Source organism: Asticcacaulis taihuensis, from assembly GCF_900100255.1.
In the GTDB taxonomy this organism is placed as follows: Bacteria; Pseudomonadota; Alphaproteobacteria; order Caulobacterales; family Caulobacteraceae; genus Asticcacaulis; species Asticcacaulis taihuensis.
Genome location: NZ_FMTS01000004.1, coordinates 171,666 through 229,336, shown reverse-complemented (window position 1 = coordinate 229,336; position 57,671 = coordinate 171,666). Strand labels below are relative to the sequence as shown.

Genomic DNA, 57,671 nt, shown 5'->3' with positions numbered 1-57,671 from the left:
GGATTCGCGGTGAGGATGTCATGCAGGCCCCCAGATGCCAAGAATGTGACGCTAACACGCGGTTGGCCGCAGGGCAAGCGATGGACTAGCGGGCGAGACAGGCTAAGAATTTGAACAGAAATGGAAAATTTCAGCCCCGGTGCGTGATGGCTGTCTTTTTGGCGTGGTCTGGTTGTCCTGCCAAACGGAAACGCAGCGGCAACTCTATGAAAAATAGAAAAATTTCCTGTGATATTTATGCAAAAATGCAGTCATTTCAATAAATTGGTATTGCCATCAGGCTGTGGCGCCGGCTGACAACATTGTCAGAGTTTATTTACAGCCGGCCTTGCCGGGGCTATGTGTCTCACGCGTCACAAGCCCCGGATAAACCGGTCCGATGACCAGCGAAACGATCATCGGGCTGCCGGCATATGCGGGGAAAATACGCTTCCTGAGTCCCGAGACTCAGGAAGCGGTCTATTTCTGGTACACCCGCACATAGTCGATCTTGAATTGCCACGGCATGGTGCTGTCATCGACGCCGGTCTTGCCGCCGAAATCACCGCCGACCGCCAGGTTGAGGATCAACTCATGCGGCCGGTCGAACGGCCAGGCGCCCTTGCCGGTGCCTTCATTGCGGAAGCGATAGTAGAAGCGGCCGTCTATGCCTTCCTTTATCTCGTCCGGCGTCCACAACAGGCTGTAGGTATGCCACTGGCCGCAGACGGCCGGCATGGTCTTGAGAACACCTTTCTGTGTGCCCTTGACGTGGTTGTAGAGTCCGGTGTGGACGGTATGGTAGATTGTGTCCGGGTTCCAGCCGACATATTCCATGATGTCGATTTCACCGTCATCCGGCCACTTGAGCGCCTTGGTGGCAGGCAATTGCCAGATGGCGGGCCAGACGCCCAGACCGCAAGGCAGTTGCGCACGCACCTCGACATAGCCGTATGTATAGGTCTTTTTCGACAGCAGGCGCGCGGAGGTGTAGTGCTGGCCGCCCCAGTCAGACTTGTCTTTCAGGTCTTCCTTGCGCGCCTCGATGATCAGGCTGCCATCCTCGACGCGGGAGTTTTCCGGGCGGGCATCGCTGTAATATTGCAGTTCATGATTGGCCCAGCCGTGCTTGTTGGCGCCGGTGTCGTATGTCCACAGCCCGCCATCCGGCAGGCCCGGCGTGTTGAATTCATCTGACCATTTCAAGCTGTAGCCGGCCGGTACACCGCCCGGTTCGTCAATGGCCAGGGAATCGGCGGCCGGCGGCGTGGATGGATCGGCTTGGGCGTTCAGCGGCAGGAGCAGGGCGAGCAGGGGCATGAAACGGGCGAGGGGCGACACGGGCGTCTCCTGTAAAAAGCGTTATATTTTTTGTGTTTCGCTAATGCCTTTTCGGCTTATGCCGGCAACCTAGCAGACGCGGCCGATTATGCAAACCAGATGACGATGGCGCCGGTCAGCAGCAAGAGCGCCGCGGATAGAAAACGGTAGTTTTGATACCATTTTACCGTCTTCAGATGCGCCGTCTCCGCCTGCCAGACATCCTTTGCGAACATCAGGTGACTCACTGTGGCGGGGTCTGGCGCGGGCGCCGTCAGGCTGCCGGCCAGCAGGGCGATAAAGGCGACCGCGAAGATGACGATGGCCGCCACAAGAAAATGCAGCGGCAGGATATGAAAGGCGAAGGCGTCGACAAACAGGATTACACTGGTGATCGTGCCGGCCACCAGCCCCACCGCGGCACCGGCCCGATTGACCCGTTTGATAAACAGGCCGGCGATAAAGACGGCGGCGATCGGCGGCACGAAATAGCACAGCACCGCCTGGAGATATTTCCATAAAGTATCCTGGAAATGGATGATCTGCGGCGTCCACAGGACCGAGATGACCATCAGGATCACGGTAATGGCCTGGCCGGTGCGCACCAGTTGACCATCGGTCATGTCCGGTTTGAGCTTGCGGATAAAGTCCATGGTCAGAAGCGTCGAGGTCGAGTTGTAGATGCCGGAGAGGTTGGCCAGGATGGAGATCAGGCAGGCCGCCACGATCAGCCCGATCAGGCCATGCGGCATGACCTCAAAAACCATGTGCGAGAAGACGCGGTCGGGTTGCGGCAGAGCGGGAAAGAGCAGCAGGGCCGCGGCGCCCGGCAGGATGACCAGAAACAGGTTGGTCAGCTTGAGCGCCCCGCCCATCAGCGAGCCCCAGCGCCCGTGATCAAGCGATTTCGCCGCCAGAACGCGCTGGACCATGATCTGGTTGGTACACCAGAAATAAAAGCCGATCAGCGGCACCCCGGTGAGCAGGCCCGTCCACGGCATGTCCTTGTCATCCGCCGGCATGATCAGCTTGAGATGCGTGGGGTCGATGGCCTTGAGAGTATGGCTCCAGCCGGCGATCACATCGCCGCCGCCCACCGCCCGGAAGGTGAAGAAGGCGATGCCGGAGGCGACAATGACCATGACCACGCCCTGTATGCCTTCGACCATCAGGACGGCGCGCAGGCCGCCGGCAATGAGGAAGCCGCCGGCGAGCACGGCCAGCAGCGCGCACACCTGCCATAGCGGCCAGTCTGGCACCAGGATCTGGAACAGGATGGAGCCGGCGAACAACCCACCGGCCGCATCGAGGAAGACGCCGAGGATCACGCCGAGGCCGGACACATAGGTGCGCACGAATTTGCCGTAGCGCAGTTCGAGGAACTCCGGCACGGTGAAGACCTGCGATTTGATATAGGTCGGCAGAACGAAGGCGCAGAAGATGGTCAGCACGATGGCCGCCATCCATTCGTAATTAAAGACGGAAATGCCGTGCGAATAGGCAGCGCCCGTCAGGCCGACGAGAGAAGTGGCCGAGATGGTCGAGGCATAGAGCGCGAAGCCGATTTTCGGCCATGAGGCGGATTGCCCGGCCAGGAAGTGTTCGCGGGCCTTTAGCTGCCGGTGGCGGTCAATCAGGCCGAACAACAGGAGCCCGCCGATATAGACGCTGAAGACGCCCAGATCGAGCCAGCTCAGATTATGCGCCAAAGGCATGGTGTCCGCTTCCCCGTATTCTTTCGTTCAGCCTAACGGAATTCACAAAGGGCGCAAGCCGGTGGTATAGGTGGCTTCCTGTTTGAAGTGGAATTGAGATGGATAAGTCTGGTCCCCTGCCGCCCGGCCATGTACCCGACCTGCTGATGCCGGGCCTGAAGGTCGTTTTCTGCGGCACGGCCCTGGGACGCGTATCGGCTGAACAGCGGGCCTATTATGCCAATCCGGGCAATTTCTTCTGGCGAACCCTGCATAATACCGGCCTGACGCCGGAGCGGATCAAACCGCAGGACTATGCCCGGCTGCTCGACCACGGCATCGGCCTGACCGATCTGTGCAAGGCGCATTTCGGCAATGACAATCAGCTTCCGCAAGGGGCGCTGGATGCAACCGCCCTGCGCGAAAAGATCGAGAAGTACCAGCCGAAAATCCTGGCCTTTACCAGCAAGACCGGCGCCAGTGTGTTCCTGGGCCGGTCGACTGGCCATATCCCCCTGGGCTTTCAGTCGGAGACAGTGGGCGATACCCGCATCTGTGTTCTGCCATCGCCTTCAGGGCAAGCGCGTATCTTCTGGAACCAGGCGGTGTGGCAGGATCTGGCCGACCGCGTGCGTGGCATTGAAATTGCAGGAGAGTAAGATATTGTATGTCAGGGTAAAATTTTAGGCGACTTTTAATTTGAGCCGGTTATGTAGGCTCTGACTGCAGTAAAAACGGATGCGTTTATTTCGTGGCGTCACACGGTTGTGGCGTCTGATGTGTATGAAAGCGGATCTGACATATTTTAAAGCCGCTAAGGTGCCGTTGAACCCCGCTTTGACGATCCTGTCGCGTTTTTCATTAATGGAGATTATGAGTGTCCCTGACCTACGAGAACCTGCGTGACTTTCTGGTTGAAGAACTGGCGCTTGATGGCGAAGAGATTACCGCCGATACCCTGTTGTTCAGCAGCGGTCTGGTGGACAGCTTCGCGCTCGTGACACTGATGACCTATATCGAAAACGAAGGGGGCGTCACCATTGCCCCCACCGATGTGAAGCTTGAAAACTTCGACAGCATTTCACGCATTCTTGCCTATCTGGAATCGGCGGCCTAAAAAACTCAAGACGAGACCGGAGACTGATCCATGCAGCCGTTTGAAAGCCGGATGACACACGTGGCGGCGCAGTTTGGCACACCGCTTTATGTTTATGACGCCGATGAACTGACCCGCCGTTTCGAGCATCTGAAACAATTGTTCGGGCAGCATTTCGGCGTCAGCTACGCCGTAAAGGCCAATCCGAATGTCGAACTGCTGCGCCGTATGTTGCCGCATGTGGCGACGTTCGATGTGTCCTCCTACAAGGAAGTCGAGCGCGCGCTCAGGGCGGGCTGCCCGGCTGAGAGGATCACCTTTTCAGGGCCGGCAAAGCGGGATGCTGAAATCCGTGGCGCGGTGGCTCAAGGGGTGGGCGAACTCGTGCTTGAATCCCTGGCGGAAGCCAGGCGTGCTGATTACTGGGCCGGCGAACTGGGGGTGCGCCAGTCGGTACTGATCCGCATCAACCCGTCGACGGGCCCGCGCCATTTCGGCGTCAGCTTTTCAGGGCGGGCCAGCCAGTTTGGCATTGATGACGAGGTGCTCGAAGAGGCAGTCGATACGGTTTTGGGGCTCAGGCACCTGAATCTGATCGGTTTCCACATCTATTCCGGCACCAACAGCTTGAATCCCACGGCGATAGCCGAGAATTTCGCCATCTTTATCGAGCTGTTCCGCCGCGCGGCAAAGCATGGTGATATCCGTCCGGAAAAGCTGGTGTTCGGCTCCGGCTTCGGCCTGACCTACGGGGGCGGAGATGCGCCGCTCGATATCGCCGCGGTTGCCGAACTGGCGCTGCCGCTGATCGATGACCTGAAAAGCGATCCGCGCTTCGCCCATTCACATTGTGTGCTCGAAATGGGACGCTGGTTGATCGGTCCGGCTGGCTGGCTGCTGACCGGGGTGGTGGGCGAAAAGCACACGCGCGGCGTCGATATGCGCCTGTGCGACGCCGGGTTCAACAATCACCTGGCGGCCTGCGGCATGATGGGAACGATTATCCGCCGTAACTGGCACATGATGAATGTCTCCAATCCCGACGCTGTGCCACACAAATACACACTGGTCGGACCGCTCTGTACGACGATTGACGTGCTGGCCACCGACATCATGTTGCCAGAGGTTCGGGTCGGAGACGTGATCGCGGTTGAAAATTCCGGCGCCTATGGCCTGACAGCCAGCCCTACGCGCTTTATCAGCCACCCGGAACCGGCCGAAATCGTGCTGGCAGGCAATGAGGTGATCGACGCAACGGAAAGCGCGCTCAATCACTGGACGGATGTGGACAGGACGGGGCGTCTGCGCATGGCTGAGACCTCGCTCCAGGGGTGACGGACTTATGACGACGGGTTTGTGGCGATGCTTTGACGCCGTGGCGGAACAGAGGGGGGCGGCGCCGGCGCTTATCCAGGGTGACCGCCACATAAGCTTCAGCGACCTGCGCCTCAGGGCGGCGGAAGCGGCGGCCCTGATGGTGCGTTTCGGAGTTCAGCCCGGTGACCGTTGCCTCGTCTGGGCCGGAAATTCACCGGATCTGGCGGCCACCCTTCTGGGTGCCTGGATGATCGGCGCCATTGTGGCGCTGGTGAATGACGAAGCACCGCTGACACACCTGAGCCATGCGGCGGGGGTGACCCGGCCCAGGGTCGCGTTCGTCGATGAGAAATGCGCCGAGGTTGCCACACGGACGTTGGAATGCCCGGTCCTTGTCCTGGGGACTGAAAAGGCCGAGCCGCTGTCACCGCCGGCCCGTGGCCTGACGCACGACCTGGAGCCGGCCTCCATCTTCTTTACCTCAGGATCGATGGGCCCGCCTAAGGGCGTGACGCAAAATCATGCCACCCTGATCGCAGGATGCCGGATGGTGGCGGCGCATCTTGGCCTGCGCGCGGACGACCGGATTCTGTGCCCGATCCCCTGGGCCTTCGACTATGGCTATGGCCAGCTTCTTTCCACCGTGCTGCTGGGCGTGACGCAGGTTCTGCCCCAAGCGCGCAATCCGTTTGCCCTGTGCGAAGCCATCGAGGCGCACAAGCCGACTGTCTTTGCCGGCCTGCCGTCAATCTTCGCGCTTCTGTTGCGCGGGTTATCGCCGCTTCGTGAAACCGATCTGAGTTCTCTGCGCCTGGTGACCAATACAGGCGGGCTGATCCCGCCGGCGATTTACGCCGATGTCCGGGCGGTTTTCGGCCATTGCGACATCTCGCTCAACTACGGCATGACGGAAACCTACCGCAGCGCCGGGCTGCCAGTGGCCTGGTCAGGTGAGCACCCCCATTCGGTTGGCTTTGGTTATCCTGGCGTTCAGCTAAATATTCTGAGTGAGGACGGCCGGGAGGCCGAACCGGACGAAATCGGTGAAATCATCCATCGCGGCACGGGCGCCTTCATGGGCTACTGGAATGCGCCGGAAGCGACTGCAAAGGTGCTGAGGCCCGATCCACTGTGGCGCTACGCCGGAGTTGCGGCGCCGAATGTGGTCTTCACCGGTGATCTCGGTTGGAAGACGTCCGAGGGTTTGCTGGTTATCAAGGGACGGCGGGACCGGCAAATCAAGTGCATGGGCGTGCGTGTCAGTCCGGACGAAATTGAAACCATGATCCGGGCGACTGGTCTGGTGCGTGATGTCGCCATTGTCGGTGTGCCGCATGAAATCATGGGCGAAATGATCGTGGCGGCGGTCATCGCGCCCGCAGGCGGAGGGTCGGATGCTCCGGGACCGGTTCCGGCGCTCAAGACGTTTGCGCGCAAGGAGATGTCGCAGCATATGCAGCCCCGTGCCTGGCATATGATGGACAGTTTTCCTTTGACGCCGAACGGCAAGACCGATTTCATAAGATTGCGCAACGATTTGTCGCAGGGAACGGCCTGATACGGCCATTGCCTGGGGGCGCAACCAGCGGTATTTGAATGGCGGCCTGCAATTTACGGCAGTCCGTAGAGCAGGGAGGCGATCATGGCCACGGCCAGCAGAGATCGGGTTGAGCTTTCGCGGACCCTTGGCGAACGTCTGTCGTTTGGGCCGCGGCAGCCCGGCGACGAAAAGGCATTTACCGACGCTATACTGGCGCAACTGCGGGCGGACCGGCTTTTGTGGGTCGTGTCGGATGAGGAAAACGCGCCTGCCCTCTCGATTGGCGATACGGCGCGGATTACTTTCAATATCGCGCGTTTGTCCGGTTCCGCCGGCCTGATTTACGCCATGCACATGTCTCAGGCCCTGACCCTGGTCAGACACGGCGGCGACACGCCATTCTTCCGTGAGCTTCTCCAAAGACTGGTGGGTGAACAGGTGCTGGTCGCCAGCGGCACCTCCGAAAAGGGCGTAGGCGGTGATATTTTTGGATCGATCTGCACGATTGAGGAAGACGGCGACACACTGACCGTCACAAAGGAAAGTCCCAATATCTCCTATCTGGATCATGCGGGACTGATTCTGGTCAGCGCCATGCGGCTCAAGCCAAATGGTAAAAAAGTACAGATGCTTATTGCTGCCGAAATGAAGAATACTGACCTTCAGCCCGGTCGCGCCGTAGGTTTCATGGGGATGCGGGGCATCATGAATAAGCCATATGCCCTGACTGTCAGGTTTGCAGAGGAGGCGCTATTCCCTGATCCCTATCCGGTCATTGCAAGAGATACCATGACGCCTTCCATTCATATTTTCTGGGCGGCGTTGTGGAGTGGCATGGCGGCCAGTGCGCTGGACAAGGTGAGGGCCAGCATCTCTTCCAGCCCGCCGGCGGAAAGCGATGTGGCGGATGTGATGCGCAGTGAATTAAGCCGGCTGGTGGACAAACACTATGCCATGAACGCGCTGATCCGCGATGCGGTTGTCGCCTTTGACAACAGGGAAAGCGTTGGCGGCATGGGAATGGCGCACACGGCCGATGTCAAACGCCTGAAGGTTCTGTGCTCCGATTACCTGACGGAGATATGCCTGGGCGCGCTGGGTCTTGTCGGTATGCGCGGCTATGCTGAGGCCGGGACTTACAGCCTTTCCGAAATACTGGGGGATATGTTGAGTGCTCGAGTGATGATTTCCAACTATCGCTTATTGACGAACAACGCGAAGATAGAGCGTTTCGTGGAAGAACGCCTTTAGGCAAATACTGTTGCTTTACCTGGATGGAATGCAGGCTTAATCTGTATCGGAGATAATCCGGATTATCGAACTGTCAGGACGTACAGGATGATCTACGAATTCCAGCATGGTGTTGTCACAGGCGCTTTCGCGCCGCCCCTGGCCGCTGATCTGGCCCGGCTGAAAGAGGCTTTCCGGCGCTGCGGACATCTTCATATCGTCCTGACCGGCACTGACCGGGCGCCGTCAACCCAGATGCCGTGGCCGGCCCATATGCGCGAGGCCATGCTGCGGGCGGCGTTGGGACCGCTGGCGGATCGGGCGGATTTCTGCCATGCGCACGATCATCTGTACCGGCCGGACCTGCAGGGAGGTGTCTGCGATCAGGTGACGGCGCTTCTACCGGAAGATGGCGGCGGCTGGCTGGGCGCGGAAGATCTGGCCCATCCACTTGCCAATTCACTGGCCGAGCCCGAAAGGGCCGAGCAGGTGCGCGCCGCGTTTCTGCGCGATGGGCCGGACGCCGTAGCGGCGCAGGTGCCAAAGGCGGTGCTGGAGATGCTGCGCGCCTATGCCGCAACGCCGGATTTTAACCGCCTGCGCGAGGAACAGCTCTATATCGATTATTACAAACTGAGTTGGGGCGTGGCGCCTTATCCGCCGATATTTGTCACCTGCGACACCCTGATCCAGCATGGCCGCCACCTGCTTCTGATTAAGCGCGGCGGTCAGCCAGGCGTGGGGCTGTGGGCCTTGCCGGGCGGGTTTGTCGAGCCGGATGAGACCCTGCTGCAATCGGCGGTGCGCGAAGTGGCGGAGGAAACGCATCTCGACCTGACACCCGCTCATATCGCCGAACATCTGGTGGCCTCGCAGGTGTTTGATTATCCGAAACGATCGGCGCGCGGCCGCACCATCACCCATGCCTTCCATTTCCGTTTTCCGGAAGGGCCATTGCCGAAGGTCGAGGCCGCCGATGACGCCGCCGGCGCGCACTGGGTCGCCATCGATGATCTGGATGCCATGTGCGGCCAGATGTTCGAGGATCACGCCGATATTATCGAGTACTTCCGGCTGGAAGTGTAGGCGAAAATCGCGTGACGCGGCGGGGGACCGTGTGTTATCCTGAATAAATATAACAAATATATTTATTCAGGGAGAAGATCATGCGCCGTAACAATCCGCACAGGCGTGCGTTGCTGAAAACATCGGGCGCCGGGCTGGGGCTGGCCCTGCTGGCCGGGCAGACAGAGGCGAAAGCGACAGCCGGGATGCCAATCGAACAGCGGATTAATACCGGCTGGCAGATGCGCCAGGCGGGCAAGGACGACTGGATTGCTGCCACTGTGCCGGGAACGGTCCATACCGATCTGCTGGCGGCAGGTCGGATTGCCGATCCCTTTTACCGCACCAATGAACGCGACCAGCAGTGGATTGACAAGGTCGACTGGGAATATCGCACGACGCTTGAACTAGATGCAAAAACCCTGGCGCACGATCATATCGAACTGGTCTTCGCCGGCCTCGACACCTATGCCGAGGTTTGGCTCAACGACGTTCTGGTGCTTTCCGCAGATAATATGTTCCGCGAGTGGACCGCCGACATAAAACCGCAGGCGAAGGCCGGTGCCAATGCCCTGCGCATCCTGTTCCGCTCGCCGATCACTGAAGGACTGAAGCGGCTCGATGCCCTGGGTTACAATCCGCCGGCGCCCAATGACCAAAGCGAAAACGGTGGTCTGGGAGAGAAACGGGTGAGCGTCTTTACCCGCAAGGCCGGGTATCACTATGGCTGGGACTGGGGACCGCGCTTCGTCACCTCTGGCATCTGGCGGCCCATCACCTTGCGCGCATGGAGCGGTGCCCGAATCAGCGATTTGCAGGTGGTGCAGGACAGTCTGACGAAGGATCAGGCGGCCCTGACGATCATGTTCGAGATCATGGCCGATCAGGCGGGGCCGGCGGTGATCGACCTCTCCAGCGAGACGGACGGGGCCATTCGGGCGCGTCAGGCGGTCACGCTCGTCAAGGGCGTCAATACGGTTCCGCTGAAGGTCGCCATAAGCAAACCGAAACTGTGGTGGACCAACGGCCTGGGTGAGGCGCACCTCTACTCCCTGACCGGCCGTGTGGTCACTGCCAGTGCCACCGACAGCCGGACCGTGACCACCGGCCTGCGCACGATCAAGATCGTTCAGACGCCGGATGCCGACGGCAGCAGCTTTTATGTCGAGTTGAACGGCGTGCCGGTTTTCATGAAGGGGGCCAACTATATCCCCAATGACAGCTTCCTGCCGCGCGTGACCAATGAGGTCTATGATCGCGTGGTGCAGTCGGCGGTCGATACCCATATGAACATGCTGCGCGTCTGGGGCGGCGGCACCTACGAAGAGGACTATTTCTACGACCTGTGCGACCACAACGGCATACTGGTCTGGCAGGATTTCATGTTCGCCTGCTCCATGTATCCGGGCGATGCCGCCTTCCTCGAAAACGTCAGGCAGGAAGCGATATATAATGTCCGCCGCCTGCGCAATCACCCGTCCATCGCTCTGTGGGTCGGCAATAACGAGATCGACGCCGCCTGGCAGAACGATGTGCCCGAAGGCGGTTGGGGTTGGAAGCAGAAATATACGCAAAGCCAGCGCGACGAGATGTGGGCGGGCTATCAGGCGGTCTTCCTCGATATCCTGCCGAAGGTGGTGGCCGAACATGACGGCCAGCGCTTTTACTGGCCGTCCTCACCGCAGGCGGCCTGGGACAAGCATTCTGATATCTCGCAACCGAAGCAATCCGGCGATATCCATTACTGGGATGTCTGGTGGGGCCAGAAGCCCTTTGCCGATTACCGCACCCATATCGGCCGCTTCATGAGCGAATACGGCTTCCAGTCCTTCCCGGAATTCAAAACGGTGCAGGCCTACACGAAGCCGGAGGATTACGACATCTTTTCGGAGGTGATGGCGGCACACCAGCGCTCTTCGATCGGCAACGGCACGATTAAGAACTACATGCAGCGCGATTATGTTGTGCCCGCGGATTTCCAGCAGTTCCTCTATGTCGGGCAGGTCCTGCAGGCCGAGGGCATCAAGGTGGCGATGGAAGCCCACCGCGCGCGTATGCCCTATTGCATGGGGTCGCTGTTCTGGCAGATCAATGACTGCTGGCCGGTCGCCTCGTGGAGCAGCATCGACTATTTCGGCCGCTGGAAGGCGCAGCAGTATTTCGCGGTGAAGGCTTTCGCGCCAGCGCTGGTGTCGCCGGTTGTGGAAGGCGACAAGGTGACGGTCACTGTGGTCAGCGATTATCTGAAGGACAGGGTGGCAACCCTCGAAATCAGGACCGTGGACTTCAAGGGCGAGGGCGGGCGCGTCCAGACCGTGCCGCTCACGCTCAAAGCCAATCGCGCTGAGGCCGTCTTTACCGGCAATGTGGCGGGCCTTTTGAATGGCCTGGCGCCGGAAAACGCCCTGCTGCACGTCCGGCTTATGGACGCGGATCAGTTGCTGTCGGAGAATATTGTCTACTTCAAGCCGGTCAAGGATCTGGCATTGCCGAAGCCCGCAATCGAAAGCCGTGTGAAGCCGCTTGAGCGTGCGGTGGCTGTCACCGTCACCTCGCCCGTACTGGTCAAGAACCTGTGCCTGGGTTTCGACGGGCATGACGGTGTGTTCAGCGATAACTTCTTCGACCTGCTGCCGGGCGAGACACGGGTCATCACCTTTACCCCGCGTGGATCGGCGCCTGTCGCCGGTGATCTCACCTTGCGGCATATGATGTCGTAACATCTGAAATAAGGAGTTGCGCATTGAGGGCGGCAACGGGCATGGTCAGTCTGACTTATGAGAGGACTTGTCCATGCCCGTTTACCGTTTTGCGCCCGCACTGTGCCTGACCATCCCTTTGATGACCACCGCCCTGCCGGCATTTGCTGGGCCATCGGACGAGCAGTTCAAGGCGATCTACACGACCGAATGGGCCTGGCGGCAATCCCTGCAACAAACCGATGAGAACAATGTCAATGCCGGGGTGGCCGCGCACCTGCCCGATGTCAGCGCGGCGGCGCAAAGCAGGCAATTGGTCTACTGGCAGGATGTGGAATCAAAGCTCGCCGCCATTGATACCAAAAGTCTTTCTGCGGAAAATCAGGTCAATTACCAGGTCTATAAGACGCAGATAGATGGACTGGTGGCCGCGAAGCAGTTCCGCGAATATGAAAAGCCGGTCAATTCCGACAGCAGCTTCTGGGCCGACCTGACCTATATCACGGAAAGCGATTTCCACACCGAGGCGGATTACCGGAACTATATCGGCCAGCTTTCCGACATGCCGCGCTATTTCGACCAGCAGATCGTCAATATGAAGGCCGGTCTGGAGCGCCATTTCACCGCGCCGCAGGTGACGCTGGAAGGCCGCGACGCCTCGATCCGCACGGTGATCGATATCAAGAAGCCGGAGGACAGCGTCTATTACAAGCCGTTCCTCACCATGCCCGCCAGTATACCGGCTGCAAAGCAGGCGGAACTGCGAGCGCTTGCGGTCAAGGCTATCAACGAGGCGGTGATCCCTGCACACAAGACCCTGCTGGCCTTTTTCGATACCGACTATGTGCCGCACGCGCAGATGGCTTTGGGCGCCAGCGAATTGCCGGATGGCGCGGCCTATTACCAGTCCAAGATCCGTGAGTTCACCACGCTGGACCTGCCGCCGGCGCAGATTCACCAACTGGGTCTCGACCAGATGGCGCTCATCCGCGCCCAGATGCTGGAGGTGATGAAAGAGGTCAAGTTTGAGGGCGACTTGCCGGCCTTCCTGGCCTACCTGCGCAGCGATCCAAAGTTCTATGCCAAAACGCCTCAAGATCTGCTCGACCGAGCTGCCTGGATCGCCAAGACCTTTGATGGCAAGGCGTCGCAATATTTCGGCCGGCTGCCGCGCTCACGCTTCGCCATCGTGCCGGTGGCGCCGGAAATCGCGCCCTATTATACCTCCGGGCGCGGCGGGCCGGGGGCCTATTATGTCAATACCTATGACCTGCCGTCGCGGCCGCTGTTCCAGCTTACGGCGCTGACCCTGCACGAATCGGCGCCGGGTCATGCCTTCCAGATGCCGCTGGCCCTGGAAAACAAGTCCCTGCCGGAATTCCGCCAGAAGACCTATATCTCGGCCTATGGCGAGGGTTGGGCACTTTATAGCGAATATCTCGGCGTCGAGATGGGCATGTATGACACGCCCTATGACCGCTTCGGCTATCTCAGCTACCAGGCATGGCGCGCCTCGCGGCTGGTGGTCGATACCGGCATTCATGCGATGGGCTGGACGCGCGAACAGGCCCGCCTGTACCTGCGTGACAATACTGCCCTGTCCGAACACGAGATCGATACCGAGGTCGACCGCTATATCTCCTGGCCGGGCCAGGCGCTTTCCTATTATCTCGGCGAAATGGCGATCCGGGATGCCCGCACGAAGGCGGAAAAGGCGCTGGGCGATAAATTCAACATCCGGGCCTTCCATGATGCCGTGCTCGAACTCGGCTCTGTGCCGCTGCCGGTGCTTACGGCCCATATCGACGCCTTTATCGCGGGCGGCGGTGTCGGCCCCTATCCGGATGAAGAGAAATAGGCTGTGTTTACACGCCCGCTTTCATGAAGCTCTCCGACGGACAATGTTTGGCGATGAATTCGGCATGGAATGGCACCTGCGCCACAACGCGCTGGATGCCTTCGCGTCGTCTCTGCATCAGGGCGCTTAAGGTTTCCAGCGGAATACGGTCGGCCAGGGGGTCGTAGGCCGCCGCGCGCAGGCCGTGGCCGTGATAGATCGAAATCCACGAGGGCTCATGGAAATGATCAAATTTGCGGATCAGCACCTCGCCGCGCCGCCTGTAGAGCTCCAGCTTCCATTGCAGGTCGTCCGGAATCGGCATGTTTGCGCAATGACGCCACAACTCGCCCTCACGGCTGTTCAGGCAGTAGTGGGCAATGATGAAGTCACGCACATAGTCATAGGAGGCCTGGTTGCGCAGATTGTATTCGTCGCGCAGATAAGGGTCGATCTCTTTGGCCGGAAACAGTTCCAGAAGCCGGATAGCCGCGTTCTGGATGAAGTTGATAGACGTTGATTCCAGCGGTTCGAGGAAGCCGGTGGCCAGCCCGACCGCGACGCAGTTCTTTTCCCAGAAGCGCTGACGATGGCCGGTTTTGAAACGGATCAGCATCGGGTCTTTCAGCGGCGGTGCATCCAGATTTTGCATCAGCGTATCGAGCGCGGCCTGTTCACTGATGTGGCTCGATGAAAAGACATGGCCGTTGCCGGTCCGGTGCTGGAGCGGAATGCGCCACTGCCAGCCGGCTTCATGGGCGGTGGAGCGGGTAAACGGCATGATTGCCGGTGAGGCGGCCTTCGCCGTCGGCACGGCCCAGGCACGATCGACCGGCAGGTAGTGGGACCAGTCGACGAACGGCACGCCCAGTGCTCCGCCCAGCAACAGCGCCCGAAAGCCGGTGCAGTCGATGAACAGGTCAGCGGTCTCGACCCGGCCATCGTCAAGGGTCAGGCTGTCGATGTAGCCGTCCTCGCCGCGCAGATTGACATTGGCGATTTTCGCATTGAGGCGGCGCACGCCGCGCTGTTCGCAATGCTGGCGCAGGAAACGCGCATAGAGGCCCGCGTCGAAATGAAACGCATAGGAATAGTCGTGCATCGGCGAGCGCGGGTCGGGATTGGGCGGAAAGAACTTGCCCGCATATGCCATTTGCGTGCCGACGCTGTAGGCTTCCAGCGGTGTATGGTCGCCCGCCAAATTGAGCCGGCGCCAGATCTGGTGCGCGGCAAGGCCTTCGTGCGTGCCGCCGTAATCACCGAACGGGTGGAAATACCGGTTGCCTTCATGCCCCCAGCCCTGAAACTCGATGCCGAGTTTGAAGGTGGCTTCGGTGGCGCGGATGAAGCTGCGCTCATCAATGCCGACATGTTCATTGAACAGGCGGATGGTCGGGATGGTGGCTTCACCGACACCGATCGTGCCGATGTCCTCCGATTCGATCAGCAGGATTTCGACATCCTGAGCCAGGCTCGTGCGCAGGGCAGCAGCGGTCATCCAGCCGGCCGTGCCGCCGCCGGCGATAATGATCTTGCGGATAGGTTCGGCCATTCTGTTTTCCCGGTTCACTGGTCCTGTCTTATAGCAGCAAAAGCAGGGGCTGACATAAAAAGCCCCTCCCGGCAGGGCCGGAAGGGGCAGGCAGAAGCAAACTTCGGGGAGAAGCTGCCGTCTTTAGAACAGGCCGCGCAGGACGACCGAGATACGGCGGTCGGTCTTGATGGCCGAGTACCACTGGGTTTCCAGCGGGGCGGTGAGATCGCTCGATACCAGTTGGGTTGTGGTCGAGTGCGTCAGGTTCACGGCCTGAACACCGATCTTGTAGTTCGGGTTGATCGTGTAGAAGATCGAGCCGTCGAGCTGGCCGTAATCATCCGCCCACAGTGGACGGTTCACGTTGGCCGCCGAGGTGGTGTAGAGGTACTTCGAGCGCCAGTTATAGGCCAGACGTGCCGAGATACCGTACTTTTCATACATCAGAGCGACATTGTAGCTGTCCGGCGACATGCCTTCCAGCGGCAGGGCGTTGAGGGCGCTGCCATCGACCGATCCGGAGTTACGACCGCCCGAAGAGTCGATGTGCGTATAGTTGGCCTGCATACCCAGGCCGTTGAACGGCGCCGGCAGGAAGTCATAGAATTGCTGGTAAGCAACTTCGAAACCATCGACCTTGCCATCGACCGTGCCATTGAAGCGGCGGGCGACAGCGAAATCGAGCGTGACGCCATTGTTGGTGTAGGTCTCGGTCTGTGTGCCGTTATAGATGTAGTTCGACAGGTCCTTCTTGAACAGGTCCAGCGTGAGGCTGCCGGTCGGGGCGAAGTACCATTCGGCCGTCAGGTCATACTGGTTGGCTTCGATCGGCTTGAGGTTTGGATTGCCGCCTGTGCCGGTCAGGGTGTAGGCCGTCAGCGCACCGCCTGTATCGAGCGTGAAGCTGGAACCCAGCGAGGTGTATGGGCTCAGCCAGGCGAGATCTGGGCGGACAATGCCCTTCGAGGCGGCAAAGCGGAACTGCAACTGATCGTTCCACTTCAGGCGGACGTTCAGGCTCGGCAGGGTGTTGGTGTATTCGTTACTGCCGGAATAGTTCTGCAGGAAGCCGCCATTGGCAAACGCGAAGACATTATTATAGACATCGCAGTTGGCGGTACAGGGCTGTGCTGTGGTCGGTGCGGCCATGTAGATGTAGCTTTGGCCATCGACCTGCGTCTTGACGACACGGACGCCGACATTGCCATCAAGAACATGGCCGTCTACGTCGCCGCCGAACTTTAGGTTGACGTAGGCGGCGGTGGTCTTCTCGTTTTGTGAGTTGAGGCCATTGCCGTTGGTGCCGCCTGTGAAGTCGGTGAGCGGTGACCAGCCCCAGCCGGCTGTCTCCGTCGCCTTGAGCAGATCATAGGTATGGGCCGTGCCCTGATTGACGACCGAGGCTTCCGGGAAGATGACGCTGCCTGGAACCGGCACGTCGCCGTTCATGAAGTTGCTGAAATCGCGCAGTTCATAGGTGCCCGAACCGGTATCCGAGGTATAGACCGGGGTGCCGCCGCCCCAGTACTGGTGGCTCAGCAGGCTCCAGTTATAGGTGGACTGGCGGGTGATGTAGTCCTTGTCCGTCGAGCGGACGCCGAACTTAAAGCTCTTGAGCCAGCCGGAATCGATCTGGTATTCGCCGTCGATACGCGCGGCCAACTCATTGCCGTGGTTCTTTTCGATATGGTCCATCGCGGCCGCCCACCAGTAGGTGGACGCATCCGTGGTGGTATTGGGCTCTGAAATGCCGATCACCGGCAGGTCGCCGCTGATATCGATCGAGGCATCGACCTTGTTGGCGATCTGCAGGAAGGCCGTATTCGACAGCACCGTGGCCATGGAGCGGACATACTGGACGTCGCCGGCCAGGGTCAGCTTGTCATTGACGTTCCAGCGGGCGTGCAGCGAAACGTCGGTGGTTTCGTTGTGGTCTTCGCCGTAGCGGGTGTTGGAAGTAATGCCGGCATTCTTGACGGTGCCGCTCTTGAATGCGCCATTGGCATCGTACTGGTAGGTGGCCATGGAGTCGACAGAGGTGAACTCGCCGCTGTCGTTATAGAAGCCGACATTGTATTCGGTGTTCTTCGGTTCCGCCTTGGCGTCCAGAACGGACAAGGTGAACTCCAGATCGTCGCTCGGACGCCATTGCAGGGCGCCGTTGATTGCCGTGCGCTTTTGGTTCCAGTCGATGGTGCGCCAGCCCATGGTGTTGGGCACAAGAACTGAATCACCGCCAGCCGTCGTCGCGGCATTATAGCGGTCGACGGCGATGACGTTCGTCATATTGCCTTCGCTGACCAGCGAGTAGTTCAGCAGGGCGCCGACTTCACCGATCGAGGTGTTCCAGCGGTTGGAATAAAGCGCGCTGAGCGAATAGTGGTTTTTCTTTTGCAGGTCGCCCTGAGTGGCGTCCGCCGTGAAGGCGATGACCGGCTTCTTGGAATCGAAGGGCAGGCGGGTGCGCAGGTTGACCGTGCCGCCGATGCCGCCTTCGATCATGTCGGCGGAGGGGTTCTTGTAGACGTCGACGCCGGCCAGCAGGTCGGACGACACGTCGCCCCAGGAGAGGCCGCGGCCGTTCTTGGCGGAGAAGATGTCGCGGCCGTTGGTTTCCGAACGGACCCAGGCCAGGCCGCGGATTTCGACGCCACCGGCTTCCGCCGTCATGCGGATAGGGTCATTGGCTTCGGCGGCGCGCTGGATGGTGACGCCGGAAATGCGCTGCAGGGCATCGGCCACCGAGCGGTCGGGCAGGGCGCCGATATCGACGGCGGTGACCGAATCCACGATCACGTCCGAGTCCTTCTTGATCTTTTGCGCGCTCTTGAGCTGGGCGCGCTGGCCGGTCACGATGATGACCGTATCGTCGGCCGGGGCAGCGGCCGGCGCGGCATCTTGGGCATAAGCGAATGTGCCAAGGGCCAGCGTACTGAGAACGGCCATGGAGGCGGTTCCCATCAGCAGACCCAGTTTCTTTTTAGTCGTCGTCATTAAAACGTCTCCCTGGAGTGAACGGCCGCGCGCTTTCCGAACGCGGCATATGCAAAACTGACAAGATGGGAGAGACGGACCACGGCGCTGGCGACCGCGTGCCTATAAAACATTGTTTAAATGTAAAAACGCTGTAACGTGACATTAAGGCCCGTATGAGCGTTTCGCCAATCCTTACGTTCTTTCCCAACTTGTTTGATACGATACTCGCCGGCGGACTCGGTGTGTGCGCCGAGGGCCTTGGGTCCGTATTCCTGATAACGCTATCATAGGGTCTGACAACGTTGCCAGGTTTTATTGATCACTTGTACTATAAATAGGGTGCGTGATAGCAAAAATGCCACAGAAGTCGTTGAAATGGCATAAATTTTTTTATGTATGATAAATACGCGGCGTGAAATTTTAGAATTAAAAAGTTTGTTACAGGCAAAATATTTAATGTCCGTATTGTGACTGTCCATTTTCGATTTCCGGATAATGGATGGAGCCGCGCCTGACGCACTGGCTCGAATCTGTGGCAAAAAATGCGCATGACGGCGTTATTCCGCGCCCTTAAGGGGCCGCTGGCGTCCTTGAGATTGCACTTTGGTTAATTTAGGTTAACCCTGTTATTCGGGCTGGTTGCCAAAAGGGCATATGATAAGGCAGGGGGTTGCGCGTGGGTTCGTTGTTGCCTGACTCGATCGACGTGGCGGCGGGGCTGGTCTTCGTCTACCTGCTGATGAGCCTGCTGACCACCGTAGTGCGCGAAGCCATAGAAGGCTTCATGAAGCGCCGGTCGCGCAACCTGGAAAAGGGGCTGATCGAGTTGCTGTGCGATCATCCGCCGCAAAATGTTTCGAACAAAGGCGCCGTCGTCAAGGCCGATGCCAGTGGCTACGAACTGCTGAAGAATTTCTACGATCACCCGCTGACCATGTCGCTTTATCGCGGCCGTTACACCATTCCGCCGAAGCGCAGCTTCTTCCAGGGCAAGAACCTGCCCTCCTATATTCCCAGCAGCCATTTCGCCTTCGTAGTGCTTGACCTGCTGGCGGACAGTGGCGGCCAGAATGCAGAGGGCAGCCTCGATCCGAATGCCATCCTCACCGCCAGCCGCAACCTGCCCAATGCCAGGCTGTCGAAAATGGTCCAGTTCGCCATCAACAATTCGGCCGGCGATATCGACAAGGCGCGGATGTTTCTGGAGAACTGGTACAATGCCACCATGGATCGCGTTTCTGGCTGGTATCGCCTCGAAACCCAGACCCTGATCTTCTGGCTGGCCCTGGTCACCTGCGTCATCCTCAATGTCAATACGGTGGTGATTGCCCAGAGCCTCTATCTCAGCCCGTCCTTACGCAAGGCGGTCGAGGCGTCGTCGGAGACCTATTACAAGGAAAAGGCCAGCGCCCACAGCGACGCCTCGCAGCTTATGCCCGATTCCGGCAAGAACCCCTTGAGCGCGCTCGACCTGCCCCTGGGCTGGAACGACACCACTATCGACACCATGAACCACCTGTTCCGCTTCTGCGACAGTCCCGGCGACGCCACCTATACGCCGGGTAACTGCCGCACCACGGAAATCCCGGTGACGCCCATGCCGGACTGGTCGAAAGGCAGCTTCACAGCCAATCTGAGCCAAAGCTGGCGCAATATTTCCGAACGTACCGTCAATCTCTATCGCGGCACACCTTCGCTGGGCGACAATGCCCTGTTCAATGTCCTGCCGCTGATCTCATTGATCGCGGGATGGCTGATGACCGCCTTCGCCGTGACGCTGGGCGCGCCTTTCTGGTTCGACATCCTGGCCCGGCTGATGACGGTGCGCTCGACCCTGAAGCCCAAGGATGGCGGCAGCGGGGTGACCGGATCGGACGGCCTGGCCTCCCTGATGAACGCGTTCAAGCCGGCGGCGGACAATACCGGCACCTCGCAGGTTACGCCGCAGCTTGGCTATCAGCCGTCTCTCGTGGCGTCTGCCGGTAATGCGCCGGACGACCTGGCCGCTCTGCGCGCGCTCGATCCCGACCAGCGCCCGCGCGACGACTGACGGGTAAGGGGGCACGCATGACCATCATCACGCCTGAGCGATTGAAGGCGCTGTCACCCTCTATCCGTGACGATCGGGCGCTGGCCTATGCCCCGGCTCTGGAAGCCTGCCTGGCACTGGGCAATATCACGTCGCGTCAGCGCCTCGTCCATTTTCTGGCGCAACTGGCGCACGAAAGCGCCGGTTTCCGGGCCTTGAAGGAAAACCTGAACTACCGCCCGGACGTTTTGCTGGCCGTCTTCCGCAGTCGGGTCCAGACCATCGAAAAGGCCAATGAACTGGTCGCCGCAGGCCCTGACGCCATCGCCGAATTCGTCTATGGCAACCGGCCGTCGCTCGGTAATGTCAATCCCGGTGACGGGGCAAAATATATCGGCCGCGGCTTCATCATGATCACCGGGCGCAGCAACTACGCCACCTATGCCGCCCTGATCAACCAGCCCTTGCTCGACCAGCCGGAATTGCTGGAGAACCCGCTCTATGCGGCGCAAGGGGCGGCGGCCTTCTGGAAACAGACCGGCTGCAATGCCAAGGCCGATGCCGACGACGTCGAAGGGGTAACCCGCATCGTCAATGGCGGGGTCAACGGCCTGGAAGACCGCAAAATCTGGCTCGACAAGGCCAGGGCCGTCTTTCCGGCGCTGGACGTGCCCGCCGAACCTGCGCCGCCGGCCAATGGCTTTGCCCAGTATTTCACGCTCGACGAACTGACCCATACGGAGCACCGCAATATCGACAATACGCCGTCGCCGGAAATGGTGGAAACCCTGAGGCAGACCGCGCAACAAATGGACCGGGTGCGCACGCTTCTGGGCAAGCCGATCCGGGTTAACAGCGGCTACCGTTCGCCGGCGCTTAATGCCGCCGTCGGCGGGGCACCCAACAGCGCCCATATGAGCGGCTATGCGGTCGATTTCGTCTGTCCGGGCTTCGGCACGCCACTGCAAATCTGCCAGAAGATCATCGCCAGCGATATCCGCTTCGATCAATTGATCCAAGAAGGCACCTGGGTGCATATCTCCTTTGATCCGCGCCTGCGGATGCAGCAACTGACGGCCACCTTCACGGCCGCAGGCACACAGTATTCCAGCGGCTTCACAGCCTGACCGGCGATTGTCGGGTGGCCGGGGTGGCGACCCATCAAAGCCACATTATGTAGGTAGTGAAAAAAGACCATTTTCGTATTAAGGTATCCAGTATGCGTAGTCGCCGTCATTTTATGTCCCTCGCCCTGTCCGCCGGCGCCGCCAGTCTGATCGTGCCGCGCGCCCACGCGGCCACGCCAGGCGGCCCATCCCCGCAATTGCTGGCCAGGGCGCGCCAGGCTTTGCTGAGCCACGGCGACCGGGTTGATCACACCGACCTGATGGGTATTGCCGATTTCTCGCAGCCCTCGCATGAGCCGCGCTTCCATATTCTCAATCTGTCCGATGGCCGTACACAGTCCTTCCTTGTCGCCCACGGCAAGGGGTCCGATCTCAACCATACGGGCTGGCTCCAGCGTTTTTCCAATGATCCCGGTTCAGAAGCCACTTCCGAAGGCAGCTATCTGACCGGCGATACCTATGTCGGCAAACATGGCCTTTCGCGCCGGCTGGAAGGGCTTGACCCGCAGAACAACAATGCCTTCAGCCGTGCCATCGTCATTCACGGCGCCTGGTATGTCAGCCCGGAAATGATCGCCACGACCGGTAAGCTGGGGCGCAGCCAGGGATGCCTGGCCTTTTCCGAGACCGATCGCCAGACCGTGATGGACCGTCTGGGCGCCGGTCGTCTCATCTATGCCGGAAAGGCGTAACGCAACATGAAGCTCTTTTCCGCTCTTGGCCTTTCCGTCCTTATGCTCGGTATGTCCGGGCAGGGTCTGGCCGAGACCGCGAAAAAGTCTTCCTCGATCGAGCTCGCCTATGCCGCGCAGGCGCTGAAACCGGGTGAGTGGGTCTGGGCGCCGGAAATTGCACCCACCGGCCCGGTCATGATCTATGTCGATCTCTCCCGCCAGATCGCCACCATCTATCGCAATGGCGTGCGCATCGGGGTGACGACCATCTCCAGCGGCAAGGATGGCCACGAGACCCCGACCGGTGTCTTCACCATCCTGCAAAAGGATATCGACCACCACTCCAATCTCTATGACGACGCGCCCATGCCCTTCATGCAGCGCCTGACCTGGAGCGGCGTGGCGCTTCATGCCGGCAACCTGCCCGGTTATCCCGCCAGCCACGGCTGCATAAGACTGCCCTATGCCCTGGCGGAGAAGCTGTTCACCATTACCAGCCTGGGCATTACGGTTATCGTCAACGAAGTGGATTCCGTACCCATGCGCATGACGGGCGGCGATCTCCTGTTGCCGGTTGACGCCGTGGGCGCGGCTCTGCCTTCCGAAGGCGCCTTACCAGTCTCGGCGGATTATGAATGGCATCCGGAACGCGCGCCGCAGGGCCCCGTGACCATCATCATTTCCCAGGCCGATAACCGGATCATCGTCATGCGGTCAGGGGTCGAAATCGGCCGGGCGCGTATTTCCATGCCGGCGCGCGATTTCGAGAGCCATGTCCTGACCCTGACGATCACGAAATCGGGTGAAAGGCAGTGGATCTTCGCCAGCCTGCCGGGGCGCGAGGACGAGGCCGGCAAACCGCTCGACAGCGCCATATCGAACGAGGTGCAGATACCGAAGCCGTTTGCCGATGCCCTGTCGGCCATATTGAAAACCGGCGACACCGTGTTTGTGACGCCGGCCGTCAGCAATCTGGAAACGACGGGTGAAGTGCTGACCATCATGGAAGGCGATTTGCCCACGGGCGACCAGATCCCGCCCGGCCTGCGTATCCAGAAATGACCTGTCCGCGATGGGGCGTATCAGATTGCTATCGAATCTTTACAACATTTCCTGTTTCATGGAACTCGGACATCATTCCCCTGTGTCCTTCCCTGAACTTTGACCCTGAACGTCTGCGTCCGGCACACCAAACCGGACGCTTTTTTTCAGCATCAGTGCGGGCGGCTGGTTGTCAGCCGCAGCTTCGAGGCCAGGTCGATCAGTTGCGCCGTGCTCATCGGTCCGCGGCCGTCGACCTGCCACAAGGGCGATGATTTCAAGGGATTGATGGTAAAGCCGGCATCGCGCAGGCCCTCCACAAGTCTGGTAACCGCTTCCGTCATTTGCCCAGCCTCCATACTCAACTGAGAAATGGTTAACATGAGTCGCGCGTTTGGCGAATAAGGCCAGGGATACCGTTCCGGTCAGGCGTCCCGCAGAGTGGTGGCGATGGTCAGGCCCTGCTTCAGCGTCTTGGTCACCGGCGTACGTTCCGTCACCTGGAGCAGGCGTTCGCGCTGTCCCGGCGTCAGGTCGCCGTCGAGGGTGACCACCCGGTCGATGATTTCCTTTTCGCCGTCGCGGTAGAAGTGCAGGGCGACATCGACCGCCTTCAGCGGCCAGCCCTTGTGATCGGCATACATGCGCAGGGTAATGGCGGTGCAGGACGCGAGAGCCGACAGCAGGAAATCATAGGGGGCCAGGCCGGCATCCTGGCCGCCGTTATCGGCGGGTTCGTCGGCGATCAGTGTTCGGCCGGCGACATGAAGCGTGGTGGCGTATTGATCGGTGCCGATATGGGCGGTGGCGCGGGCCATTTGGGTCTCCTGAGAATAAAGGGCCGCCCGTGTGCGGGCGACCCTTTCATACCATATCAGCCGTGCAGCTTAATGGCCGTTTCGGCAATCTTGCGGCCCTGATAACGGGCGCCGGTCAATTCGTTTTCGCTCGGCTGGCGCGAACCGTCGCCGCCGGTGATGGTCGAGGCGCCGTAAGGCGAGCCGCCGGTGATCTCATCGAGCGTCATCTGGCCGGCGTGGCCGTAATCCATGCCTACGACGGTCATGCCGAAATGCAGCAGGGAGGTGATGATGGAGAACAGGGTGGTTTCCTGGCCGCCGTGCTGCGTGGCTGTAGACGTGAAAGCGCCGCCGACCTTGCCGTGCAGGGCGCCGCGCGCCCACAGACCGCCGGCCTGATCCCAGAAGGCGGCCATTTGCGAGGCCAGGCGGCCAAAGCGCGTGCCGACACCGACGATGATAGCGTCATAGTTTTCGAGATCGGCAACCGTGGCGATCGGGGCTTCCTGATCGAGCTTGAAATGCGCCGCCTTGGCCACTTCCAGCGGCGCGGTTTCGGGCACGCGCTTGATATCGACCTGCGCACCCGCTTCGCGGGCGCCTTCGGCCACGGCCTTCGCCATGGTTTCGATATGACCGTAGGAAGAATAATAGAGAACGAGAACCTTAGCCATTTGAGTCATCCTTACTGATAAGCTGGAGAAGAGGGGGAGGAGGGTAGGAAATTCCAGGCCAGCCATGGCCTGGCAAGGGCAAGGCCCGCCGCCCCATCGAAGCGTGCTACCGCTTCGCTGCTTGAGCACAGTGCGGCGAGCCTGCGCGGCCTATGAGCGCATTAAGATATCTTTCCCATGCGGCCGGCGTAGTAGTCGCGGACGGCGCGTTCGAGTTCGTCAATGGTGTTCATGACGAACGGGCCATGGCGGACGATCGGCGCATCGAGCGGATCGCCGCCAACAAGGAGGATTTCGCTGTCCTGATCGGTGGTGAGCGTGACAGCATCGCCGTCGCCGAAGCGGACCAGTTCACCGGGAGAAACGGCCTGGCCGGCAACCACGGCCGCGCCGGTCATGACGTAGAGCGCCAGTTCGCGGGCATGGGTTTCCAGGGTGATCCGGCCGCCGGCTTTCAGCGAGGCGTGGATAACAGTCGGCGTGCCGAAGCTTTCGAGCGGCCCCGTAACGCTATTGACATGCCCCGCGACGACGCGCGCTGTGGCCTTGTCACCGTGGACGACGGGGATTTCACCTGCGGTAAAGTGGCGGTAAGCCGGATCGTCGTGCTTACGGCCCTTCGGCATGTTGAGCCAGAGCTGGATGCCGTGATTGCGGCCGCCGGTGCGCTGAATTTCGGCATCGGGGCCTTCGTCATGGATGATGCCGCGGCCGGCGCGCATCCACTGCACTTCGCCCGGCTGCATCACGCTCATATTGCCAAGGCTGTCCTTGTGGATGCTGCGGCCTTCAAGCAGCAGGGTCAGGGTTTCGATCCCGGCGTGCGGGTGGGCCGAAGCGCCCTTGGCCTCGCCGGGCAGGAATTCGATCGGGCCGAAATGATCCAGGAAGATGAACGGACCTATGGCCTCATAAGCCTTGGAAGGGATGGCGCGGCGCACTTCGAAGCCGTCACCCTCCAGGGTGCGGAAAGCCGTATGTACGGTGGTGATCGAGCGATCTTTTTGTGCGGTCAGGGTGGTCATTGCGACAATCTCCTCGAACAAGGTCGTTTCCTTGTCGGTGAGTGATCTTCTATGCCTTGCGATCTGTTCTGAAAATCCATATAATATTGAACAAACTTTTCGGAATTTTAGAAATGTCTGATCCCGGCACACCCACGCTCGACCAGTTGCAGATTCTGCTTTGCGTGGTGGAGACAGGCAGCTTCGCCGCCGCGGCGCGCCGGCTGAACCGCGCCACCTCGGCGATCACCTACGCCATCGACAATCTCGAATTCCAGCTTGGTCTGCCGATTTTCGACCGCGTGGGGACGCGAAAGCCCGAACTCACAGAAGTGGGCCGGGCCGTACTGGCCGAGGCGCGCACTGTAACGCACGGCGTCGATATCCTGCGCGCCAGGGTGAAGGGGCTGCTGGAAGGGCTGGAGGCCGAGGTCTCGGTGGCGGTGGATGTCATGCTGCCGACGGCGCGGCTGGTCGATGCCCTGCAGGCCTTTCAGGCCGCCTTTCCCACCATTCCCCTGCGCCTGCATGTCGAGGCCCTGGGCGGTATCACCCAACTGGTGACCGGGAAGACGGCGGTGATCGGCATCAGCGGACCGCTCAACACCTCGGTCGAGGGGCTGGATCGCCGCCATATCGGCGCGGTGAAACTGGTGCCGGTGGCGGCGCCCTTTCATCCGCTGGCCCATACCGGGCGCAAGGCGCCGGGCGAGGCCCGCAATCATATCCAACTGGTGCTGACGGACCGGTCGCCACTGACAGCCGGCCAGGATTTCGGCGTCATTGGCGTCAAGACCTGGCGGCTGGCCGATCTGGGCTCCAAACACGCCCTGCTGCTGGCCGGTGTCGGCTGGGGCTCCATGCCCGAATTCATGGTGCGCGGCGATCTGGAGGCCGGGCGCCTGGTCGCACTCAACCTGCCGGACTGGCCGGTCAATGAATATGACATGCACGCCATCTACCGCACCGATACGCCGCCCGGACCGGCCGCGCAGTGGCTGATAGAGCGCTTCGCGGCGCAAACCTGAGGTGATTATGTTAGCGCTATCAATGACTTGCCGTGATGTCGGCGGTTGATCGCAATTTGAGGTGACAAACGCAATTTTGCCAATTAAATTAAAGGCATAACGAACGAAAAAATCGGGAAAACGCACATGCGGCACATGCCGGGGGTAAGCCTCACCTATTCGCTGGTCGAAAAACTGGGGCAGGCCATCGTAGTCGGGGAATACGAACAAAGCGGTTTCCCGACCGAGGCCGAGCTGTGCATCGCCCACAATTCCAGCCGCACCGTCGCCCGCGAAGCCGTCAAGATGTTGACGGCCAAGGGGCTTTTGACCTCGCGCCCGCGTCAGGGCACGCGCGTCGAACCTGTCAGCCACTGGAACCTGCTCGATCCCGATGTTACGCGCTGGATGACCGAACGGCCCTATTCGCACAAGATTTACCGTGACCTGTCGGAGGTGCGGCTGGCCATCGAGCCGATCGCCGCGTCACTGGCGGCGAAACGCGCCACCAGGGCCGATATCAGGGCCATTCGTGCGGGGCTGAACGGGATGCGCGATGATGCCGATCATCATGATCTGGCGCTGCTGGCGGATATCGATTTCCACGTCGCCATTCTTCAGGCGTCCGGCAATCCCTTCATCATCCAGCTCAGGGAACTGATCCATACGGCCCTGACCATATCGATTGGCCTGACCAACCGGATTGCCGGCCACACGGCCAGTATTCCGGCTCACGAAGCGGTATTGCTCGCCATCGAGGCCGGCCAGCCGGCCGTGGCCGAACGTGCCATGCGGGCGATCATTTCAGAGTCTCTGGAGATGGTGGATTCGATGCAGCCGGAAGGTGAAACCGCCGCGCAATAGTCCAGTCAGACCGTAACTCAGGCCGCTTTGACCGCGCCGATGAATTCCACCGGGCGGCCCAGCAGGTAGCCCTGCGCTTCTTCGCAGCCTTCCTCGCGCAGCAGGCCCAGTTGTGCCTCGGTCTCGACCCCTTCGGCCAGCACCGGTATCTCAAGCGACTTGCCGAGGGCCAGGATGGCCCGGACAATGGCGCGCGCCTGGGCGCTTTTGTCGGCTTCCATCAGGAAGGAGCGGTCGATCTTGATCTTATCGAATGGGAAGGAGTTGAGCGTATCCAGCGAGGCATAGCCGGTGCCGAAATCATCGATGGCAATGGTAACGCCCATGGCCTTGATCTGGCGCAACTGGTGCAGGGCGTGGATCTTGTCGCCGATAATGGTCGATTCGGTGATTTCCAGTTCGAGGCGCGAAGGCGAAAGGCAGGTTTCGACCAGCACCTGCCGCACCGTTTCGATCAGACTGGCATCATTAAGCTGGACCGGCGACAGGTTGACGGCGATCTTGAGGTCATTGCCCCAGCCGGCGGCTTCGCGGCAGGCCGTGCGCAGCACCCAGGCGCCGATCTCGACAATGGCGCCGCTCTCTTCGGCGACGGAAATGAAATCCATGGGCGACACAAAACCGCGCACCGGATGCTTCCAGCGGATCAGAGCCTCATATCCAGTGATCTCACCGCTCACGACCGATTGCTGGACCTGGTAGAACAGCCGGAATTCCTCATCCTTGAGCGCGCGCTTCAGATCCTTGGCGATGGCGTTGCGCTCGCGCGCCGCCTCGTCCATGGCGGCGTCATAATAGCACAGCGATCGTCCGGTGATCGTCTTGGCGCGCTGCATCGAAAGGTCGGCGTTATTGAGCAGGGCTTCCCGCGTCTGTCCGTCCTGCGGATAGATGCTGACGCCCATATTGATGGTGAGGACGATATCTTCGTCGCCGATGCGAATGGGCTCGCAGGTACAGTCATAAAGCTTTTGCACCGCCTCGCGCAGGTCTTCGAGACGTTTGAAGCGGCGCATGGAATTGAACTCATCGCCGCCGAAACGCGCCACCAGGCGGCCATCGACATGGGCGTGATCGACCAGTCGGGTGGCCAGCTTTTTCAGCACTTCGTCACCGGCCTCGTGACCGAGGCGGTCATTGATTTCCTTGAACTGCGCGATATCGAAGGCCACCATGCCGAGATATTCGCCATTCTGCGCGGCGCGGGCCAGTTCAATTTCGAAAGCGTCGTTGAAGTGGGTACGGTTGGGCAGGCCGGTCAGGGCATCGTGGCGCGCCAGATGCTGGATGCGCGCTTCGGAGGCGCGGCGCTCGGTAATGTCTTCGAACGTCGAGACCCACCCGCCATCGGCCATCGGTCTGTGTGAAATGGACATGACCCGACCGGGAAAATAGTCCGAGACAAAGGTGCCGCCACTCGGAAGGGCGATCAGTTCCCGATGGCGGGCATGAAAGGCTTCTATGACACTGTCGTCAAGGACGGTATCATCGCGCTGGCTCAATATAGCAACAAGAAGGGTGCGGAAGCTGACGCCCGGCTGCACAAGGTTTTCATCCAGATTATAAAACTCAATGAAACGGCGGTTGGCCAGAATGAGGCGTTCATTACGGTCGAACAGGCATAAGCCCATAGGCATGTTGGACAAGGCGGCGTCGAGGTTTCGCGCCGAAGTCTTCACAGCGTCTTCGGCCGCCTTGCGTTCGGTGATTTCGTGGGTGATGTTGGCGAAACCCAGCAGCTTGCCTTCGCCGTCGCGGAGGGCGCGCAGCAGGGTCTGGCCCCAGAAAAGCTTTCCATCGGCGCGGCGGGCGGGGCCTTCCAGTTCGGCGCGGCCTTCAAGCTCGGCCTGTTTCAGGGCCTCGCGGTAGCGGACGGGGAAGTCCGCATCGACCGCGCAGACATCGGCATAGATCCGGCCGGTAATGTCCTCGACAGGATAGCCGTTATTGCGGCCGCTGCCGGCATTCCAGTCGGTGACGCGGCCCTGCGGATCGAGCAGGAAGATCGCGGTATCTTCCAGCCCCTCCAGCAGGATACGGAAACGGCGGTTGCTCTCATCGCGCATCAGGTCGAGTTTGCGCCCGGAAATGACGGCGAAGGCGCACAGGGTCAGGACAGCGATGGCGGCCATGGTGATGGTCAGCGACATCGAACCGGGTGACAGCATCAGGCCGCTGGCCGTGCGGGCAGGGTCGGGCTGCACGGTGACCGCGCCCATGGCGGTAAAGTGATGCGACACGATGGCCAGGACGAGCAGCAGCGGGGACAGGCGTGCGGCCCAGCGGTGCTGGGTGGCGTGGCTGATGGCCCACATGGCGATGGCGCCAAAGGCTATTCCCAGAAGGATCGACAGGGTTACCAGGTCAGGCGCCCAGAGGACGCGGCCGGGCAGGTCCAGCGCCATCATGCCGAGATAATGCATGGAGGCGATGCCGGCGCCAAGTACAGCGCCGCCCACCAGACTTGAATATCTGAAACTCCGGCTGATGCCGACCTCGACGCCGCCGGCGGTGATGCCCATGGCGCAGAACAGAGACAAAACGGTCAGGCGCAGGTCATAACCGGTTGCGACGCCCGAATTATAGGCCAGCATGGCGATGAAATGCGTGGCCCAGATACCGAAACCGCCGGCGGCGCCGGCCGTCAGCACCCAGTGCATCCGCTGCGCGCCGGAAGTGGACTGGGCGCGTTCAATGGTCAGGACGGCGACAACAGAAGACAAAATGCAGACGGCGGCGGCCAGAAAGACCAGCTTCCAGTCATGCTGATCCTTTAAGCAGTAAAGAATTCTATACATTTGTACCACCGAATTGCCGCCGGCATTTTACCGGTCGTTGAGCGCTTCCATGCCCGTTTTACAGGCATATATCGGTAAGTATGGCGCAATATGATTGTAATGACGTTAACTTGTCCGACGAAATACAACAGTCACGCCGTGACCATTGCCTGCGGTGTAATATGGCCGCGTATCCAGCTTGCGAAAGCTTCGGCGCTCAGCTCGCCATTGCCGACAACCATAAAACCAAGAAAGCAGGTCGTGTCGTCGGCGCCGAGCCGGCTGCTATTGAGTGACAGGAAGAGTTCCGTTGCAATCAGTGCGGTCGACAGATTGGCGTCATGAAACAACTGGTCGTGGGCCAGCGTATAGCCATAGCAGGCGGCCAGGCTGGCCAGGTCGGTTGAGGTGCTGTCATTCAGGGCATGGGCACGGGCGTGCATGATCCTTATCGGGCTGAGTTCGCGCAGGCCCGCCTGGCCGCCATGTTCGGCCACCAGTTCGGCCTGTATCGCCTCGATCACCCCTTCCTGGATCAGGACGAACGGCATCTATTTCGCCAGTTCATGAACGGTATTGCGGCGTTTTCTCATCAGGTCGCGCGCTGTCTGCATCTGTTCGGCGAAGGCGGGATCGTAGGGCGACAGGCGGTAGCCCTCTGACGTTTCCGTCAGAAACACGGAATCGCCCTTGTCGAGTTTCAGGCGGGTCAGCAGGTCGCGCGGCAGGATGACGCCCAGCGAATTGCCGATCCGGGTAATTTTCAGTTCCATGGCCGCCTCGGAGGTGATGTCCGTGTCACCTTAGCCGTCAAATATCAAAAATCCGTGTAAACGGAACCGCCTATTGCAGGCTCCCGTCGTCACCCAATGCCTTGTAGAGCGCCACGAGATTGGTGGCGCGCAGCGCCTGCAGGCTGATCAGGGTCTGTTGCGACGCATACAGCGTACGCTGGGCATCCTGAAGGGTCAGGTAACTGTCCACGCCGTTGTCATAGCGGGCCTGGGAAAGGGTCAGGCTGCGCTGGGCGGCATTGGTGGCGGCGGTTTGGGCGCTCAGGCGCTCATCGATGCGGGCGCGCACGGCGAGCGCGTCGCTGACCTCGGAAAAGGCCGACTGGATGGCCTTTTCATACTGGGCGACCGCGATATCACGGCTGGCTTCGGCGCTCTTCAGCCCGGCGATATTGGCGCCGCCTGCGAAGATCGGAACCGAGATCGACGGCACGAAGCTCCAGGTGCCGTTGCCGGATTTGAACAGGCCGTCGAGATCCGGGCTGGACGAGCCGGTCGAACCGGTCAGCGAAATGCGCGGGAAGAAGGCCGCCCGCGCGGCCCCGATATTGGCGTTGGCCGCTTTCAGGTCATGTTCGGCCGCCAGCACATCGGGGCGATCGAGCAGCACATCCGACGGCAGCCCGACCGGCAGGGCATCGGCCACCTGACCGGTGTTCAGGCCGTCGGGCAGAAGGTCGGTGGTGAGGGGCGCGCCGGTCAGCAAGGTGAGGGCGGACTTGTCCTGGTCGATGACGGTTTGCAGGCGGGCGACATCGGCCCGCGCGGTCTGGGCCAGCACCTGGATAGAGGCGAGGTCGAGATCGCTCAATACGCCGATCCGGGCGCGGCCTTCGGCGATGGTCAGGGCCTCATTGCGGCTGGCCAGGGTCTGCTGCGCCAGGCGAAGCTGGTCCTGGTCAGAGGCCAGGGTCAGCCATTGGGAGGCGACGGCAGCGATCAGGCTGATCTGCACGGCGTTGCGGTTTTCCCGCTCAGCGAAGAAGCTCTCAATGGTGGCATTTTTCAGTGAACGGACGCGGCCGAACAGATCGACCTCATAGGCGCTGAGACCGAGATCAGCCGTATAGCTGTGGCCGTTTTCGCTGCGCGGGTGGCTGAGCGAGGCGTCGATGGCCGGCAGCAGGTCGGCGCGGGCTATGCGATACTGCGCCTGGGCCTTTTCGACATTGAGCGCCGCCACGCGCAGGTCGCGGTTCTGCGCCAGCGCCAGATTGATGGTGGCTTGCAGGTGCGGATCGATGAACAGGTCGCGCCACCGGATCGGCGTGTTTGCGGCGACCGGCGCCTCCACTGGCCATTCGGCGGCCACCGGGGCTACGGGACGCTCATAACGCGGCGCCATGGTGCAGGCCGATAGAGCCGTAGCAGCCAGCAGTGAGATTACGACGGCCTGTCTCATTAGCGGCCTTCCTTTTTGGCGGCGATATCCTGTGGCAGGTTATCCATGCGGAACAGTTTCTGCACCAGCACGAAGAACAGCGGCACGAAGAAGATGGCCAGGAAGGTGGCCGAAAGCACGCCGCCGATCAGACCGGTGCCGATAGCGTGCTGCGAGGCCGAGCCGGCCGAATTGGCCAGGGCCAGCGGCAGGATGCCGAAGGTAAAGGCGAGCGAGGTCATGACGATCGGGCGCAAACGGATGCGGACCGCTTCCAGGGTGGCGTCGAGCAGGGTACGGCCTTCCTCGTGCAGGATCTTAGCGAATTCGACGATCAGGATGGCGTTCTTGGCCGAAAGGCCCATGGTGGCCAGCAGGCCGACCTGGAAGTAGATGTCGTTATCCAGCCCGCGGAACCAGGTGGCCAGCAGGGCGCCGAAGACGCCCAGCGGCACGACGAGGATGACAGCGAACGGGATCGACCAGCTTTCATAGAGCGCGGCCAGAAGCAAAAACACAACCAGTACGGACAGGGCGTAGAGCGCAGGCGCCTGCTGGCCGGATTCCTTTTCCTGGAGCGAGATGCCGGTCCATTCGTAACCGATGCCGGGGGGCAATTGCCCCGCCAGTTCTTCCATCTTTTCCATGGCCTTGCCGTTGGACTGGCCGGTGGCGGCGGTGCCTTGGATTTCCATCGAGCCGGCACCATTGTAGCGTTGCAGTTGCGGCGGGCCGAAGGTCCAGCGTGATGAGCCTACGGCCGAGAAGGGGACCATGCTGCCTTCGTTGTTGCGCAGGAACCAGCGGTTGATGTCCTCCGGCTGGCTGCGGAACGGGGCATCGCCCTGGACATAGACGCGCTTGATCCGGCCGCGGTCGATGAAGTCATTGACATAGGTGCCGCCGAGCGCGGTGCCCAGCAGCGAATTGATGTCGGAGACCGCCACACCCATGGCGCCGGCGCGGGTATTGTCGATATCGAGCTTGAGCTGCGGGGTGTCGTCCTGAACATTGGCGCGGACGTTCTGCAGGATCGGCTCCTTGGCCGCTGCTGCCACTAACTGGTCGCGCGCGTCGGCCAGGCCCTCGTGGCCCACGCCGCTGACATCCTTCAACTGCAAGTCGAAGCCGGAGGCATTGCCCAGTTCGCGCACGGCCGGCGGGATGATCGGGAAGACGCGGGCCGTGTGGATTTTGGAAAACTGCTTGTTGACGCGATCGACGAGGGCAAACACCTTCATGTCGTCGCTGTGGCGTTGTTTGAAATCCTTCATACGGACGAAAGCCATGCCCTGGTTCCCGCCCGATCCGGACCCGCCGAAACCGGCGATGGTGAAGACATAGGCAACCGACGGGTCTTTCTGATAGACCTCCTGGACCTGCTTGAGGACGGCCACCGTCTTGTCGGTGGTGGAGCCGACCGGCAACTGGACCTGGGTCATCAGCGCGCCCTGGTCTTCATCTGGCAGGAAGGAGGTTGGCAGGGTCATGGCCAGGCCAACCACGGCGGCGATGATGCCGGCATAGACCAGCATGAACAGGCCGGGCTTGCGGATAATGCCCTTGACCGATTTCTGGTAACGATGTGCGAAGACCTGGAAACCACGATTGAAGCCGGCGAGCAGCCCCTTGACCTTCACATCCTCTTCTTCCGCGCCTTCCGGTGCGACCGTGATGCCTTCATGCGGCTTCGGGCGACGCAGCAGGGTGGCGCAGAGCGGCGGGGTCAGAACGAGGGCGACGAGCACTGACAGGCCCATGGCCGAAACGAGCGTCACCGAAAACTGGCGGTAGATGATTCCTTGCGTGCCGCCGAAAAAGGCCATCGGCACGAACATGGCGGCCAGCACCGAGGCGACGCCGATCAGGGCGCCGGTGATCTCGTCCATCGATTTTTGCGTCGCTTCCAGCGGCCCCAGACCCTCTTCGTGCATGACGCGCTCGACGTTTTCGACCACGACAATGGCGTCATCGACCAGCAGTCCGATGGCCAGCACCAGTCCGAACATGGTGAGCGTATTGATGGAGAAGCCGAAGACGGCCAGGATGCCGAACGTGCCCAGCAGAACGACCGGCACGGCGATGGCCGGAATAAGCGTGGCGCGCCAGTTTTGCAGGAAGATGAACATGATGACGAAGACGAGCACGATGGCTTCGATCAGGGTCTTCACCACGTCTTCGATCGACAGCTTGACGAAATCTGTCGAGTCGTTGGGGATGGCGTATTTGACACCGGCCGGGAAGGAGGGTTCCAGTTCCTTGATCTTGGCCTTGACCAGATCGGCGGTCTTGAGCGCATTGGCGCCGGTGGCCAGGGTAATCTGCATCCCCGAAGCCTTGTGGCCGTTCATACGGGCGATGCTGCCGTAGTTTTGCGGCCCCAGTTCGACGCGCGCCACGTCGCGCAGATAGACGGGCGTGCCGGCGGCGTTGTTCTTGACGATGATGTTCTCAAACTGCGCCGGGGTCTGAAGCTGTGACTGCGCCGTGATGGTGGCGTTGATCGCGGTGTCCGGCGTTGCCGGATCGGCCCCCAGATTGCCGGCGGAAACCTGGGTGTTCTGCGCCCGGATAGCATTGATGACGTCCGTCGGTGTCAGGCTGAAACTGGCCAGCTTGTCGGCGTTCAGCCAGATGCGCATGGCGTATTGCGAACCAAAGACGCGAGTATCGCCAACGCCTTCGATGCGGGATATCGGGTCATTGAGATTGGAAGCGATCCAGTCTGCGAGGTCGGCGTTGGTCAGGCTGTCGTCTTCGGTATAGAGGGCGATGGCCATGAGGGTGGAGCCCGATGCCTTGTTGACGCGCAGGCCCTGCTGCTGCACGTCGGTCGGCAGGCGGCGGATCACCGAATTGGCCTGGTTCTGCACCTGAACCTGGGCGAAATCCGGATCGGTGCCGGCCTCGAACACCAGGGTCACCGAACCGGAACCCGTCGAGGAGGTCGAGGTCATGTATTTCAGGCCATCCAGCCCGGTCATGCCCTGTTCGATCACCTGGGTCACCGAATCCTCGACCACCTTGGCCGAGGCGCCGGTATAGGTGGCCGAAACCGTGACCTGCGGCAGGGCAATCTTCGGATATTGCTCGACCGGCAGGGTGAAGATGGCCAGGGTGCCGGCCAGCATGATGACGATGGCGATGACCCAGGCGAAGATCGGCCGGACGATAAAGAAACGCGACAACATGAACTATTGCTCCGAAGCGTTGGGAGCGGGCTTGATCGGCTGGGCCTTGATCTCGCCCTTGTCCTTCAGCTTCATGGCGCCTTCGGCGATCACCTTGTCGCCGGCCTTGAGGCCGTTCAGCACCTGCCACTGATTGCCCTGCATCTGGCCCAGCGTAATGACCTGCTTGTGCGCCTTGTTGTCAGCCCCGGCCAGCAGCACGCTTGCCCCGCCCGTCGGATCCAGCACCACGGCGCCCTGTGGAATCAGGATGGCCTGCGACACCGTGCCCTTGACGATGCGGGCATTGACGAACATGCCGGGCAGCAGCAGGCCCTGCGGATTGGCGAAAACGGCGCGCAGCGTCACCGAACCAGTGGCCGGATCGACCGTGACGTCGGAAAATTCCAGACGGCCGGTGAGTGGGTAGGTCGAGCCGTCATCGAGCGTCAGGGTGACGTCCGCATGATCCGGCGCGCCCAGTTCTCCCGATGCCAGGGCGCGTTTGAGCTTCAGCAGGTCGGAGGCTGACTGGGTGATGTCGACATAGATTTTAGACAGATCCTGCACCGTCGCCAGGGCGGTGGTCTGGTTGGCGGTGACGAGCGCGCCGGGCGTGACCGCGGACTTGCCGATCTGACCGGAGATCGGCGAGACGACCTTGGTGTAGTTCAGATTGATGCGGGCGGTCTGGACAGCGGCCTTTTGCAGGGCCAGGGTGGCGGCCGCGGTCTTCAGCGCCGTCTGGGCATCGTCGTAATCCTGCTGGCTGATGGCCTTGATACTGATGAGCTGGGTGTAGCGGTCGGCCTTTTGTTTCGCCGAATCATAATTGGCCTGGGCCTGGGCCTGTTGCGCCAGTGCGCTGTCATAGGCCGCCTGATAGGTGGCCGGATCGATCTGGTAGAGAGACTGTCCAGCAGTAACCTGTCCGCCCTCTGTAAACAGCCGCGCCTTGATGATGCCGCCCACCTGCGGACGCACTTCGGAGACGAGGTACGCTGAAGTCCGGCCAGCCAGTTCCTGGGTCAGGTTGAGGGGCTGGGTATTGACCACCACATAACCTACTGGTGTCGGTCCGCGCGCCCCCTTAGCACCGCTGTCGTCCTTTTGGGCGCAAGCAGAAAGGCAAAGCGTGCCGATCAGGACGGCAGCAATCACGGTAGGTACAGGTTTAAACATCAGGCGCCTCTTGGATACTGCCCTTCTTAACGCAGGCGCGAATGAAATCCGGCGAAAAAAGTGTGGCGTACGGATTCTGGGACAAAGCTAGCCACATGACCGGCAGATGCAAAGGGAAAATTACACTCTACTTAAGCCATGCCGCCTGTTCGCGCCAACGGTCGCGAAGGGTAACCATATCTCGTCGTGCCTGTGTCCCTAATCTACAGCGAAGGTTTTCGGATTCTATAAGTGATTTCAATCCGATTGCAGCCTGCTGCAGATTTGGTTCGGCCCAGTGCGCTGCGGGTCCGTTATATCGGCTTGGAGCTGAAACTAGATCGAAGGGTACGGGCCACGAATTTTCGGGTGTCATGAATTGCATATTGCCCGACCATCCGGTCGCAAGAACAGCTTTGCCTGCCGCCATGGCTTCGGCCAGTGGTAGGCCGTAGCCTTCGCCCCGGTGTAGCGACATCATGATGTCGCAATCGTTGATCATAGCGTCGGTGCCAGCCGCATCGAGCGTTTCGGCGCGTATCTGAATATCATTTCTGCCCGTCACGCGTGTCGTGAGGGCTTCAAATAGTGGATGACTTGTAGATTCCTCAAGCGTCTTTATCGTCAGTTGCGCATTCGTTTCGGGTTGGGGAAACAATGCCAGCCACACATCGATAACGGCTGCGGGATTTTTGCGTTCGAAATGGCTGCGCGGATCGAACATGGTCAAGACCTGTATTTTGTTATCCCAGCGTTTCGACTTTCTGCTCGGCGGAATCTCAACCGGTAAGGCGTGAACCTGGACACGGTCGGAAAGTTGGCTTTGCCCGCAAGCATCGAAGGCACCTTTTACGGCCCCTGCAGCGAAGGCGCTCGGTACCCATATTTCATGAAAATAGGGTGCAAGCGGGACCCATTCGTCTGGTGCGCGGCTACTTTCCCAGTGCCAGATGCCGATGCGATAAGCGTCCTTCCATTCGTCGGGTCTGTGCCCGTAGAACGCCAGTTGTGCCTCTGGCGGATTGACAGTGATCAACCAGACAGGCGCCTTACCAGGAAAGGATTTTTGTGATGTCCGCAACAGCCCATGATCGAATGGACGTAGATCTTCACGTATAACGTCATATCCAAGTTCTTCAAGTCGATTTGCGACTAGCCGGCCGGCTCGGCCTATGCCCAGGGCCTCGTCGAAATAGCCGGAAATGATCATTCGGGAATCTTTGGGTCGGTCCCTTTCCTGGGCCGGACTCCACTTGCGGGAACGGGCAGCGTATTTGATTTTGAAGGCGGCGCGATGACTGGCGTGTAGAATGGATCGCAACATAAAATTCTGTAAAATGGCTCGTCTTGTTATTTGAATTGCGCCACTATGAGTGATGATGACAACGAAAGCAAATACACAGGCGCCGATCGCTGCCGGAGAGAAATTGGATATGGCGCCGCGCGAACTATCGGGGATGTGTCTCTTCCAGGCTGTGGGGGGCGGACTGGAGGTCGAGCTCTTGGAGGTGGAGACTTATCAGCGCAGTGTCGTGTATCTGCGCGATGGCAGCGAGCTTGTCCTGTTCGTGCCCAAAGGGTGTTATGGTATTTGGTTGCGTCAGCTCCACCCGCAGGGGCGGGCCACGCTCAGGATCGTTCAGATGTCCGTCCTGAAGCGGTTGGTTTTTTTTACTCGCAAGCTCTTGAGCCTTTTGAGGAGAGGTCCTGTCCAGGCGGTCACCTCAATTGCCGGTTTCTGGCGGCGCAAAGGGCGTTTGACGGCAGCGAGCTTTGACATCGCGCCTTCAGGCGCTGACCTGCCCGTTGAACACCGCGAATTCTTGCCGCCGATGGCATTGACAGAAAAACCGTCGGTTTCAATCATTATTCCGACCAAGGTTCATGCCGAATTGCTTGAAAGCTGCGTTAATTCGCTGGGCGCCATGGAGGACGCGCAAACGGAACTTATAATTGTGGATAATGGCGCTGTCGCGCCGGACATGCTGCGCGTTCTTGATGATCTGCGCGGACGGGAAAATACACAGGTGCTGCGTCTCGATATCCCTTTCAACTTTTCGCGGCTGTGTAATGCCGGTGCAAGACTGGCCCGGCACGAATGCCTGCTTTTTCTGAATGATGATATCGAAGCGATGGACGCCGACTGGCTGAACGGAATGCTTGGTTACGCGACAAGACCCGATGTGGGTGTCGTCGGTGCACGTCTGCTTTATCCATCGGGCCTGCTCCAGCATGCCGGTATTGCCGCAAATCTGGTGCCTGGCCCGGGGCATCCTTTCCGTCTGGCGCCACGCGACGTTTGGTCCCGCAACCCCCTCATGGCGGTGGCGGGTGAGGTCGATGCCGTAACGGGGGCTTGTCTTATGATACGCGCCAGCCTGTTCGAGGCACTGGGTGGCTTCAATGAGGACGATTTTGCGATCAGCCTGAACGATGTCGATCTGTGCCTGCGTGTGCGCGAACAGGGACTTAAGGTCATATATGCGCCTCAGGCAACGTTGATTCACAAGGAAAGCCAGTCGCGACGCGATGATGACCATCCCGCCGAACGGGCGCGAAGGCAGACCGAATTGAAGGCATTTTACCGCCGTCATGGCGCGGCCGCCCGGCACTCCTGTTTCTATCCGGAAGGCCTGCGCCGCGATACCGATCGCGCCATAAAAATTTAAATAAAAAAGAGCTTTATCTTTAAATGGTGGCGTAGCATGTTCCGCGCGTTACTCATGAAAAAGGTGAATTGGTGGACAGCAAGCGTTTTGAAATTTCCGGCCCGGCCCTTATTCTGCCTAAGCTGATTGGCGACAGCCGGGGCTATTTCATGGAAGCCTTTAAGGCGGACTGGTTTCGTGAGCACATTGAGGATGTGACCTTCGTTCAGGACAATCAGTCGCTTTCGGCGCAGGTCGGAACGATTCGCGGGTTGCACTATCAGAAGGCGCCATTCCCGCAGGGTAAGCTGGTCCGGTGCCTGAAGGGCGCCATATTCGATGTCGCTGTTGATATCCGGCCGGAATCGGACACTTTCGGGCAATGGATCGGCGCAACCTTGACCGCCGAAAAGGGGGAACAGTTATGGGTGCCGGAAGGATTCGCCCACGGTTTCTGCACGCTGGAGCCGGATACGATCGTTTTCTACAAGGTGACCAACCCCTATTCACAGCCCCATGACGCCGGCCTGGCCTTTGATGATCCGGCTATAGGTATCGAGTGGCCGATCGATCTGTCGAAAGCGGTACTTTCCGACAAGGATAAGGTGCAGCCTAAGCTTGCGTCTTTACGCTAGGCGATATATTGGCTGATTGATTGTGCTGGCAGTGGGGGAGCTTTGCGGACCGGAACCTGTGGGTTCAACCGAAAGTTTAATGCGCCAGCTTATGAGGGATGATTTGTGAATGCGTATTCTGGTTACCGGTGGCGCCGGTTTTATTGGCTCGGCGCTGGTGCGTTATCTGGTCAGCGAAGTGGGCGCCGATGTTTTGAACCTCGACAAGCTGACCTATGCCGGCAACCTTGAATCCCTGATCCCGATCGAAGGCGCCAATAACTACCATTTCGTCCAGGCTGATATCTGCGACTATGGCAAGATCAGCGCAACCATCGCCACTTTCCGCCCCGACCACATCATGCACTTGGCGGCCGAAAGCCATGTTGATCGCTCCATCACCGGCGCGAAGGACTTTGTAGAAACCAACGTTATGGGCACATTTTCCATGCTGGAAGGCGCCCGCAACTACTGGAACAGCCTGCAAGGCGAGGCCCGGGCCAATTTCCGCTTTCTGCATGTATCCACCGATGAGGTTTATGGGTCCCTGGGGGCAACCGGTCTTTTTGAAGAGACCACGCCTTACGATCCGTCTTCACCCTATTCGGCGTCAAAAGCCGCTTCGGATCACCTGGCAAAGGCCTGGCACCGGACTTATGGTCTGCCAGTCGTCGTATCCAACTGCTCCAATAATTACGGTCCCTATCACTTCCCCGAAAAGCTGATCCCGCTCAACATCATCAATGCCATGGAAGGCAAGCCTCTGACGGTCTACGGCGACGGCAGCAACATCCGTGACTGGCTTTATGTCGAGGATCATGCACGCGCCCTGCACCTGATTTGTTCGCAGGGACGCCCAGGCGAGACCTATAATGTCGGCGGCCGTAACGAGCGCAAGAATATCGACGTCGTTCGTCGCATCTGCGCCATCATGGATGAACTGCGCCCGCAAAACGCCCCCCACGACAATCTCATCACCTTTGTCACTGACCGGCCGGGTCATGATCACCGCTACGCTATTGACGCGACCAAACTGGAAACCGAACTGGGATGGAAGGCGCAGGAAAACTTCGACAGCGGCATCGAAAAGACGGTCCGCTGGTATCTGGATAACGAAGCGTGGTGGCGTCCGCTGCGGGGCGAGGTCTATACGGGCGAACGCCTCGGCGTCCTGAAAGTCTGATCATATGCGTATTCTTGTTACCGGAAAAGAAGGCCAGGTCGATACCTCTCTGCAGGTGCTGGGGCAAAAGCTAGGCCTGGAGATCATCCGCATCGGATTGCCGGAAATAGATCTGTCACAGCCGGAGTCACTGGAACCGCCTGTCCGCGAGGCGCGCCCGGATGTGATTATTTCTTCCGCGGCCTATACCGCCGTCGACAAGGCGGAAACCGAAACCGAGCTGGCGCAGAAAATTAATGGCGATGCCCCGGGTGTGCTGGCCAGGCTGGCGGCTGAACTGGATATACCGATCCTCCACTTGTCGACAGACTATGTCTTTGCCGGTGATAAGGCGGACGCTTACACCGAAGCGGATATGCCGGCGCCGGTCAGCGTCTACGGCAAGACCAAACTGTCCGGTGAAACACAGATTCGTGCGGCCACGGACAACCACGTCATTCTGCGCACGGCCTGGGTCTATTCGCCCTACGGCAACAACTTTGTAAAGACGATGTTGCGTCTGGGCGAGACCCGGGACGAAGTGAGTGTTGTCGCGGACCAGCATGGCTGTCCGACCTACGCTCTGGAGATTGCGCGCGCTCTGCTGGCTATCGCCCAACAGGTCGTCATCGATCGCGACCCGACCATCCGCGGCACGTTTCATCTCACCGGCCAGGGGGAAACCACCTGGGCTGAATTTGCAACGGCTATTTTCAAAGGCGCCGAGAAGCGCGGTCGTAAACCGGTTCGGGTTAATCCCATCACAACGGCGGATTACCCGACCCCCGCGAAACGCCCGGCCAATTCACGCCTTAATGGTGACAAACTCGACGATACATTCGGTCTGCGCCTCGATCCGTGGCCCACATCGCTCGATGACTGCCTTGACCGGCTGATCGGACCAAAAGAAGAGGATCCTTCCTGATGAAGGGCATTATTCTCGCCGGCGGCAGCGGAACACGTCTGCACCCGATGACCATTGGCGTCTCCAAGCAGATGATGCCTGTCTATGACAAGCCAATGATCTATTATCCCCTGTCAACGCTCATGATGGCGGGCATTCGGGATATCCTTATAATTTCGACACCGCATGATCTGCCCCTGTTTCAGAAACTGCTCGGGACCGGTGAACAGTGGGGTATCAGCTTATCTTTTGCCGAGCAGGCAAAGCCGGACGGTCTGGCCCAGGCATACATCATCGGCGCCGATTTCGTCGGCGGGGAGCCGTCCTGTCTTATCCTCGGAGATAATATCTACTACGGACCTTCACTTTCCAGTTTCCTGGAAGAGGCCGCCACCATTACTTCCGGTGCTAGTGTTTTCGCTTATCAGGTCTCAGATCCGGAACGCTATGGCGTCGTCGAATTTGACGCCAATTTTAGGGCGCTTTCCGTTGAGGAAAAACCGGCAAGACCGCGTTCCAACTGGGCCATTACCGGTCTTTATTTCTATGACCAGCAGGTCGTGGATATCGCCGCCAACCTGAAGCCTTCAGCGCGCGGCGAGTATGAGATCACGGATGTCAACCGTACCTATCTGGAGCGCGGCGAACTGAGCGTGAAGCCCATTGGCCGTGGCTATGCCTGGCTGGATACCGGGACGCCGGACAGCCTACTGGATGCTGCGGAATTTGTGCGTGTTCTGGAAAAGCGTCAGGGATTCAAGATTGCCTGCCCCGAGGAAATTGCCTGGCGAAAAGGGTTCATCGACGAAACCCAGCTCGACAATCTGGCCGTACGTTTGGGTAAGAGCGACTATGGCCAATATCTCAAAAAGTGCCTGGCGAGTCGTTAGAAACGCTCCGTAAGGGCAAAACGGGCTTGATCCCTTTTTGTTGCGTGGTCTATAGAAGTTTAGGAATAAGGATTTGTGATGGACTTGAACGCGATTTCGCTTGAACAGGCGCTCATAGATGTCGAGACTGCCAATGCCCGCGTGATTGATCTGACGCGTCGCTTGACCTCGCTCAACCTGGAGCTTGTCGGACTGCGCTCGGAGGTCGCCTTTCTGCGTTCACGCCAAACGGTGGATGCCCAGACCTCCCAGGCCGACCTTGAAGCGGAGGTTTTCAACCTCAGCCTGGCGCTTCAGAGTGAGCGTTTGCATAACCAAAAAGTCATTTCGGAACTTCAGAGCCGTCTTCTGAGATACGAAAAGGCCGAGCGCGCGTAGTCGCTCCCACGCTTAGCTTTTTCAGGACAAAATCATGGGCACGCGGAAGCCAAAAGTCTTACATTGCATTACGGCCTATAACGGCGAGACCATCGTTCCCCGGGCCATTCACAGTGCCTTGGCTATGGATCAGACTGTGGCGGATATCGACATCCTTATTCTTGATGATTGCTCCCCTCAGCCTGGTTTTAGTGAACGTATCCGTACGCTTTGTGCGGAGTTGGGCATTAACTATTATCGCACGCCTCGTAATCTGGGAATTCCCCGGAACTGTTCATTGGGTTTGCTGGCCGGTCTTAAGAACGGTTATGATTTTGTCACCATTAACAATTCCGACACAATCTTCTCCAGGTCGGTCATTTCCGAGCTTGTAAAGGCATATCGAGCCAACCCCAATGTAGGGTCGGTCACGGCGTGGTCGAACAATGTGTCGATCTATTCGATCCCCAACAAAGATCCTGACCATTTTCTGGGCACACAGGAACGCACCGATTGGTTTGCGAACATCGTTTCCGGCCTTTATAGCGGTCGTGTGATTGATATTCCGGCAGGGATTTCGTTTTGCATTCTGATCCCGACAGACGTTATTGCTGATGTGGGCATTAATGACCCCGTTTTTGGTCGCGGTTATTGTGAAGAAACCGACTGGAGTCTGCGCAGTTTGGCTGCAGGCTATCGTATTTGCCTGGCGCCGGGGGCCTTTACCTATCATCAGGGTCGAGGATCAAACTTGACGGCGGGCCTGGTGACGGGCGATCAGACAACCGTACCGGAAAATGAAGCCATCATAGACATGCGCTATCCGAACTTCCGCAGCCAGTGCGATATCTTCATCTCTGCCAATCCCCTGCCCAAAATGCACCGTGACGTAGCCCGCGCGGTGATAGACGCGGGGCTGAAGGATGTGGGTTATGAGATCAATATCTGCTCACCGGATTTAGACGTTGCTGACGATGCCGTGGTGTCACTGAATTTCAATCCGCACTCGGACGGGGGAAGTGGTACGTTATCCTATTTTGGTTTTCAGGATCAGGTGTCATTCAGCCTATCCGATATTGGCGCATCCATAAAATCGACCTTTGGCAAGGTGCCGGTTCGTATCAATGCCTATGATCGCAGCGCACTGGTATCGACGCTTCGGGAAAGTTTCTCCGAAAGTTATGCCTTGACCCGGCGTAATTACCCAAGTTTGGTTTAGACGGCGCACTCATATGTCATTGCAAGACCGTCTTCAGACCCTTCGTTCACAACTGGCTCAGGCTGCTGAAGTTTTTGACGAAACCGGCTATTGCCGCCGTTACAATTTGCCGGCCACCATCGATGCCGTGCGGCATTATCTTGAAGAAGGGGCCGCGGCGGGGTGTGAGCCCAATCCCTTGTTCGTTGGGGCCTACTATTCTGAAGCGCACAATCTGCCGGTGAATAATGCGCGCACGCCTCTGGAACATTTCATGAGTGGTGGTTTGGCGGCCGGTTTGTCGCCGCACCCTCTGTTCGATGCGGTCTATTATGCCAAGAATGTAGCTGAAGCCGATCGTAGCGGGCTGCCCTTATACCTGCACTTTCTGCGTAAAGGCGTGCATGCGGATTATAGTTGCACGCCGCTGTTTAATCCGCGCTGGTATCGCCAGTCCTATGGCTATTTTCAGTTCGAACAAGTACCGCCATTCATCCACTACCTGACTTCAGGCCGTCGTACGGACAATTGTCCAAATGAGTTATTCGATGTCCGCTGGTACAAGTCGATGTACGGACTGCCGTCCGTTCCCGGTCTCGATTCACTCACGGAATTCGTGTGGCGAGATCATGCCGCCAACCATATGCCCAACGCTCTCTTCGACACCTGGTTCTATAAGGACCAGTATCCGGAGGTGGGCGAACAGGGCGGCAATACCTTGGCGGACTATCTGATTGATGGCTGGAAAAAGGGCCGTTTCCCTAATCCCTTGTTCGATAGCCAGTATTATCTTGATCGCTACGCAGACGTAGCTGAAGCTGGCGTGAATCCGCTAGGCCACTACCTGCACTATGGCTGCCGTGAGCGTCGTGATCCGTCGGGTCTGTTTTCGACGCGCTTCTATCTGTCTCAGATCCCTAATGCGGCGCGAACGATAGAAAACCCCTTGTGGCACTACATGTGGGAGGGCTGCGCACGTGGCCTAAATCCGCATCCTGCCTTCGACACCGCAACCTATTGCAAGACGCATGAACTGACCCGGCATTCCAATCCGCTTATCAATCTGATTTACCAAAAGCGTGATTCCACGGATCGTATTGACGCACCCACGCGGGCCGATGGCACCTTCATTTCGCGAGAACTGACCCGTAACGGTGTCTGGCAGGATGGGTGGTGCGAACGCGAAGTCAGTCTGAGTTTCATAACCAGCACCCTGGCACAGGTCTCGTTCAACCTCTGGTCACCGACGAAGGACCAGTCCGTGCGTGTGGAAATAGAAGGAGAGGCAGCCCGTCAACTGGACGTGCCTGCGGAGGAACTGGTCGAAGTGCGCGTGCCGATCCGTATGGCGCGCCGTAAGGCCACGGTTCGCCTGACTTTCGCGACGGCGCGGCCATTGACGGATACCGATCCGCGTGTTGCATCGGCCCTGATCAAGAATATTCGCATCGAAGCCAACTCCACCATCAAGCCGCTTCGTGAAAAATTGGACAAGGGTCATAGTGTTCATGCAGCCCGTGGCGTCGTGGCGATGACGGGTGACTTGGCGTGGACCTTGCGCTATGCCCGCCATCGTGGCCTCAAAAGCGCGCTTAAAAAGTTTTCGGAAATGCGCCATCTGCGTGCCGCCGAATTCGACATTGATTATTACTTGAAGCAGGCCCCCTTTACGGGAACTCCACGCACAGATCCTGTGCGACATTACGTGCTCTTCGGGGCTGAACGTCAACTTGATCCGATACGTGGCTTCAGTACGCGTTTTTACGTGGAAGCCAATGAAGATGTGCGTCAGGCCGGTGTTAATCCATATCAGCATTTCCTGAAATATGGGCAGGCCGAGGGCCGCCGGTCGGAACCCTCCGATCCGTCAAAAAAAAAAGTGACCAACTGAGTATATCCATTGATGATCGGGCCAAGGTGCCATGGCCAGCGAAGGTGCCCTCCCGATCGTCATCGCCCAGTCCCTATGATCATCGCCCCGATGATCTGGTTGTGGCGGAGGCTAAACGTGGCGAGGCCTTTCTCAAAACTTTTCGGCTTTTGTCGAGCCGTCCCGACTTTTCTGGCGCGGTAGACGAAATCAACCGACTGACGGCGAGCCGTCCATCCGGACTTGCGCCACGCGCAAGCATTGTGATCCCCGTATACGGACAGCTTGGCTATACGCTCAATTGCCTGCATTCTCTGGTTCCGGATATTGTGCGTGGCGATGTCGAGGTGCTGATTGGCGACGATGCTTCGCCGGACGGCTCGGCCCGCTGGTTGGCAGGTCTCCACCACATCCGCTATATACGTCACGAGACCAATGGCGGATTCATTCGCAACTGCAATCTGACGGCCTCTGAGGTCACCGCGCCATATATAGTTCTGCTGAATAATGACACGCGCGTTGTACCGGGCTGGCTCGACGCAATGCTCGAAAGCTTTACCTTGTTCACGGATGCCGGTCTCATTGGCGCCAAGCTCTTTTATCCGGATGGTTCGCTGCAGGAAGCCGGAGGCATCGTCTGGCTGGATGGATCGGCCTGGAACTACGGGCGCGATGACGATCCGAACCGGCCGCGTTATTGTCATGCGCGCCGTGTCGATTATGTCTCCGGTTGTGCCATCGCTCTGCCGATCGACGATTGGCGTGTTCTGGGTGGTTTTGATTCGCTCTACACGCCGGCTTATTACGAGGATACCGACATTGCCTTCCGTTTGCGCCAGGGGGGACGCAGCACATGGATGCAGCCGCTGGCCCGGGTCATACATTATGAAGGCATGACCTCGGGCACCGATTTGACCTCTGGCGCTAAGGCGTACCAGGTGCAGAACAGTCAAAAGTTCCGGCACCGTTGGGCGCCCACCCTGGCCAGCCATCGCAAAAACGGGGTTGATCCGTGGCTGGAACGAGATCGCGACACGAAGAAGCGTGTTCTCGTTATCGACACGGTGAATCCCACGCCGGATCAGGATGCGGGTTCGGCAGCAACAGTCGCGCTGATCAGAGCCTATATAGCCCTTGGGTATCATGTGCTCTTCGTGCCTGAGGATAACTTCCTCTACGATCCACAGGCGACCACGGAATTGCAGCGCATCGGTGTTGAATGTCTGTATGCGCCTTACGAAAATTCTTTGACCACGCTCCTGACGCGCTATGGGCCCTATTTATCAGTGGTGCACCTCATTCGCCCGGAAACCGCCAAGCGTGCACTGGACCTGGTCAAGACCTATGTTCCTCAGGCGCGTCTCATCTATCTCAATGCCGACCTGCATTTCCTGCGGCTGGAGCGTCAGGCGGAGGTAGAAGGGCGGCGTGAGCTTCTGGCTGAAGCCGGGCGGATGAAGGAGGTAGAACTGGGGATAACCTCGCGTGTAGACACCACCTTCGTCCATTCCCACATGGAGCGGGACCTGCTGAGTCAGATGGTGCCGATGGCTCGGGTCGAGGTTATGCCTTTGATTCACACGCTCGTTGGCCGTCAGTCATCATTCACGGAGCGGCAAGACGTAATGTTCCTCGGCGGTTATAATCATCCGCCCAATGTCGATGCCGCCTTGTGGCTGATTGATGGCATCTGGCCATCGGTCGCCGAGGCCTGTCCTCAGGCGCGATTGCTGATTGTGGGGGCGAATCCACCGCAAGCACTGCTCGAAAAAGCCTCTGACCGGGTGATCGTCACGGGCCGGGTGGATGACCTTGCCCCCTGGTTTGAACGCACACGCGTTTTCGTGGCGCCGTTGAGATACGGCGCCGGCGCTAAGGGCAAGGTCGTTACGGCAATGGCCCACGGCGTACCGGTTATCGCCAGCCCGATTGCAGCTGAAGGCATGGGCTTTGTGAAGGGCCGCGATCTGTTGGTCGCTGAAACCCCCGTTGATCTTGCCGAGAGCATCGTCTCGCTTTACAACGGACCCGAAACCGAGTGGTTGCGTTTAGCAGACAATGGGTTGAACCGTGTCCGCGACGGCAATGGTTTGGATGCGGTTGTGGCTGCCTTGGAAGCTGTTTTGAATCGACCCTAAGGCTCAGGCTTGAATGAGTTTTGCCTGATAGCCGGGAAGGTTTGCCGCAAGCATGGCTTCAATTTTCTCGGCGATGGGTACGATATCCGTGTCGGACGGGAGTATTTCCCGGATTGTTTTTGCCATACGATTTGGGAAGGCGATGACGTTGGGCAGAGAGCGCACATCCTGAAAATCTGATAACATCGCTTCAACAGTATAGCCAATCCCTTCAAGCAGGTGTTGGGTATCGGCCGTATTATTTTCGAAAATCAAAACCGGTTCGTAATTTTTAAGGGTCTCCAGCATGCCATTGAGCGCGAAGTATTCACGACGCTCGACATCGATCTTAACAAAACTCACCGGTACACCGATGACTTCCTTCAGATCATCGATTCTGACTTGCGATACGCTGAGGATTTTCACCGGCACATCGCCCAGGAAATCGCGCGCATCTACTAATGATCCAACCTGATCCAGACCAATGGGAAGGAAAAAATTTTCTACAGACGTGCGGTCACCTATAGCAAGCGGCCATAGACGAACGCCGGGGAGGGCCATCAAATTAGCCCAAAGTTCAAAATTGGGCTCGAAGGCGTGAACCATGCCCGCATTGCCGGTGAGACTTGCAAAGTATCGCGTGTGGAATCCTATGTTGGCGCCCAGGTCATATACAGTATTGCCCGGCTTAATAATTTTACCGGCAATATATTGTGTCAGCATCTCGTTCAGAAAGTGAATTCCATTAGCATCCAATTCACTCATGTACGCTTTTAAATCAAACATCTCTTCCCCCTATAGATATTAAATTTACTCAAAAACTAGCTTTTTAATGACGCCTCGATCAATTCTTCATCACAAGTAGTCTGGACAATATTCTGCATGGCCGAGAGGAAATTATCCGGCTGAGCGGGCTTGACGGCAACCTTGCCGGACGCCTCCGGGCTGACATTCGCGACATGCTTCAGGAACAGGCCCATGACATGTTCTACGCCTTCTTCGGTCACGCTGCGCAGATCCTCGGCAAAATAACGGCCACGTGTATAGCTGCCCGTAATGATTTCGAACGATGGGAAATAGGCAACATGATCATATTCGTCTACGACTTCACCCACGGCGGCGCGTAAAGCTGATTTAGAATAGGTGGTCGAAACCAGGACATGCTCGTCCCGGGCCGTTGCCATGAGCGGCACCGGCGAAACAGTCAGGATGATCTTCGCTTCGGGACTAATATCGCGAAGCATGGCAAAAAAAGTCTTCAGATCATTGATCGCATCCATGACGCTGAAATTGACGAACTCATATTTGTCCGGATCGAAAGTGCCGCCGGCAACGCCCGGACAGATCGGAAAGACCGCGCCATCTGTTCGTGAGCGCCAGGCCTCTGTTAGTCCCAAGGTGAAGACAAACACATCCAGCGTCTCGAACATGGTTTTGACTGCGCTCAGATGCTGCTCGCGGTCCGCCTCCATCTCCTTGGCACTGAAAAAGCCGTGGGGCTGAATATTGGGACGGAACGGGTCAACAATACGCCCTTCTTTGGTTTCCCAGGGACCTTCTTGCGGCGTAAATAAACCGAAGGCACGCTGGAATAATTGAACCAGTTGGCGCGTCGTATAGAGATTGCCGTAGCGCCCTGAGAAGGTGCCATAGTTGAAGTCGGCCTTTTCCTCGGGAGTGCCGATAGGGTGGCCGTCTTCGACAACATAATAGTTGAACCCGGCCTTTCTCAGGTGCCGGGCAATGTGCTGGGCAAAGCACGACCCCGCGGTCGCAACTTTCTGCTCAGGTGTGACTTGCCAGGGGAAATGCACGACCGGATCCATAGCCTCAATGGCCACTCCGGCGACGACTCTATTCCAGCGGGTGTAGACTGGCAGCACATGATAAGGCGATTTCATAAGAAGGTCCTTATGCGACGGTATTTGTGTCGACTTTATATTGTCTTTTAGTATAGCCAGTTCCAGCCACTGTATCTCAGGCCCAACATTTTTTCAAACTGCCTCAGACAGAGGTCGGCATAGCCGGGGCCGGCATGGGTTGAGTCATTTCCGTAACCCTCCGGACGTAAAAAGCCTTCATCATCCTGGGCCTCCGGCGGAGACGCGACAAAGGTAATGTTGCGAGATTCGCTGGCGCCCTGAATGATACGTGAGTGGAGCCGCCAAAGCTTGTAACGCAGTATGCGCGGCGCGATCTTGGGCTCTGCTTCGGTTGTCTGGTCCCGAAAATATTGCTCCAGATGCGAAGTGACAAATTTATCGTCCCCAATCGGCGGGGGTGATTCCAGATGATAGACAGGTCTGTCTGTCGCATTTCTCAGCGTTTCCGCATTCAGAATGTAACGATAGGCCAGGCGCAGCAAGAAGGCGGCAATATAATCGGCAGGCACCAGTTCGGCGCCGGCAATGCGCGGAAGATCTGGCGCTTCCGGCAGGATAAAGTCGAATGGGCGCGGATGCTCCAGCAGGGTCAGGGCGTTATGCGCATTGCCGCCGAACATCGAAATGTAGATAAGATCACGATCTGCGGGCACCTTCGAGCGTATCATATCGAATATGGCCGGATTCAGTATGAGTCCGCCGGATGAGCCGGGTATTGAAAATTGAAAATCGGCGCCCATGCGGACGGTGTCAAAGATATAATATTCGATGCATTCATCATCTGGCGCCGGATCTCCCGGGCGATCGACCAGACAGTTGACAATGGCGGACAGATGGCTGTGTCCTAAAACGATTGCCGCCTTACGCGCCATAAATGATCTCCAAAAGGTGCTTGGACACTATCAGGAGACGATTGCACAAACAAGCGGATGGAGAAAAATACGGCAATATTTTAGTGTTCGGAGCGGAAGGAATCCAGGCCGGACTTGACGCTTCTACGAGCATGGGGCAATCGATGTTCGAAATTTAATATAATTCGAGAGCGCATTATGAATGTTTTAATTACCGGGGGGGCCGGGTTTATCGGCAGTGAGTTGGGTCGGCGCCTAGCGGAGGAACAGGGCGCCAGGATTATGGCAGTGGATTCTCTTCTGGAACAGGTTCATCCTTCCGGTCGCCCTCCGGCAGCCTTTCCCGACAGCGCTGTTCTGATGCACAATGATGTGCGCGATCGAGCCGCCTGGGATGCTCTGTTTGCTGAATTTACGCCGGATATAATTGTGCATTTCGCAGCGGAAACAGGAACCGCGCAGTCGCTAACGGAGTCGGCCCGCCACGCGAGCGTCAATGCCACCGGCACGGCGGAAATGCTTGACGCGCTTTATCGAGCGGGGCACCGGCCGAAGAAAATTCTGCTGTCTTCAAGCCGCGCGGTGTATGGGGAAGGGGCCTGGCAGGCGCAAAGCGGCGAGACTTTCTATCCCGGTCGCCGCTCGAATCGGCAATTGTCCGCCGCGCAATGGGATTTCATCGGCCCCGATGGTGTAACAGCCCGTGCACTGCCGCACGCTGGTGCCAAGGTATTGCCGAACCCGACCAGTATCTATGGTGCCACCAAACTGTCTCAGGAGCATATCCTGTCGAGCTGGTGCGAAGCGTACGATATTCCTCTCAGCATACTTCGATTCCAGAATGTCTATGGTCCGGGGCAGTCGCCACTGAATCCTTACACCGGCATTATCAATATTTTCCATCGCCAGGCTTACGCCAAACAGCCGATCCAGGTGTATGAGGATGGTCAGATCGGGCGTGATTTCGTCTTTATCGATGATGTGGTCACTGCCTGTGTCGCTGCGCTCGGAAATGACGCTGTCACCTTGGCCGATATTGGTTTCGGAAAGGTGACGACTATCCATGACGCTGCCCGCATCATAGCGCAAATTCATGGTGCGCCCGAACCTGAGGTGTGTGGCAAATTTCGCAATGGCGATGTACGCTGGGCGGTAGCCGATGTTGCTGAGATGAAGGAAGGTCTCGGTGTGGCGCCTACGGTCGATTTCGAAGAAGGGGCCCGGCGAGTCGGTCAATGGCTCAAGGAAACCGGTAATATCGGCTAAAACATTGAGGCGGCCCCCTTCAGGGCCGCCTCAATGTTTTCATCCCTTGACATGGAGAGCTGAGTCGAACTTCAGCTTTTCAGGCCGACGAGTGTGAGCTTGCATATGGCATGTGTTGCGGTTGTCTTCGAGTTCGGGCGCGGGTGAAGATCGGCGTCGACGAGGAGCAGCGCGAAATCGCCCGGCGACAAGATCGCGGGAGGCGTTTTTGGGCAATTTGAATTGCAGGGTCAATTGTTCGAGGGGGAGGGGGGCGAGTCTGCGCCTTGTCCGAACCTGTTAAAGCGTCGATAAACGAAACAAGGACCCGTCCCGCATCACGCGACGTCCATGTACGCTGGATTTACGCAGGTGATCCTCGTGATTCCAGAGATCATCTCGATATTTTTTTTGGGATAATTACGCAGACGTTATTTAATACGTTGCTTTGCATCTATAAGTGATAGAACTTTGCTAAGTTCCGGGGGATAGGTATTTTAAACTGTTCATTTCTGGAGTGTTGATAATGCAGACTGTGGGGCTTTATTCATTTCCCAGATCAGGGTCTAATTGGGTGCGTAATATGATTTATGCACTTGCAACGGATAGGAAGACATTTAACACTCAGGATATACTTGAATATATAGTTGATCATCCTGATAACCACCCCGAATCCGGTAGGCCTATATCTACCAGATACGGAGATTATGCATTTTTCAAAACTCACCATAAAATGGTGTGTGATTATCAAGGTAATCAAATAGATACACGTTTCTTTATTTACGTGTACAGAAATCCTCTCGATGTTTTTGTTTCTTATCTCAATTATATATATATTAACAGAGCCGACCTGCAAATTTACTACGATTTGCCTTTAGTGTCTGTCCAGGAACATATCGAGCGTGGAACAATAAGACATTTTTTTTCGATGTTCCTGACAGTGGGGAATATATCGCCCGGCGCGGATCAGGCGGGTAGCTGGTGGGATTCCATTCGCCGATGGCATGATCTGAAAGCCCGCTATGGCGCGTTTATATTTATGCTCAAATATGAGGATGCAATGGAAGATCCATTAAATACATTCTCGCCTTTGGCTGAATTTTTAAACTCAAATGTAAGCGTTGAAGAGGCATTAGAGAGAACCAATTATAATTTTCCAAAAGATGGCAATTTTTTTTGGAAGATGAGTAATAATTATTACAAGGAATATTTGCCGGATGAGCTCATAGAAGAATATAAATATTATTATGGGGCAGAATTAAAAGACATTGGCTATGAAATATAAATTACGCACGCCCAAACGGGCAATGGCTTAAGCAAGCCGGTAATCAGCTAATAATATTGAGGCGGCCCTTTTCAGGACCGTCTCAATATCTTTATCCGTTGACGTCGAAGGCCGAGTCGAACGTCCAGCTTTCCAGGCCGGCGAGGGTGAGCTTGCATATGGCTGGGGTTGCAGTTGTCTGCTCGGCGAGAATGGCCTCCAGCCGCGGGCGACGATCGGGATCGACGAGGAAGAGCGCGAAACCGCCGCCGCCGGCACCAGACAGTTTGCCCGCGCGCGCGCCATTCCTTAAAGCAACATCGAACAATTGCTCGACCTCTGGTGTCGATACCGTTGCGGAAGTCTGTTTTTTGGCTTCCCATCCCGACTGGAGTATGGCGGCAATTCTGTTGATATCACCGAAGAGCAGCGCCTCCTTCATCTCGGTGGCTTCGGTTTTCAGTTGGTGCATGGCTTCCAGGGATTTGCCTCCGGAACTGACCGATTTGGATTGCGAAGATATGATTTTGGCGGATTCACGCGACGCCCCGCTGAAAGTCAACAAAATTGACGACTCCAACTCGTTATGCACGTGACGGCGAATGCGCAGCGGATTGACCACGACGCGTTCGTTGGCATGGAACTCCATGAAATTGAACCCGCCGAAGGTGGCGGCATACTGGTCCTGGCGGCCACCGGCCAGGCCGAGATCAATGCGTTCAATCTCGAACGCCAGACGCGATACCTCGTATTCACCCAGTGGCAGGTTGAGGAGGTGGCGGAAGGCGCCGACCATGGCAACGACCAGGGCCGAAGATGAGCCGAGCCCTGAACCCATCGGCGCGTCGACATGCGTGGTCAGTGTAAGGGACAGCGGACGATTGATGCCGAACTGTCGAATAATACGCTCATAAACACCGCGGTGGAGCTTCAGGCGGCTTGTTTCCGGGACCGGGTCATGCGCATCGAAGGCTTCCTCGATGTTCAGGTCGATTGAGTTGAACACGACGCGGCCGTCGCTGCGCGGGCAAATGCTTGCATAAGCATATTTGTTGATGGTGACATTGATAATCGCGCCGCCATAAATATCCGAATAGGGTGAAACATCGGTTCCCCCCCCTGCCAGACCCAGACGCAGAGGCGCCCTGGAGCGAATTATTTGCGAGCCCATGGGCTTATCCCCCTTCAGTTGTTCACGTAGACGGTGCTGTTATGGTTTGTTCGAAGGCCGATAAATCGCCGCCTTTGAATAGATAGCCCTTAATGCTGGCAGCCTCTGCGGCAGCGACGTCCGTTTCCATATCACCGATCATTATCGCGCGTGACATGTCGAGGTTGAGATCGCGGGCCGCAGTCAGCAACATGCCTGGGTTAGGCTTGCGGTTGGGATGGTTTTTCACGCGGTACTGATCGACAGTCGCCGCTTCATGGTACGGACAATAATAAAAGGCATCGACAAAAGCGCCACGCGCGTACAGATCTTCCTGAATGTAGCTGTGCAAATCTCTGACGTCGTCTTCACCATACATGCCGCGGGCAACGCCGGCTTGGTTGGTGACGACCACAACGGCATCGCCCCTGTCGTTACGGCGGCGAATGACGTCTACGGCGCCCTCAACCCATTCAAAATCTTCTGGACGGTACAGATAATTCTTTTCGATATTGAGGACGCCGTCTCGATCCAGGAAGAGCACGGATCTGCGCCGAATGGGTAGTTCAGAACGCGCGATATTCAAAGTTTCAGGCAGGCCGATATCCAGGAAATAGCCACTTGATTCTATTCCAGCCAGGCGTTGGTCTGCAGCGAGATCCGGGAACAGATCGGTTTCGATAGACGAGGGGCCGTCTGGCAGTCGGGCAATGGCCTCGCGGCGCAGGGCATATATGCCGCCATTGATGTTGCCGGCGATGGCCACACCGCTCTTCTGCTTTTCTGTGAAGCCTGTAATCAGACCGCGGTTGTTCTGGGTTACCGAACCATAGCGCGCCACGTCGTCGACAAGACGCAATGCCAGCACACCTGACAGGTCCGGTGACGCCTGCAAGCGGGCGTCGAGCGCACGCATGTTGATATCGAACAATGTATCACCATTGGCGGCGACGAAAGTCGGCGCCAACTGGTCATAGAAATATTTGAAAGCGCCCCCCGTGCCTTTGGGTTCAGGTTCGATCATGACCCGCAGGCGGGCACCATTCAAGGTGCGACCGTCGTAGCGCTGAGCGACTTGTTCGCCGTAATGCCCAGCCAGGAAAAGGATATCGCTGAACCCCTGGCGCGTGGCAGCTTCCAGGAAATAGTCAAGGAAGACCCGATCATTGCTGATAGGCATCAAGGGCTTTGGCGTGTTTTGCGTCAGGGCGCCCAAACGCGTACCCTTGCCGCCAACCAGAACGACCAGTTGTTTGGAGAACATCATATTTACGGTTTCGTATCTGGGAAGATCTGACGATGCTTATCGCGTCATGGTCGAGAGTGGAAGTCACTTAATTCGGATAGCATGAGACGGTCGCATACTAGGGTTTGAGTTTCAGCAATTCGCCAAGACCGCACACGATATGATAGAATGAGCTCGCGGGTGAGGGTTCTTCTACCCAGGTGCCGTCCGCATTCATGCGATCACGCCAGGTTCCGGGTACACTCACGTCCAGATACGGCCACAAGCCGTTATAGGCTGAGACGGCTTCGGCGGCTTCCTCGGGGGTGCGTAACCGGTTGTAACGCGCGACGGCCGCCTTTAACCGTTCTGTCTGAGGCCACAGGCGGGCGCCGCTATCCCGGGTGGCGCCATCGAGCATGATCTCGTTGATAGCGACGCCATGTTTACGCTCGATACCATATTTACGGGCAAAATCGGTCAAACGGTCCGAGGTTGCGAGGCCAAGGCCGTCGGCGAAGCCGACTTCGAACAGCCAGGCCCATTCAAAACAATGGCCAGGCTCGACAATGCGTCCTTGATCCCCGGCCACCGGTTTCCAATTTTCATCGAAATATTCTGTGACTGCGCCGGACGCCCTATCCTGGAAGCGCTCTACGAACAGTTCGCCCAAACGATCGGCGAGTTCTCGCCATACAGCCTTGCCGCTGACCTGATAGTTGATCAGGGCAGCCTCGAACATATGCATGTGCGGGTTCTGACGATACGGCGGGCAGGGTGTTAATTCACCTTCCCAGAACCCGCCTTGCGGGCGCCACCAGTCTGTCATCATACGCATGCGGATTGTGTCGGCGACGTCGCAGAAATCCGGCCGATCAAGCGCCTGGGCCGCGTGCGCCAGAGCGAAAAGTCCAAAGGCATGATCATACAGGTCCTGAGCGGTGTTGATGACTTCGCCCTGGGGGTTGAAGAGGTGCACGAACATACCGTCCTCTCGCCGCCCGCTCGTCACCAGGATATCGGCAGCGCGTTCCGTCAGCTCGCGCCAGGGGCCGTCCCAGCCCAGGGCGCCTATCGCCGAAAAGCTGTAGATCTGGCGCGCCTGCACACGTAAGCGACGATTCATTTCCGACGCGGGCGATCCGTCCAGATTGATGCGTTCGGAAAACATACCATCCTTAAGGACGCCGGCGGTTGACCATAGCGGTGCCGCCACACTGAACAGCCAATGACGCGCGTGAGTCTGGGCTTCGGCTAAGGTGGTCGGAAGAACAGAAAGGTCTGACATTTTAACCAGGTTGAATTCATTCATGATTTGCGTACGCACAAGGACTGGCACGCTCTAATTGCACCTTTCGGGCAGAAAGGTTCATAAGGAATAAGCGTCATCTTGCCAAGCAGGAAGTGGCGTCCGAAAATGAATACGGAAGGGCGCTTATGGGGGGCGAGCCTGTCTTTATCGCCTAGGATCGCGAAAATTCCGGTCCTGCTGAACCATTCATA

Annotated in this window: 47 protein-coding genes (1 of these 47 only partly in view); 25 read left to right on the top strand and 22 right to left on the bottom strand. The window is 58.4% G+C overall.

The window, feature by feature from the left end:
- From BLO49_RS11975 to BLO49_RS11965, 3 genes are all read right to left on the bottom strand, one after another.
- Window positions 1–22 carry the 5' portion of a tryptophan halogenase family protein gene (locus BLO49_RS11975; protein ID WP_090648788.1) on the bottom strand. The gene continues 1,562 nt to the left of window position 1, outside the view, so the window shows 22 of its 1,584 coding nt (coding positions 1–22); its start codon is at window positions 20–22; its stop codon lies off the left edge, out of view.
- A 437-nt stretch (window positions 23–459) separates the two neighbouring features.
- On the bottom strand, window positions 460–1,320 hold the full coding sequence (locus BLO49_RS11970) for a glycoside hydrolase family 16 protein (protein WP_245679003.1): 861 nt from the start codon (window positions 1,318–1,320) through the stop codon (window positions 460–462).
- An 86-nt stretch (window positions 1,321–1,406) separates the two neighbouring features.
- Entirely contained in the window at window positions 1,407–3,014 is a 1,608-nt protein-coding gene (locus BLO49_RS11965; protein ID WP_090648786.1) for a sodium:solute symporter family transporter, read from the bottom strand.
- A 98-nt stretch (window positions 3,015–3,112) separates the two neighbouring features.
- Between BLO49_RS11965 and BLO49_RS11960 the strand changes: the two genes are divergently transcribed.
- From BLO49_RS11960 to BLO49_RS11925, 8 genes are all read left to right on the top strand, one after another.
- Complete coding sequence (locus BLO49_RS11960; RefSeq protein WP_090648783.1) at window positions 3,113–3,652, top strand: mismatch-specific DNA-glycosylase; 540 nt, start codon at window positions 3,113–3,115, stop codon at window positions 3,650–3,652.
- Between the two features lie 218 nt (window positions 3,653–3,870).
- Window positions 3,871–4,110 carry an acyl carrier protein gene (locus tag BLO49_RS11955; RefSeq protein ID WP_090648781.1) on the top strand — a complete coding sequence of 80 codons (240 nt, stop codon included), beginning with the start codon at window positions 3,871–3,873 and terminating at the stop codon, window positions 4,108–4,110.
- A gap of 30 nt (window positions 4,111–4,140) precedes the next feature.
- Window positions 4,141–5,424 carry a type III PLP-dependent enzyme domain-containing protein gene (locus BLO49_RS11950; RefSeq protein ID WP_090648779.1) on the top strand — a complete coding sequence of 428 codons (1,284 nt, stop codon included), beginning with the start codon at window positions 4,141–4,143 and terminating at the stop codon, window positions 5,422–5,424.
- Window positions 5,425–5,431: 7 nt separating this feature from the next.
- The gene (locus BLO49_RS11945) at window positions 5,432–6,964 is read left to right on the top strand and encodes a class I adenylate-forming enzyme family protein (protein ID WP_170828320.1); all 1,533 of its coding nucleotides are present in this window, start codon (window positions 5,432–5,434) and stop codon (window positions 6,962–6,964) included.
- Between the two features lie 84 nt (window positions 6,965–7,048).
- Window positions 7,049–8,197: an acyl-CoA dehydrogenase family protein gene (locus BLO49_RS11940; protein WP_090648772.1), complete on the top strand. Its 1,149-nt coding sequence runs from the start codon at window positions 7,049–7,051 to the stop codon at window positions 8,195–8,197.
- 87 nt (window positions 8,198–8,284) lie between these two features.
- Window positions 8,285–9,262, top strand: a complete 978-nt coding sequence (locus tag BLO49_RS11935; RefSeq protein WP_090648769.1) for an NUDIX domain-containing protein — start codon at window positions 8,285–8,287, stop codon at window positions 9,260–9,262.
- A gap of 80 nt (window positions 9,263–9,342) precedes the next feature.
- Window positions 9,343–11,961: a beta-mannosidase gene (locus BLO49_RS11930; protein ID WP_220083734.1), complete on the top strand. Its 2,619-nt coding sequence runs from the start codon at window positions 9,343–9,345 to the stop codon at window positions 11,959–11,961.
- Between the two features lie 73 nt (window positions 11,962–12,034).
- Entirely contained in the window at window positions 12,035–13,798 is a 1,764-nt protein-coding gene (locus BLO49_RS11925) for a DUF885 domain-containing protein (RefSeq protein WP_090648766.1), read from the top strand.
- Window positions 13,799–13,805: 7 nt separating this feature from the next.
- On the opposite strand, the gene BLO49_RS11920 is transcribed toward BLO49_RS11925, so the two are convergent.
- Both BLO49_RS11920 and BLO49_RS11915 read right to left on the bottom strand, forming a co-directional pair.
- Window positions 13,806–15,329: a tryptophan halogenase family protein gene (locus BLO49_RS11920; protein WP_090648764.1), complete on the bottom strand. Its 1,524-nt coding sequence runs from the start codon at window positions 15,327–15,329 to the stop codon at window positions 13,806–13,808.
- A gap of 123 nt (window positions 15,330–15,452) precedes the next feature.
- Entirely contained in the window at window positions 15,453–18,305 is a 2,853-nt protein-coding gene (locus tag BLO49_RS11915) for a TonB-dependent receptor (protein ID WP_245679002.1), read from the bottom strand.
- A 658-nt stretch (window positions 18,306–18,963) separates the two neighbouring features.
- Here BLO49_RS11915 and BLO49_RS11910 point away from each other — a divergent pair.
- The 4 genes from BLO49_RS11910 (at window position 18,964) to BLO49_RS11895 (ending at window position 23,179) form a co-directional block, all read left to right on the top strand.
- The gene (locus tag BLO49_RS11910) at window positions 18,964–20,337 is read left to right on the top strand and encodes a hypothetical protein (RefSeq protein ID WP_139159680.1); all 1,374 of its coding nucleotides are present in this window, start codon (window positions 18,964–18,966) and stop codon (window positions 20,335–20,337) included.
- A 17-nt stretch (window positions 20,338–20,354) separates the two neighbouring features.
- On the top strand, window positions 20,355–21,443 hold the full coding sequence (locus BLO49_RS11905) for a D-Ala-D-Ala carboxypeptidase family metallohydrolase (RefSeq protein ID WP_220083733.1): 1,089 nt from the start codon (window positions 20,355–20,357) through the stop codon (window positions 21,441–21,443).
- Between the two features lie 92 nt (window positions 21,444–21,535).
- Window positions 21,536–22,135 carry a murein L,D-transpeptidase catalytic domain family protein gene (locus BLO49_RS11900; protein WP_090648760.1) on the top strand — a complete coding sequence of 200 codons (600 nt, stop codon included), beginning with the start codon at window positions 21,536–21,538 and terminating at the stop codon, window positions 22,133–22,135.
- 6 nt (window positions 22,136–22,141) lie between these two features.
- On the top strand, window positions 22,142–23,179 hold the full coding sequence (locus BLO49_RS11895; RefSeq protein ID WP_090648757.1) for a L,D-transpeptidase: 1,038 nt from the start codon (window positions 22,142–22,144) through the stop codon (window positions 23,177–23,179).
- A gap of 152 nt (window positions 23,180–23,331) precedes the next feature.
- On the opposite strand, the gene BLO49_RS18420 is transcribed toward BLO49_RS11895, so the two are convergent.
- From BLO49_RS18420 to BLO49_RS11880, 4 genes are all read right to left on the bottom strand, one after another.
- Entirely contained in the window at window positions 23,332–23,502 is a 171-nt protein-coding gene (locus tag BLO49_RS18420; RefSeq protein ID WP_170828319.1) for a hypothetical protein, read from the bottom strand.
- Between the two features lie 81 nt (window positions 23,503–23,583).
- Complete coding sequence (locus BLO49_RS11890) at window positions 23,584–23,976, bottom strand: OsmC family protein (protein ID WP_090648755.1); 393 nt, start codon at window positions 23,974–23,976, stop codon at window positions 23,584–23,586.
- Between the two features lie 56 nt (window positions 23,977–24,032).
- Window positions 24,033–24,632 carry an NAD(P)H:quinone oxidoreductase gene (gene wrbA, locus BLO49_RS11885; RefSeq protein WP_090648752.1) on the bottom strand — a complete coding sequence of 200 codons (600 nt, stop codon included), beginning with the start codon at window positions 24,630–24,632 and terminating at the stop codon, window positions 24,033–24,035.
- A gap of 161 nt (window positions 24,633–24,793) precedes the next feature.
- A complete protein-coding gene (locus BLO49_RS11880) occupies window positions 24,794–25,657 on the bottom strand; it encodes a pirin family protein (protein ID WP_090648750.1) in 864 nt (287 codons plus the stop codon).
- A 113-nt stretch (window positions 25,658–25,770) separates the two neighbouring features.
- Here BLO49_RS11880 and BLO49_RS11875 point away from each other — a divergent pair, with 113 nt between their 5' ends.
- On the top strand, window positions 25,771–26,664 hold the full coding sequence (locus tag BLO49_RS11875) for a LysR family transcriptional regulator (RefSeq protein ID WP_090648748.1): 894 nt from the start codon (window positions 25,771–25,773) through the stop codon (window positions 26,662–26,664).
- A 126-nt stretch (window positions 26,665–26,790) separates the two neighbouring features.
- On the top strand, window positions 26,791–27,507 hold the full coding sequence (locus BLO49_RS11870) for a FadR/GntR family transcriptional regulator (RefSeq protein WP_170828318.1): 717 nt from the start codon (window positions 26,791–26,793) through the stop codon (window positions 27,505–27,507).
- Window positions 27,508–27,524: 17 nt separating this feature from the next.
- Here BLO49_RS11870 and BLO49_RS11865 read toward each other — a convergent pair whose 3' ends face one another.
- The 7 genes from BLO49_RS11865 to BLO49_RS11835 all read right to left on the bottom strand — a co-directional run bounded on the left by BLO49_RS11865 (window position 27,525) and on the right by BLO49_RS11835 (window position 38,000).
- The gene (locus tag BLO49_RS11865; RefSeq protein WP_090648746.1) at window positions 27,525–30,305 is read right to left on the bottom strand and encodes a bifunctional diguanylate cyclase/phosphodiesterase; all 2,781 of its coding nucleotides are present in this window, start codon (window positions 30,303–30,305) and stop codon (window positions 27,525–27,527) included.
- A 131-nt stretch (window positions 30,306–30,436) separates the two neighbouring features.
- Window positions 30,437–30,835 (bottom strand): death-on-curing protein, encoded by a 399-nt coding sequence (locus BLO49_RS11860; protein WP_090648743.1) that lies wholly within the window; start codon window positions 30,833–30,835, stop codon window positions 30,437–30,439.
- Window positions 30,836–31,057: an AbrB/MazE/SpoVT family DNA-binding domain-containing protein gene (locus tag BLO49_RS11855; RefSeq protein ID WP_090648741.1), complete on the bottom strand. Its 222-nt coding sequence runs from the start codon at window positions 31,055–31,057 to the stop codon at window positions 30,836–30,838.
- Between the two features lie 70 nt (window positions 31,058–31,127).
- Window positions 31,128–32,480 (bottom strand): efflux transporter outer membrane subunit, encoded by a 1,353-nt coding sequence (locus BLO49_RS11850; RefSeq protein WP_090648738.1) that lies wholly within the window; start codon window positions 32,478–32,480, stop codon window positions 31,128–31,130.
- The gene (locus tag BLO49_RS11845; protein ID WP_090648737.1) at window positions 32,480–35,650 is read right to left on the bottom strand and encodes an efflux RND transporter permease subunit; all 3,171 of its coding nucleotides are present in this window, start codon (window positions 35,648–35,650) and stop codon (window positions 32,480–32,482) included. The genes BLO49_RS11850 and BLO49_RS11845 overlap by 1 nt, the downstream gene beginning before the upstream one ends.
- Before the next feature lie 3 nt (window positions 35,651–35,653).
- On the bottom strand, window positions 35,654–36,811 hold the full coding sequence (locus BLO49_RS11840) for an efflux RND transporter periplasmic adaptor subunit (RefSeq protein WP_090648734.1): 1,158 nt from the start codon (window positions 36,809–36,811) through the stop codon (window positions 35,654–35,656).
- Between the two features lie 127 nt (window positions 36,812–36,938).
- Window positions 36,939–38,000, bottom strand: a complete 1,062-nt coding sequence (locus BLO49_RS11835) for a glycosyltransferase (protein WP_090648730.1) — start codon at window positions 37,998–38,000, stop codon at window positions 36,939–36,941.
- 169 nt (window positions 38,001–38,169) lie between these two features.
- On the opposite strand from BLO49_RS11835, the gene BLO49_RS11830 reads away from it, so the two are divergent.
- From BLO49_RS11830 to BLO49_RS11790, 9 genes are all read left to right on the top strand, one after another.
- Window positions 38,170–39,459, top strand: a complete 1,290-nt coding sequence (locus tag BLO49_RS11830; RefSeq protein WP_170828317.1) for a glycosyltransferase family 2 protein — start codon at window positions 38,170–38,172, stop codon at window positions 39,457–39,459.
- 68 nt (window positions 39,460–39,527) lie between these two features.
- Window positions 39,528–40,073, top strand: coding sequence for a dTDP-4-dehydrorhamnose 3,5-epimerase (rfbC, locus tag BLO49_RS11825; RefSeq protein ID WP_415500242.1), 546 nt, complete (start codon window positions 39,528–39,530; stop codon window positions 40,071–40,073).
- Between the two features lie 109 nt (window positions 40,074–40,182).
- Complete coding sequence (gene rfbB, locus BLO49_RS11820) at window positions 40,183–41,235, top strand: dTDP-glucose 4,6-dehydratase (protein ID WP_090648724.1); 1,053 nt, start codon at window positions 40,183–40,185, stop codon at window positions 41,233–41,235.
- 4 nt (window positions 41,236–41,239) lie between these two features.
- Window positions 41,240–42,139 carry a dTDP-4-dehydrorhamnose reductase gene (gene rfbD, locus BLO49_RS11815; protein WP_090648722.1) on the top strand — a complete coding sequence of 300 codons (900 nt, stop codon included), beginning with the start codon at window positions 41,240–41,242 and terminating at the stop codon, window positions 42,137–42,139.
- Window positions 42,139–43,008 carry a glucose-1-phosphate thymidylyltransferase RfbA gene (gene rfbA, locus BLO49_RS11810; protein ID WP_090648719.1) on the top strand — a complete coding sequence of 290 codons (870 nt, stop codon included), beginning with the start codon at window positions 42,139–42,141 and terminating at the stop codon, window positions 43,006–43,008. The genes rfbD and rfbA overlap by 1 nt, the downstream gene beginning before the upstream one ends.
- A gap of 78 nt (window positions 43,009–43,086) precedes the next feature.
- Complete coding sequence (locus BLO49_RS11805) at window positions 43,087–43,386, top strand: hypothetical protein (RefSeq protein ID WP_090648717.1); 300 nt, start codon at window positions 43,087–43,089, stop codon at window positions 43,384–43,386.
- Window positions 43,387–43,420: 34 nt separating this feature from the next.
- Window positions 43,421–44,584 (top strand): glycosyltransferase family 2 protein, encoded by a 1,164-nt coding sequence (locus BLO49_RS11800; protein ID WP_090648714.1) that lies wholly within the window; start codon window positions 43,421–43,423, stop codon window positions 44,582–44,584.
- 13 nt (window positions 44,585–44,597) lie between these two features.
- On the top strand, window positions 44,598–46,454 hold the full coding sequence (locus tag BLO49_RS11795; protein WP_090648711.1) for a hypothetical protein: 1,857 nt from the start codon (window positions 44,598–44,600) through the stop codon (window positions 46,452–46,454).
- A gap of 101 nt (window positions 46,455–46,555) precedes the next feature.
- Complete coding sequence (locus BLO49_RS11790) at window positions 46,556–48,571, top strand: glycosyltransferase (protein WP_139159679.1); 2,016 nt, start codon at window positions 46,556–46,558, stop codon at window positions 48,569–48,571.
- Between the two features lie 3 nt (window positions 48,572–48,574).
- Here the strand turns inward: BLO49_RS11790 and BLO49_RS11785 are convergent, their stop codons facing one another.
- From BLO49_RS11785 to BLO49_RS11775, 3 genes are read right to left on the bottom strand one after another with little or no spacing between them, the layout of a single operon-like run.
- Window positions 48,575–49,336, bottom strand: coding sequence for an FkbM family methyltransferase (locus tag BLO49_RS11785; protein WP_090648706.1), 762 nt, complete (start codon window positions 49,334–49,336; stop codon window positions 48,575–48,577).
- A gap of 35 nt (window positions 49,337–49,371) precedes the next feature.
- Window positions 49,372–50,451 carry a GSCFA domain-containing protein gene (locus tag BLO49_RS11780; RefSeq protein ID WP_220083732.1) on the bottom strand — a complete coding sequence of 360 codons (1,080 nt, stop codon included), beginning with the start codon at window positions 50,449–50,451 and terminating at the stop codon, window positions 49,372–49,374.
- A gap of 47 nt (window positions 50,452–50,498) precedes the next feature.
- A complete protein-coding gene (locus BLO49_RS11775) occupies window positions 50,499–51,305 on the bottom strand; it encodes a hypothetical protein (protein ID WP_090648703.1) in 807 nt (268 codons plus the stop codon).
- A gap of 177 nt (window positions 51,306–51,482) precedes the next feature.
- Between BLO49_RS11775 and BLO49_RS11770 the strand changes: the two genes are divergently transcribed.
- Together BLO49_RS11770 and BLO49_RS11765 are read left to right on the top strand one after the other, a co-directional pair.
- A complete protein-coding gene (locus BLO49_RS11770; RefSeq protein WP_090648700.1) occupies window positions 51,483–52,550 on the top strand; it encodes an NAD-dependent epimerase/dehydratase family protein in 1,068 nt (355 codons plus the stop codon).
- 505 nt (window positions 52,551–53,055) lie between these two features.
- The gene (locus BLO49_RS11765) at window positions 53,056–53,814 is read left to right on the top strand and encodes a sulfotransferase domain-containing protein (RefSeq protein ID WP_090648698.1); all 759 of its coding nucleotides are present in this window, start codon (window positions 53,056–53,058) and stop codon (window positions 53,812–53,814) included.
- Window positions 53,815–53,905: 91 nt separating this feature from the next.
- Here the strand turns inward: BLO49_RS11765 and BLO49_RS11760 are convergent, their stop codons facing one another.
- The 3 genes from BLO49_RS11760 to BLO49_RS11750 all read right to left on the bottom strand — a co-directional run bounded on the left by BLO49_RS11760 (window position 53,906) and on the right by BLO49_RS11750 (window position 57,480).
- Window positions 53,906–54,964, bottom strand: coding sequence for a GHMP family kinase ATP-binding protein (locus BLO49_RS11760; protein ID WP_090648695.1), 1,059 nt, complete (start codon window positions 54,962–54,964; stop codon window positions 53,906–53,908).
- 22 nt (window positions 54,965–54,986) lie between these two features.
- The gene (locus tag BLO49_RS11755; protein WP_245679000.1) at window positions 54,987–56,210 is read right to left on the bottom strand and encodes an HAD-IIIA family hydrolase; all 1,224 of its coding nucleotides are present in this window, start codon (window positions 56,208–56,210) and stop codon (window positions 54,987–54,989) included.
- A 97-nt stretch (window positions 56,211–56,307) separates the two neighbouring features.
- A complete protein-coding gene (locus BLO49_RS11750; RefSeq protein ID WP_090648693.1) occupies window positions 56,308–57,480 on the bottom strand; it encodes an AGE family epimerase/isomerase in 1,173 nt (390 codons plus the stop codon).
- Window positions 57,481–57,671 lie beyond the last annotated feature (191 nt).

Bases quoted from the DNA above. Each gene is read 5' to 3' on its own strand.
- BLO49_RS11965 (WP_090648786.1), bottom strand. From the start codon at position 3,014: ATGCCTTTGGCGCATAATCTGAGCTGGCTCGATCTGGGCGTCTTCAGC.
- BLO49_RS11960 (WP_090648783.1), top strand. From the start codon at position 3,113: ATGGATAAGTCTGGTCCCCTGCCGCCCGGCCATGTACCCGACCTGCTG.
- BLO49_RS11950 (WP_090648779.1), top strand. From the start codon at position 4,141: ATGCAGCCGTTTGAAAGCCGGATGACACACGTGGCGGCGCAGTTTGGC.
- BLO49_RS11945 (WP_170828320.1), top strand. From the start codon at position 5,432: ATGACGACGGGTTTGTGGCGATGCTTTGACGCCGTGGCGGAACAGAGG.
- BLO49_RS11940 (WP_090648772.1), top strand. From the start codon at position 7,049: ATGGCCACGGCCAGCAGAGATCGGGTTGAGCTTTCGCGGACCCTTGGC.
- BLO49_RS11935 (WP_090648769.1), top strand. From the start codon at position 8,285: ATGATCTACGAATTCCAGCATGGTGTTGTCACAGGCGCTTTCGCGCCG.
- BLO49_RS11930 (WP_220083734.1), top strand. From the start codon at position 9,343: ATGCGCCGTAACAATCCGCACAGGCGTGCGTTGCTGAAAACATCGGGC.
- BLO49_RS11925 (WP_090648766.1), top strand. From the start codon at position 12,035: ATGCCCGTTTACCGTTTTGCGCCCGCACTGTGCCTGACCATCCCTTTG.
- BLO49_RS11920 (WP_090648764.1), bottom strand. From the start codon at position 15,329: ATGGCCGAACCTATCCGCAAGATCATTATCGCCGGCGGCGGCACGGCC.
- BLO49_RS11915 (WP_245679002.1), bottom strand. From the start codon at position 18,305: ATGACGACGACTAAAAAGAAACTGGGTCTGCTGATGGGAACCGCCTCC.
- BLO49_RS11905 (WP_220083733.1), top strand. From the start codon at position 20,355: ATGACCATCATCACGCCTGAGCGATTGAAGGCGCTGTCACCCTCTATC.
- BLO49_RS11900 (WP_090648760.1), top strand. From the start codon at position 21,536: ATGCGTAGTCGCCGTCATTTTATGTCCCTCGCCCTGTCCGCCGGCGCC.
- BLO49_RS11895 (WP_090648757.1), top strand. From the start codon at position 22,142: ATGAAGCTCTTTTCCGCTCTTGGCCTTTCCGTCCTTATGCTCGGTATG.
- BLO49_RS18420 (WP_170828319.1), bottom strand. From the start codon at position 23,502: ATGACGGAAGCGGTTACCAGACTTGTGGAGGGCCTGCGCGATGCCGGC.
- BLO49_RS11890 (WP_090648755.1), bottom strand. From the start codon at position 23,976: ATGGCCCGCGCCACCGCCCATATCGGCACCGATCAATACGCCACCACG.
- wrbA (WP_090648752.1), bottom strand. From the start codon at position 24,632: ATGGCTAAGGTTCTCGTTCTCTATTATTCTTCCTACGGTCATATCGAA.
- BLO49_RS11880 (WP_090648750.1), bottom strand. From the start codon at position 25,657: ATGACCACCCTGACCGCACAAAAAGATCGCTCGATCACCACCGTACAT.
- BLO49_RS11875 (WP_090648748.1), top strand. From the start codon at position 25,771: ATGTCTGATCCCGGCACACCCACGCTCGACCAGTTGCAGATTCTGCTT.
- BLO49_RS11870 (WP_170828318.1), top strand. From the start codon at position 26,791: ATGCGGCACATGCCGGGGGTAAGCCTCACCTATTCGCTGGTCGAAAAA.
- BLO49_RS11865 (WP_090648746.1), bottom strand. From the start codon at position 30,305: ATGTATAGAATTCTTTACTGCTTAAAGGATCAGCATGACTGGAAGCTG.
- BLO49_RS11860 (WP_090648743.1), bottom strand. From the start codon at position 30,835: ATGCCGTTCGTCCTGATCCAGGAAGGGGTGATCGAGGCGATACAGGCC.
- BLO49_RS11855 (WP_090648741.1), bottom strand. From the start codon at position 31,057: ATGGAACTGAAAATTACCCGGATCGGCAATTCGCTGGGCGTCATCCTG.
- BLO49_RS11850 (WP_090648738.1), bottom strand. From the start codon at position 32,480: ATGAGACAGGCCGTCGTAATCTCACTGCTGGCTGCTACGGCTCTATCG.
- BLO49_RS11845 (WP_090648737.1), bottom strand. From the start codon at position 35,650: ATGTTGTCGCGTTTCTTTATCGTCCGGCCGATCTTCGCCTGGGTCATC.
- BLO49_RS11840 (WP_090648734.1), bottom strand. From the start codon at position 36,811: ATGTTTAAACCTGTACCTACCGTGATTGCTGCCGTCCTGATCGGCACG.
- BLO49_RS11835 (WP_090648730.1), bottom strand. From the start codon at position 38,000: ATGATCATTTCCGGCTATTTCGACGAGGCCCTGGGCATAGGCCGAGCC.
- BLO49_RS11830 (WP_170828317.1), top strand. From the start codon at position 38,170: ATGACAACGAAAGCAAATACACAGGCGCCGATCGCTGCCGGAGAGAAA.
- rfbB (WP_090648724.1), top strand. From the start codon at position 40,183: ATGCGTATTCTGGTTACCGGTGGCGCCGGTTTTATTGGCTCGGCGCTG.
- rfbD (WP_090648722.1), top strand. From the start codon at position 41,240: ATGCGTATTCTTGTTACCGGAAAAGAAGGCCAGGTCGATACCTCTCTG.
- rfbA (WP_090648719.1), top strand. From the start codon at position 42,139: ATGAAGGGCATTATTCTCGCCGGCGGCAGCGGAACACGTCTGCACCCG.
- BLO49_RS11805 (WP_090648717.1), top strand. From the start codon at position 43,087: ATGGACTTGAACGCGATTTCGCTTGAACAGGCGCTCATAGATGTCGAG.
- BLO49_RS11800 (WP_090648714.1), top strand. From the start codon at position 43,421: ATGGGCACGCGGAAGCCAAAAGTCTTACATTGCATTACGGCCTATAAC.
- BLO49_RS11795 (WP_090648711.1), top strand. From the start codon at position 44,598: ATGTCATTGCAAGACCGTCTTCAGACCCTTCGTTCACAACTGGCTCAG.
- BLO49_RS11785 (WP_090648706.1), bottom strand. From the start codon at position 49,336: ATGTTTGATTTAAAAGCGTACATGAGTGAATTGGATGCTAATGGAATT.
- BLO49_RS11780 (WP_220083732.1), bottom strand. From the start codon at position 50,451: ATGAAATCGCCTTATCATGTGCTGCCAGTCTACACCCGCTGGAATAGA.
- BLO49_RS11775 (WP_090648703.1), bottom strand. From the start codon at position 51,305: ATGGCGCGTAAGGCGGCAATCGTTTTAGGACACAGCCATCTGTCCGCC.
- BLO49_RS11770 (WP_090648700.1), top strand. From the start codon at position 51,483: ATGAATGTTTTAATTACCGGGGGGGCCGGGTTTATCGGCAGTGAGTTG.
- BLO49_RS11765 (WP_090648698.1), top strand. From the start codon at position 53,056: ATGCAGACTGTGGGGCTTTATTCATTTCCCAGATCAGGGTCTAATTGG.
- BLO49_RS11760 (WP_090648695.1), bottom strand. From the start codon at position 54,964: ATGGGCTCGCAAATAATTCGCTCCAGGGCGCCTCTGCGTCTGGGTCTG.
- BLO49_RS11755 (WP_245679000.1), bottom strand. From the start codon at position 56,210: ATGATGTTCTCCAAACAACTGGTCGTTCTGGTTGGCGGCAAGGGTACG.
- BLO49_RS11750 (WP_090648693.1), bottom strand. From the start codon at position 57,480: ATGAATGAATTCAACCTGGTTAAAATGTCAGACCTTTCTGTTCTTCCG.